The sequence below is a fragment of the Autumnicola patrickiae genome (assembly GCF_031846525.1).
Taxonomy (GTDB): domain Bacteria; phylum Bacteroidota; class Bacteroidia; order Flavobacteriales; family Flavobacteriaceae; genus Autumnicola; species Autumnicola patrickiae.
In genome coordinates this window covers 173,014-230,684 of the sequence record NZ_JAVRHM010000003.1, presented here as the reverse complement: position 1 = coordinate 230,684, position 57,671 = coordinate 173,014, and the positions used below count along the sequence as shown (strand labels likewise).

General features: G+C 39.1%; 61 protein-coding genes (2 of these 61 only partly in view). 23 read left to right on the top strand and 38 right to left on the bottom strand.

Annotated elements, in window-relative coordinates; genetic code table 11:
- The 5 genes from RM549_RS04680 to RM549_RS04660 form a co-directional block, all read left to right on the top strand.
- Positions 1–639 carry the 3' portion of a TraB/GumN family protein gene (locus RM549_RS04680; RefSeq protein WP_311682226.1) on the top strand. The gene continues 99 nt to the left of window position 1, outside the view, so 639 of the gene's 738 nt are visible here — the last part of the coding sequence; its start codon lies beyond the left edge, outside the window; the stop codon is at positions 637–639.
- A 296-nt stretch (positions 640–935) separates the two neighbouring features.
- Positions 936–1,811 (top strand): poly(ethylene terephthalate) hydrolase family protein, encoded by an 876-nt coding sequence (locus tag RM549_RS04675; protein ID WP_311682223.1) that lies wholly within the window; start codon positions 936–938, stop codon positions 1,809–1,811.
- 10 nt (positions 1,812–1,821) lie between these two features.
- Complete coding sequence (locus RM549_RS04670; protein WP_311682220.1) at positions 1,822–2,679, top strand: alpha/beta hydrolase; 858 nt, start codon at positions 1,822–1,824, stop codon at positions 2,677–2,679.
- Positions 2,680–2,690: 11 nt separating this feature from the next.
- A complete protein-coding gene (locus RM549_RS04665; RefSeq protein WP_311682218.1) occupies positions 2,691–4,037 on the top strand; it encodes a serine hydrolase domain-containing protein in 1,347 nt (448 codons plus the stop codon).
- Positions 4,038–4,172: 135 nt separating this feature from the next.
- Positions 4,173–4,769 carry a hypothetical protein gene (locus tag RM549_RS04660; RefSeq protein WP_311682215.1) on the top strand — a complete coding sequence of 199 codons (597 nt, stop codon included), beginning with the start codon at positions 4,173–4,175 and terminating at the stop codon, positions 4,767–4,769.
- A 34-nt stretch (positions 4,770–4,803) separates the two neighbouring features.
- Here the strand turns inward: RM549_RS04660 and RM549_RS04655 are convergent, their stop codons facing one another.
- The 5 genes from RM549_RS04655 to RM549_RS04635 form a co-directional block, all read right to left on the bottom strand.
- Positions 4,804–5,553 (bottom strand): LytR/AlgR family response regulator transcription factor, encoded by a 750-nt coding sequence (locus RM549_RS04655; protein ID WP_311682248.1) that lies wholly within the window; start codon positions 5,551–5,553, stop codon positions 4,804–4,806.
- A gap of 15 nt (positions 5,554–5,568) precedes the next feature.
- Positions 5,569–5,883 carry a 2TM domain-containing protein gene (locus RM549_RS04650; protein WP_311682213.1) on the bottom strand — a complete coding sequence of 105 codons (315 nt, stop codon included), beginning with the start codon at positions 5,881–5,883 and terminating at the stop codon, positions 5,569–5,571.
- The gene (locus tag RM549_RS04645; protein WP_311682211.1) at positions 5,883–6,197 is read right to left on the bottom strand and encodes a 2TM domain-containing protein; all 315 of its coding nucleotides are present in this window, start codon (positions 6,195–6,197) and stop codon (positions 5,883–5,885) included. Before RM549_RS04645 ends, RM549_RS04650 begins: the two co-directional genes overlap by 1 nt.
- A complete protein-coding gene (locus RM549_RS04640; protein ID WP_311682209.1) occupies positions 6,197–7,519 on the bottom strand; it encodes a 2TM domain-containing protein in 1,323 nt (440 codons plus the stop codon). The genes RM549_RS04645 and RM549_RS04640 overlap by 1 nt, the downstream gene beginning before the upstream one ends.
- Before the next feature lie 378 nt (positions 7,520–7,897).
- Entirely contained in the window at positions 7,898–9,202 is a 1,305-nt protein-coding gene (locus tag RM549_RS04635) for an NAD(P)/FAD-dependent oxidoreductase (protein ID WP_311682206.1), read from the bottom strand.
- Between the two features lie 134 nt (positions 9,203–9,336).
- Here RM549_RS04635 and RM549_RS04630 point away from each other — a divergent pair, with 134 nt between their 5' ends.
- Entirely contained in the window at positions 9,337–9,831 is a 495-nt protein-coding gene (locus RM549_RS04630; RefSeq protein WP_311682204.1) for an RNA polymerase sigma factor, read from the top strand.
- 7 nt (positions 9,832–9,838) lie between these two features.
- Positions 9,839–10,477, top strand: coding sequence for a DUF8845 family protein (locus RM549_RS04625; protein WP_311682202.1), 639 nt, complete (start codon positions 9,839–9,841; stop codon positions 10,475–10,477).
- Positions 10,478–10,846: 369 nt separating this feature from the next.
- On the opposite strand, the gene RM549_RS04620 is transcribed toward RM549_RS04625, so the two are convergent.
- On the bottom strand, positions 10,847–11,644 hold the full coding sequence (locus RM549_RS04620) for a lysophospholipid acyltransferase family protein (RefSeq protein WP_311682200.1): 798 nt from the start codon (positions 11,642–11,644) through the stop codon (positions 10,847–10,849).
- A gap of 77 nt (positions 11,645–11,721) precedes the next feature.
- Positions 11,722–12,363, bottom strand: coding sequence for an NUDIX hydrolase (locus RM549_RS04615; protein ID WP_311682198.1), 642 nt, complete (start codon positions 12,361–12,363; stop codon positions 11,722–11,724).
- Here RM549_RS04615 and RM549_RS04610 point away from each other — a divergent pair.
- Complete coding sequence (locus tag RM549_RS04610; RefSeq protein WP_311682197.1) at positions 12,362–13,108, top strand: peptidylprolyl isomerase; 747 nt, start codon at positions 12,362–12,364, stop codon at positions 13,106–13,108. The genes RM549_RS04615 and RM549_RS04610 overlap by 2 nt on opposite strands.
- A 21-nt stretch (positions 13,109–13,129) precedes the next feature.
- Here the strand turns inward: RM549_RS04610 and RM549_RS04605 are convergent, their stop codons facing one another.
- Positions 13,130–13,843 (bottom strand): RDD family protein, encoded by a 714-nt coding sequence (locus RM549_RS04605; RefSeq protein WP_311682195.1) that lies wholly within the window; start codon positions 13,841–13,843, stop codon positions 13,130–13,132.
- A 34-nt stretch (positions 13,844–13,877) separates the two neighbouring features.
- Here RM549_RS04605 and RM549_RS04600 point away from each other — a divergent pair, with 34 nt between their 5' ends.
- From RM549_RS04600 to RM549_RS04565, 8 genes are all read left to right on the top strand, one after another.
- The gene (locus tag RM549_RS04600; RefSeq protein ID WP_311682246.1) at positions 13,878–14,861 is read left to right on the top strand and encodes a stage II sporulation protein M; all 984 of its coding nucleotides are present in this window, start codon (positions 13,878–13,880) and stop codon (positions 14,859–14,861) included.
- Positions 14,836–15,693, top strand: coding sequence for a YciC family protein (locus RM549_RS04595; RefSeq protein ID WP_311682193.1), 858 nt, complete (start codon positions 14,836–14,838; stop codon positions 15,691–15,693). Before RM549_RS04600 ends, RM549_RS04595 begins: the two co-directional genes overlap by 26 nt.
- Complete coding sequence (locus RM549_RS04590) at positions 15,693–16,457, top strand: DUF4129 domain-containing protein (protein ID WP_311682191.1); 765 nt, start codon at positions 15,693–15,695, stop codon at positions 16,455–16,457. Before RM549_RS04595 ends, RM549_RS04590 begins: the two co-directional genes overlap by 1 nt.
- Positions 16,450–17,664: a DUF4350 domain-containing protein gene (locus tag RM549_RS04585; protein WP_311682189.1), complete on the top strand. Its 1,215-nt coding sequence runs from the start codon at positions 16,450–16,452 to the stop codon at positions 17,662–17,664. Before RM549_RS04590 ends, RM549_RS04585 begins: the two co-directional genes overlap by 8 nt.
- On the top strand, positions 17,654–18,670 hold the full coding sequence (locus tag RM549_RS04580; RefSeq protein ID WP_311682187.1) for an AAA family ATPase: 1,017 nt from the start codon (positions 17,654–17,656) through the stop codon (positions 18,668–18,670). Before RM549_RS04585 ends, RM549_RS04580 begins: the two co-directional genes overlap by 11 nt.
- Positions 18,671–18,672: 2 nt before the next feature.
- Positions 18,673–20,001 (top strand): DUF58 domain-containing protein, encoded by a 1,329-nt coding sequence (locus tag RM549_RS04575; RefSeq protein WP_432264697.1) that lies wholly within the window; start codon positions 18,673–18,675, stop codon positions 19,999–20,001.
- A gap of 101 nt (positions 20,002–20,102) precedes the next feature.
- Positions 20,103–20,525, top strand: a complete 423-nt coding sequence (locus RM549_RS04570; protein WP_311682182.1) for a DUF2141 domain-containing protein — start codon at positions 20,103–20,105, stop codon at positions 20,523–20,525.
- 603 nt (positions 20,526–21,128) lie between these two features.
- The gene (locus RM549_RS04565) at positions 21,129–22,070 is read left to right on the top strand and encodes a LysR family transcriptional regulator (RefSeq protein ID WP_311682180.1); all 942 of its coding nucleotides are present in this window, start codon (positions 21,129–21,131) and stop codon (positions 22,068–22,070) included.
- Between the two features lie 154 nt (positions 22,071–22,224).
- Here RM549_RS04565 and RM549_RS04560 read toward each other — a convergent pair whose 3' ends face one another.
- The 3 genes from RM549_RS04560 to RM549_RS04550 all read right to left on the bottom strand — a co-directional run bounded on the left by RM549_RS04560 (position 22,225) and on the right by RM549_RS04550 (position 24,040).
- Positions 22,225–22,422, bottom strand: coding sequence for a hypothetical protein (locus RM549_RS04560; RefSeq protein ID WP_311682179.1), 198 nt, complete (start codon positions 22,420–22,422; stop codon positions 22,225–22,227).
- 129 nt (positions 22,423–22,551) lie between these two features.
- Positions 22,552–23,352 (bottom strand): TIGR00266 family protein, encoded by an 801-nt coding sequence (locus tag RM549_RS04555; protein ID WP_311682177.1) that lies wholly within the window; start codon positions 23,350–23,352, stop codon positions 22,552–22,554.
- Positions 23,353–23,584: 232 nt separating this feature from the next.
- A complete protein-coding gene (locus tag RM549_RS04550; RefSeq protein ID WP_311682175.1) occupies positions 23,585–24,040 on the bottom strand; it encodes a DUF4442 domain-containing protein in 456 nt (151 codons plus the stop codon).
- Between the two features lie 143 nt (positions 24,041–24,183).
- On the opposite strand from RM549_RS04550, the gene RM549_RS04545 reads away from it, so the two are divergent.
- The 4 genes from RM549_RS04545 to RM549_RS04530 are packed head-to-tail and all read left to right on the top strand — an operon-like array spanning position 24,184 to position 26,924.
- Entirely contained in the window at positions 24,184–24,702 is a 519-nt protein-coding gene (locus tag RM549_RS04545; RefSeq protein ID WP_311682173.1) for a DUF4870 domain-containing protein, read from the top strand.
- On the top strand, positions 24,699–25,043 hold the full coding sequence (locus RM549_RS04540; protein WP_311682172.1) for a PadR family transcriptional regulator: 345 nt from the start codon (positions 24,699–24,701) through the stop codon (positions 25,041–25,043). The genes RM549_RS04545 and RM549_RS04540 overlap by 4 nt, the downstream gene beginning before the upstream one ends.
- A complete protein-coding gene (locus RM549_RS04535; RefSeq protein WP_311682171.1) occupies positions 25,036–26,781 on the top strand; it encodes a PspC domain-containing protein in 1,746 nt (581 codons plus the stop codon). Before RM549_RS04540 ends, RM549_RS04535 begins: the two co-directional genes overlap by 8 nt.
- Positions 26,778–26,924 carry a hypothetical protein gene (locus tag RM549_RS04530; protein ID WP_311682170.1) on the top strand — a complete coding sequence of 49 codons (147 nt, stop codon included), beginning with the start codon at positions 26,778–26,780 and terminating at the stop codon, positions 26,922–26,924. The genes RM549_RS04535 and RM549_RS04530 overlap by 4 nt, the downstream gene beginning before the upstream one ends.
- Positions 26,925–26,989: 65 nt before the next feature.
- Here RM549_RS04530 and trxB read toward each other — a convergent pair whose 3' ends face one another.
- Positions 26,990–27,964 (bottom strand): thioredoxin-disulfide reductase, encoded by a 975-nt coding sequence (gene trxB, locus RM549_RS04525; RefSeq protein WP_311682167.1) that lies wholly within the window; start codon positions 27,962–27,964, stop codon positions 26,990–26,992.
- 172 nt (positions 27,965–28,136) lie between these two features.
- On the opposite strand from trxB, the gene RM549_RS04520 reads away from it, so the two are divergent.
- Complete coding sequence (locus tag RM549_RS04520; protein ID WP_311682157.1) at positions 28,137–28,760, top strand: trimeric intracellular cation channel family protein; 624 nt, start codon at positions 28,137–28,139, stop codon at positions 28,758–28,760.
- A gap of 148 nt (positions 28,761–28,908) precedes the next feature.
- Here RM549_RS04520 and RM549_RS04515 read toward each other — a convergent pair whose 3' ends face one another.
- The 14 genes from RM549_RS04515 to RM549_RS04450 all read right to left on the bottom strand — a co-directional run bounded on the left by RM549_RS04515 (position 28,909) and on the right by RM549_RS04450 (position 44,601).
- Complete coding sequence (locus RM549_RS04515) at positions 28,909–29,805, bottom strand: NAD(P)-dependent oxidoreductase (RefSeq protein ID WP_311682138.1); 897 nt, start codon at positions 29,803–29,805, stop codon at positions 28,909–28,911.
- A gap of 196 nt (positions 29,806–30,001) precedes the next feature.
- Entirely contained in the window at positions 30,002–31,543 is a 1,542-nt protein-coding gene (locus tag RM549_RS04510) for an acyl-CoA carboxylase subunit beta (protein WP_311682131.1), read from the bottom strand.
- 49 nt (positions 31,544–31,592) lie between these two features.
- Positions 31,593–33,032, bottom strand: a complete 1,440-nt coding sequence (gene accC / locus RM549_RS04505; RefSeq protein WP_311682125.1) for an acetyl-CoA carboxylase biotin carboxylase subunit — start codon at positions 33,030–33,032, stop codon at positions 31,593–31,595.
- A gap of 55 nt (positions 33,033–33,087) precedes the next feature.
- Positions 33,088–33,573, bottom strand: a complete 486-nt coding sequence (locus tag RM549_RS04500; RefSeq protein ID WP_311682119.1) for an acyl-CoA carboxylase biotin carboxyl carrier protein subunit — start codon at positions 33,571–33,573, stop codon at positions 33,088–33,090.
- Between the two features lie 161 nt (positions 33,574–33,734).
- Positions 33,735–34,664 carry a sterol desaturase family protein gene (locus RM549_RS04495; protein ID WP_311682112.1) on the bottom strand — a complete coding sequence of 310 codons (930 nt, stop codon included), beginning with the start codon at positions 34,662–34,664 and terminating at the stop codon, positions 33,735–33,737.
- An 83-nt stretch (positions 34,665–34,747) separates the two neighbouring features.
- Positions 34,748–35,179, bottom strand: coding sequence for a hypothetical protein (locus tag RM549_RS04490; protein WP_311682104.1), 432 nt, complete (start codon positions 35,177–35,179; stop codon positions 34,748–34,750).
- Positions 35,180–35,248: 69 nt separating this feature from the next.
- Complete coding sequence (locus RM549_RS04485) at positions 35,249–36,307, bottom strand: MBL fold metallo-hydrolase (protein WP_311682103.1); 1,059 nt, start codon at positions 36,305–36,307, stop codon at positions 35,249–35,251.
- 16 nt (positions 36,308–36,323) lie between these two features.
- A complete protein-coding gene (locus RM549_RS04480; RefSeq protein ID WP_311682101.1) occupies positions 36,324–37,364 on the bottom strand; it encodes a cytochrome d ubiquinol oxidase subunit II in 1,041 nt (346 codons plus the stop codon).
- Positions 37,365–37,367: 3 nt separating this feature from the next.
- Positions 37,368–38,669: a cytochrome ubiquinol oxidase subunit I gene (locus RM549_RS04475; protein ID WP_311682099.1), complete on the bottom strand. Its 1,302-nt coding sequence runs from the start codon at positions 38,667–38,669 to the stop codon at positions 37,368–37,370.
- Between the two features lie 275 nt (positions 38,670–38,944).
- On the bottom strand, positions 38,945–39,289 hold the full coding sequence (locus tag RM549_RS04470) for a rhodanese-like domain-containing protein (RefSeq protein WP_311682096.1): 345 nt from the start codon (positions 39,287–39,289) through the stop codon (positions 38,945–38,947).
- A gap of 206 nt (positions 39,290–39,495) precedes the next feature.
- Entirely contained in the window at positions 39,496–40,911 is a 1,416-nt protein-coding gene (locus RM549_RS04465; RefSeq protein WP_311682091.1) for a TolC family protein, read from the bottom strand.
- Entirely contained in the window at positions 40,898–42,253 is a 1,356-nt protein-coding gene (locus RM549_RS04460) for an HlyD family secretion protein (protein WP_311682086.1), read from the bottom strand. Before RM549_RS04460 ends, RM549_RS04465 begins: the two co-directional genes overlap by 14 nt.
- Before the next feature lie 12 nt (positions 42,254–42,265).
- Positions 42,266–43,921: a peptidase domain-containing ABC transporter gene (locus RM549_RS04455; protein WP_311682079.1), complete on the bottom strand. Its 1,656-nt coding sequence runs from the start codon at positions 43,919–43,921 to the stop codon at positions 42,266–42,268.
- Positions 43,921–44,601 (bottom strand): TetR/AcrR family transcriptional regulator, encoded by a 681-nt coding sequence (locus tag RM549_RS04450; protein ID WP_311682074.1) that lies wholly within the window; start codon positions 44,599–44,601, stop codon positions 43,921–43,923. Before RM549_RS04450 ends, RM549_RS04455 begins: the two co-directional genes overlap by 1 nt.
- 368 nt (positions 44,602–44,969) lie before the next feature.
- Here RM549_RS04450 and RM549_RS04445 point away from each other — a divergent pair, with 368 nt between their 5' ends.
- Positions 44,970–45,200, top strand: a complete 231-nt coding sequence (locus RM549_RS04445; RefSeq protein ID WP_311682067.1) for a hypothetical protein — start codon at positions 44,970–44,972, stop codon at positions 45,198–45,200.
- A 168-nt stretch (positions 45,201–45,368) separates the two neighbouring features.
- Here the strand turns inward: RM549_RS04445 and RM549_RS04440 are convergent, their stop codons facing one another.
- Together RM549_RS04440 and RM549_RS04435 are read right to left on the bottom strand one after the other, a co-directional pair.
- On the bottom strand, positions 45,369–45,785 hold the full coding sequence (locus tag RM549_RS04440) for a Dabb family protein (RefSeq protein ID WP_311682059.1): 417 nt from the start codon (positions 45,783–45,785) through the stop codon (positions 45,369–45,371).
- Positions 45,786–46,045: 260 nt separating this feature from the next.
- A complete protein-coding gene (locus RM549_RS04435; RefSeq protein ID WP_311682057.1) occupies positions 46,046–47,863 on the bottom strand; it encodes a hypothetical protein in 1,818 nt (605 codons plus the stop codon).
- A gap of 169 nt (positions 47,864–48,032) precedes the next feature.
- Here RM549_RS04435 and RM549_RS04430 point away from each other — a divergent pair, with 169 nt between their 5' ends.
- Positions 48,033–49,217 (top strand): MFS transporter, encoded by a 1,185-nt coding sequence (locus tag RM549_RS04430; RefSeq protein WP_311682055.1) that lies wholly within the window; start codon positions 48,033–48,035, stop codon positions 49,215–49,217.
- 341 nt (positions 49,218–49,558) lie between these two features.
- Here the strand turns inward: RM549_RS04430 and RM549_RS04425 are convergent, their stop codons facing one another.
- The 10 genes in view from RM549_RS04425 to RM549_RS04380 are tightly spaced (at most 44 nt apart) and all read right to left on the bottom strand, a layout consistent with a single transcriptional unit that may run on beyond the window.
- Complete coding sequence (locus tag RM549_RS04425) at positions 49,559–50,047, bottom strand: hypothetical protein (RefSeq protein WP_311682053.1); 489 nt, start codon at positions 50,045–50,047, stop codon at positions 49,559–49,561.
- Complete coding sequence (locus tag RM549_RS04420; protein ID WP_311682051.1) at positions 49,992–50,978, bottom strand: UDP-glucuronic acid decarboxylase family protein; 987 nt, start codon at positions 50,976–50,978, stop codon at positions 49,992–49,994. The genes RM549_RS04425 and RM549_RS04420 overlap by 56 nt, the downstream gene beginning before the upstream one ends.
- Positions 50,979–51,022: 44 nt before the next feature.
- Positions 51,023–51,307, bottom strand: a complete 285-nt coding sequence (locus RM549_RS04415) for a hypothetical protein (protein ID WP_311682049.1) — start codon at positions 51,305–51,307, stop codon at positions 51,023–51,025.
- A gap of 20 nt (positions 51,308–51,327) precedes the next feature.
- Positions 51,328–52,122: a TIGR04290 family methyltransferase gene (locus RM549_RS04410; RefSeq protein ID WP_311682044.1), complete on the bottom strand. Its 795-nt coding sequence runs from the start codon at positions 52,120–52,122 to the stop codon at positions 51,328–51,330.
- An 11-nt stretch (positions 52,123–52,133) separates the two neighbouring features.
- Positions 52,134–53,207 carry a CgeB family protein gene (locus tag RM549_RS04405; RefSeq protein WP_311682042.1) on the bottom strand — a complete coding sequence of 358 codons (1,074 nt, stop codon included), beginning with the start codon at positions 53,205–53,207 and terminating at the stop codon, positions 52,134–52,136.
- 16 nt (positions 53,208–53,223) lie between these two features.
- Positions 53,224–54,330, bottom strand: a complete 1,107-nt coding sequence (locus RM549_RS04400) for a CgeB family protein (protein WP_311682040.1) — start codon at positions 54,328–54,330, stop codon at positions 53,224–53,226.
- Positions 54,320–55,447: a CgeB family protein gene (locus tag RM549_RS04395; protein ID WP_311682037.1), complete on the bottom strand. Its 1,128-nt coding sequence runs from the start codon at positions 55,445–55,447 to the stop codon at positions 54,320–54,322. Before RM549_RS04395 ends, RM549_RS04400 begins: the two co-directional genes overlap by 11 nt.
- Positions 55,444–56,565, bottom strand: coding sequence for a glycosyltransferase family 4 protein (locus tag RM549_RS04390; RefSeq protein ID WP_311682034.1), 1,122 nt, complete (start codon positions 56,563–56,565; stop codon positions 55,444–55,446). Before RM549_RS04390 ends, RM549_RS04395 begins: the two co-directional genes overlap by 4 nt.
- A complete protein-coding gene (locus RM549_RS04385; RefSeq protein WP_311682030.1) occupies positions 56,555–57,577 on the bottom strand; it encodes a Gfo/Idh/MocA family protein in 1,023 nt (340 codons plus the stop codon). The genes RM549_RS04390 and RM549_RS04385 overlap by 11 nt, the downstream gene beginning before the upstream one ends.
- A gap of 26 nt (positions 57,578–57,603) precedes the next feature.
- Positions 57,604–57,671 carry the 3' end of an MDR/zinc-dependent alcohol dehydrogenase-like family protein gene (locus tag RM549_RS04380; RefSeq protein WP_311682023.1) on the bottom strand. It continues 949 nt past the right edge of the window, so 68 of the gene's 1,017 nt are visible here — the last part of the coding sequence; its start codon lies beyond the right edge, outside the window; the stop codon is at positions 57,604–57,606.

The window sequence follows — 57,671 nt, the reverse complement described above, 5'->3', positions numbered from 1 at the left end:
GTTTCCAAAAGTGGAACAGAGTCATATATATTCGGGACCCTTCATCTATATCCTGAAAATAAAATAACACTTTCAGAAGAAGTTATTGCAAGGGTAGAAAGCTCGAATAAACTTGTACTAGAAAGTCATATGACAAATGAGGAAGAACATATTAGGATAGCGACAGAAATTCCGGATTTCCTATTAAAGAGTTTTACTATTATCAGGTCAGAATATGGATATGGACTGGTGAGTATGGAAAGTCAATTCACAGAAATAGCAAAAGATTCAGATGTGGATATTTATGGTTTGGAATCTTCTGAAGAAGTAATTAAAACAATGGAAACTGTAAAAAAAATCCCTATTTCCGACAGCATATTCATTGCAGATGAAATGCTGCAAGACTACAAAGAATCGTTGAAATTGTACCAAAGGGAATCCATTCAGGAATTTAAAGAAACTTTGATCATTCAAATGGGAAATGAAATCACACAAATACTTGTGGATAATCGCAATGATGCTTGGCTGAAAAAGATAATTTCTTTCATTGAAAATGACAAAATATTCATTGCAGTAGGTATAGGTCACCTTGGAGGAGAAAAAGAAGTTTTGAAGCTATTGGTTAATCAAGGTTATCAGGTAGAAAGAATAAGAATTTAATTTTTTGCAGCCTGGTATTTACTAAAGAGCCCCTACCTGCCGAAAATTGCCATTTTAGACTGTCCTTTACAGATCCTAGTTTCCTATAAATCCACCGCTCCTACTTCACCCATTTGCTACGGACAAAAAGTTTTCCCTTACAACCTTCTGCTTTCTAAATTTTTAATTTATTTTTAACAAAATTCCTTGAAGTAATATTTGATTATAATGGAATTGTGCTGAGAAATTGAAATATATTCACTTGAATTTTTAATTCACTGCTGTAATATACTCAGCAGAAACTAAAGATCTTAACAATGAAAAAATATTTATTTACTATTCTATTTTTGTGCTTCCTGATAAGCGATAGTATTGCACAAGGAGCTAAGAGTAAAGTAATTGACAATGGCGGCAGCGGTCAGTATAAAGCTGTAGCAGTTTCTGAAAAATCCCTGCCCGATTTTGTTGTATATCGCCCGGAAAACATTGGAAATGCAGCAGAAAAGGAAGGTAAACTACCGGTTATGGTCTTTGCTAATGGCGGATGTGCCGATTCTTCTATTAATCATGAAAGGGTATTGTCTGAAATTGCATCACAAGGATATATTGTAGTAGCTATCGGCTCCCTACAAATGACCTTGGATGAACGTCAACACGAAAGTACAGATGCTAAAATGCTCCTGAAAGCTATTAATTGGATCACTAAACAAGCTAAAGATAAGGATACCGACTATTACGGAAATTTAGATCTGGGTAAAATTGCAGCAGCGGGGCAATCTTGTGGAGGAGCCCAGATTCTGGCGGTAGCGGGTGACAGCCGAATAAAAACCTACATGATGTTTAATTCCGGAATGGGCGAAATGACCATGGCCGGTGCCAGCTCAAAATCCCTGGAATCTCTAAATGGAAATATTCTCTATATCGTTGGCGGAGAATCAGACGTTGCCACCAACAATGCTGAAATGGACTACAGTCGCATCAAAGATGTTCCCGTTGCTTTTGCCAACCTCCTGGAAGGTGGGCATATGGGCACCTTTGGAGAAGAATATGGAGGATCATTTTCTAAAATGGCTGTTGATTGGCTCGACTGGCAATTAAAAGGAAAAGACAATTCTTCTGTTTTTCTTGAAAATAACTTAAACGCTTATTCAGGCTGGGCTATGAAAGCTAAAAATTTTGAACATAATAAATAAATTATAAAAGATGATAAAAAAGAAATTTCCACTTATTCTGACCCTTCTCCTCGCATGTTCAGTAATGTCTTGCGGTGTCAAGGCTTCCGGGGACAATAATTTTACTTCAGAATACAAATCAATTTCTGTAACAAAGGATATTCCCTATCGCGAAGGGGAAAGTGATGCCTGGAAACTTGATTTAGCCATGCCGGCAAATTTTGGAGGTGAGCTTCGTCCCGCTCTGGTCATCGTGCATGGCGGCGGATGGGCTGCGGGATCCAAATCTGTAGATGTTTACCAGAAGATGATGGTAAGCTATGCTCAAAAAGGTTACGTTACAATTAATGTGGATTACCGTCTTACAGGTGAAGCTGAATTTCCTGCAAGTATTGAAGATGTAAAAACAGCAGTTCGCTGGCTACGTGCTCATGCCGAAGAGCTACGTGTAGATCCAGATCGAATTGGCAGCTATGGTCACTCTGCAGGCGCACATCTTGCTCTGATGCTGGCCATGGCACCTGAAAGTGCAGGACTGGAAGGTGATGGCGGATGGGATGAGTATTCCAGTATGGTCAATGTTGCGGCCAGCGCCTCAACACCAACAGAACTGGGACGTGATGTACCAATGGCAAAACCGGTTTGGTGGCCTATTGGTTATATTGGTGCCGACCATCCTCCTATTCTTATCATACAGGGTACAGACGACAAAATAGTACGCGCTGAACTAACAGAGGATTTTGTAGAAAAAATGAAAGCCGCGGGAGCCAATATTGAATATATGGAAGTTGAAGGCGGCCATGGTGTGGCTTATGCAGAAAAACTTGAAGTGACCGATCCCGTTATTGAAGAGTTTTTAGCTAAATACCTTCATCCACAGGAAAATTAATAAAGCATATAATGAAAATAGCTAACTCGTTCTCTATCTTGTTTGCAGCAATAATTTTTAGCTGCAACACAATTTCAGCACAAAAGGATACCAATCCTCAAAGTTTTAATCACACTGCCGAAATTGAAAGATTTGATGTTAATGCTAAAGAAATAAATAATATAGATTCTTTGCTACAATCGTTTGTAGATGAGAAAAAAGTGAGCAGTGTTACTGCTTTCGTTGCCAAAGAAGGAAATGTAATCTATAAAAAAGCTTTTGGTCTAAAGGACGTTGAAAACGAAGTTCCTGCTAAGGTTGATGATTATTACGTACTATTTTCGCAAACAAAAGCTATTACTACGGTGGCATTTATGACGCTTGTTGAAAAAGGCCTGGTAGCAATAGAGGATCCTGTATCGAAATATTTCCCTGAAATTCCTGATCAGGTAGTAACAAAAGTAAATGAAGATGGCACCTATGAAACGCGCCCGGTTGAAACACCAATGACCTTCGCCCACCTGATGTCACACTCTTCTGGACTTAACGCCGGGCTTGTGGGTGAAATCCGACGTGCAGAGGGAAAAAAAGCCGGTGTCCCTGCCGGGTTTGGAGGTTCAATACCCGATGAGAAGCCAAAAGGACAACGGAGCTTCGGGGGCAATCCAGATTCAAAATATTTGGAGGAAGAAATGTTGGCGCTGGCTGAATATCCTCTCGGTTTTGATCCGGGATCTGAATGGAACTACCATATTAGTACGAACATGTTAGCGTATATGGTGGAAAGAATATCCGGGCAACCCTTCCGCGAATATGTCAAAGAGACAATCCTGAATCCGTTGGGGATGAATGAGACAGATTGGTATTATAAACCGGAAGCATTAAAGCGTTTTGTAAAACCTTATAGTGCTGTTGAAGGGGAACTAAAATCCGGTTCGACTATGTATACCGAAGGTGCTATAAGCAGCGAACAAACATATACTGAAGGGGCCATCGGTCTAAACGGACCTATTGAAGATTATGCTAAATTTTGCCAGATGTTATTGAACAAAGGTGAATTTAATGGCAATCGTATCCTGGAGCCCGAAACAATTGAAACAATGACCACAGTAAACCGGCTACCAGAAGAAAATTCTGGAGGAAAAGGATTTAAATTCGGTTTAGGTTTTGAATTATATAACAATTTAAAGAAACCCGTCCCCGCAGTTTCAAATACTGCCTATGCCTGGGGAGGCATGTTAGGTACAGAGTATATTATTGATCCGGAAAATGATTTAATAGCCCTCTTTTACATTAATATGTTTGAACGTGAACCTTTGTATCCAATTTTTTTGAATAAGGTGTATGACTTATTTGATGATCAGTTAAAGAGCGAGTAATAAATTAAATGGCAATTCAAATCTAAAACATAATAAAGGCAATGTTATCTATTCTGAGAAATCTATACTACAATTGGATAGAGTAAATTCCAACCTTTATCCTGAAATTGCCATTTTCGACTATCATTAAAATTCATGTATAAAGCTCTCTTATTGATATTCTTCTTCCTGCTAAGTAATCTGTACTCCCAGGATCATAATGAGGAAGAAGTAATTTTCTTAGAAGAAGTGACTGTTAACGCTATACGAGATTATAAAGACAGAGTCATAATTAAAACAGAAGGTAAAAGAAACGCAACCTTTTCCGTAGCAGAGAAATCGATTTTTGTCTCCAGGATCAGTAATATTCCAGAAGGTAAAATATCCTCCATAAAGTTCTATTTCAACAGACGCAAAAAGACCAACTTTACAGAAAACAGCTTTAGATTAAAAATTTACCATATAAATTCAGAACTACAACCAGGAAGGATAATAAACAAAAACGACATTCGTTTCCTAGTCACTCCAGATCATAAGGGAGAAATTGAGCTGGATTTGTTAAATATGGATTTGCAACACTTAACCGAAATCTACATCGGATTAGAATTATTGAACAATAACGAAGAACTCGGCTTTTCATTAGATTGTATTACCAGTTCAGATTCATTTTCGTTTTATAAAAGAGCAAATTCAGATGAATGGTTGAAAATTCCAAATATCAAGATAAGAAACCAACTAGTTGTTGTTAAATAAATTTTAGGATTGATCTAAAACCTCCTTCCATAACCTAAGAAAGCCACTGCTTAAAATCCTTTACTTTTTCCCTGCTCACAATTAACGGAAGATCATTAAAAGACTTCAGACTAATGCGCAGCCTGGAATTGGAATAAGCAACAATATCCTCAATTGCTAAAATATTTACAATACTTTGCCGGTTGATCCTAAAGAAGTTTTCGGAATTCAGTTCGTTCTCCAGTTTTTCCAGGGAGATATCGAGAGGATAATTCCGTTTGTCCAGCGTATGGAGGTAAGTAGATTTATTTTCAGAACAAAAACAGCTGATTTCCTCCACGTTAATCAGTTTAATATGCTGGCCCACCTGAATGGTGAACCGCTTCCTGTACTCCGAGGTTGGCAGGTTAAAAATAGACTTCAGGCTCTGCATACTTAGTCCGCCGTTAATAGCAGCGGTATTTTGATAAAACTTTTGCATTGCGGCAGTAAGCTCTTCATCGTCTATAGGCTTAAGTAAATAATCTACACTATTCAATTTAAAAGCCTTCAGCGCGTATTCATCGTAAGCGGTAGTGAAAATGATGGCACTTTTAATTTCCACATTTTCAAAAATTTCAAAAGACAAACCATCACTTAACTGGATATCCAGAAAAATAATTTCGGGATGTTCATTCTGCAGGAACCATTCCGTAGCCTCTTCCACCCCATGCAGCGTAGCGATTACCTCTACCTTCTGTTTTTCCAGCATACGCTGTAAACGCCTGGCAGATGGCTTTTCATCTTCAATAATTAATGCCTGTATCATTTAAAATAAATATTATTCCCAGGTATTTCTCTTTCTCTCCTTCAGAAGCTTCCCAACTTTTCGCTCCTCCCAATCCTTTCCGAAGAAAAGGTGTATCCCAAAAGTACTGGCCCAATGGGCAAATATCCCAATTCCCCATAAGAACGCGGTCCTGTAATTCCAGATATCGGTCATCGCATCCTCAAAACCTTTTTGCCTTATCTCTACAGCAAAAAAAGCAATATTTACGAAGATGTAGATGAGAAGATGAATGTAAAATCCTTTTATCTCTTTAACTTTCTTTTTTGCCGACCTGTATTCAAAGTCCTCTTCAGTGTGTTTTTCCATTATTCCCAGTTCCTGTTCTTCTCTTTATCCATTAATTCCCTCACTTTGCGCTCTTCCCAATCTTTTCCAAAGAGTTTGTTGGGTCCAAAGACAGAGAGCCAGTGAGCAAATAATCCAATTCCCCAGAAGAAAGCCGTAGAATACGTCCAGATGTCGTCTAAAGCATGCCAATCTCCATCCTGATAAGCCGCTACGGCAACTATCGCGATGTTCACAAAAAGATAAACGAGCAGGTGTACATAAAAACCTTTGATCTCCTTCACTTTCTTTTTTGCAGACCAGTAACCAGGTCCTTCTTGTTTATAATTTTCCATTATTTCCAGGATTTTTGTTGTTGCTGTTCCTTTTCCATGATTTCCTGAATTTTACGTTCTTCCCAGGCAGAGCCATAGCCAAAGACCGAGAATCCGTGAATTGTTAGCCCAATTCCCCATCCAAATAACGGAAACCAGAACCATTGGAAGCCCCAGAACGTGTAGTAATTAATAAAAATGAGAAACGGAATTACCACACAATAAGAAACGAGGTTTCCATAAAATTCCTTTATTTCCTTTACGCGCTCCTTCGCCTTAAAATATGCCTTTTCTTCTTTAAAATCCTGGGTTTCCATAATTGCTATTTGTTTGGTTAGTACAGGTAATTTTACTCTGAAAATTTCCTGGTTTTTCTCTATAAATACTTTTCTACGGGTCACAATTCCGTAGCGGTCCACGATATTTTGAAGCCCCACCCCTTTTCGCTGATGCAGAACTTCCTTCTTCTGAAAATTATTTTCTATCACCAGGTATCCGTTTGCTTCATAAATTTTAATCCGCAAAGGTTTTGCTTCGCTTACCACGTTATGCTTAATCGTGTTTTCCAGCAATAACTGAAGGGACAGCGGTACCACCTTGGCCTCTGGTGTAGAAATTTCTTGTGGAACCTCGTAGAAAATGCTGTTTTCAAAACGCATCGTCAACAATTTCATATAAGTGACCGCAAAAGCCAGTTCCTCTTCAAGGCTCACCAGTTCCTTATCTTTTTGCTCCAGGACGTACCTGTAAATTTTTGAAAGTGAAGTGGTGAATTTCTGCGCCTGCTCCGGATTTTCATCAATCAGGGAAGTCAGAACATTAAGGCTGTTAAACAAAAAATGCGGATCTATCTGGTTCTTTAAACTCTCAAATTTAGCTGAAGCGGTTCCTGCAATAATCTTCTGCTCAGTCACTTTTCGCTCCTGAAGTGCCTTATAAAAATAGAAAACGTGAAAACCAAGGGATATGATGATAGTAAACAGTAGCGGAGCGAAATAGTAACGCAGACTTTCATTTTCCAAAAATTCATTTATTGAAACATCGTTAAAAATGGTTCTGTCTATAAGACGGCAAAAAAAGTAGCCAAGAAGGGTAAGAACGATGGACCCCGCCGAGGCGATAATTGCCCTTTTTAGCCCCGCATTTTCCCATCCAATTTTTTTATTGAAAAATGCAAAATAAAGGCCGTTGATAGTGGTAAGAACAAAAGCATAGAAAAAATAAATTCCCCACATTTCAAAACGAAGGAGCTTTTCTGTACTTGCGCTGAAAATAGAATCCAACAGCAGTATAACTACAGAAATTACAATTGAAGTTTTTATTATTTTGAAGATAATTTTCATCCCAGCTCTTAATTTGAAGCTAATATCTGGTTATTGTGCGTTCTCCGAAAAATGTTTTTGCTGAACCGTCAAAATTTAATGTTGAATTGTAATTAAAACAGACAGGACAGGAAATTTTATCATTTTCTGAAGGATTTTAGGCATCTGAATAGCCAAAATAGATAAATTTAAGATGAAATCTGAAGAAAAATAAATGGAGAGAAAAAACTATCCGAAAAAAAGAGAAAGATTCTGTAGAAATGTAGCATCCTGAGCTTCAGAAGAAATCTGAAATAATTGCACACAAAAGATAGGGTCGAAAATTGCCATTTTCGACCCTATACAATTTTTGGTACCCAAATCTATTTGCACCGCAATATTTTATTCCGAAGAAATGAATTAAATGTCCTCGTCCACTTCCATAAGTTTTTTATTGGCTTTAAAGGGTCGAATAATTAAACGTGCAGCCTTATCGAAGTTTATATAGTTATAAACCCAGTTAAAGAAGGTCACCAGCCTGTTTCTAAAGCCTACGAGAAACCACAAATGCACAAACATCCATACAAACCATGCAAAGAAACCTCCAAACTTAAATTTTCCCAAATCTACCACGGCGCGATTTCGTCCTACCGTAGCCATAGTACCTTTATCATTATAATTAAAAGGCTCTAACTTGTCGCCCTTTACCAGTCGCTTAAGATTTTTGGCCAGGTGCCTCCCCTGCTGTATAGCGGGTTGGGCTACCATAGGATGTCCTCTGGGAAAATCACCGCTTTGCATTAAAGCGATATCACCAATTGCAAAAATATTCTCGTAGCCGTTTACCTGGTTAAAAGTGTTCACTTCGTACCGGTTCGCTTTCTCGACCATAGCCGAAGCATTTAGTCCTTTAACAGGAGCGCCTGTAACGCCGGCAGACCAGATAAAAGTTTCTGTTTTTAAAGAAAGATCGGTATTGGTTGTAACAAGTTCTCCATCGTAATTTTCTACCATGGTGTTTAAATGAATGTGAACCCCCAGTTCTTCTAAAAATTTCTGTGCTCTTTTAGAAGACTCCTCACTCATTGGTGGTAAAACCCGTGAGAGTCCTTCCAGGAGATGGATATTCATTTCATTAGGATCAATATCTGGATAATCATTGGGAACCACGTTATTTCTAATTTCGGCAAGTGCGCCGCTAAGTTCCACTCCTGTTGGGCCAGCCCCTACAAGCACAAAATTAAGAAGTGCTTTCCTTTTTTCAGGATCATCGGTAATTACCGCCTGTTCCAGGTTTTCCAGGATTAAGCTTCTGATGTTTAGCGCCTGCGGAACGGTTTTCATCCACATTCCGTTTTGTTCAATACTTTTATTTCCAAAGAAATTTGTTTTTGAACCTGTGGCAATCACCAAATAATCGTAGGTAATATCCCCAATATTGGTATGAATTAAATTTTCTTCCGCAGAAATTGAAGAGACTTCGGTAAGCCTGAAAAAACATTTTTTACTATCCCGTGTAATCTTCCTTAAAGGATAAGCAATAGAATCGGGCTCCAGGCTGGCAGTGGAAACCTGGTACAATAAAGGCTGAAAGGTGTGATAATTATGTCGGTCCAGTAAAACCACCTGGAAATCTTCCTTAAGCAGTTTTCTTGCAAGTGCCATGCCGGCAAAACCTCCTCCGATTATTACTACCCGGGGCAAATCGCTATGGGGAATATTCATATATCAAAAACGTTTAAGTCTAATTTAAGGCTTATCCTGCTCTGGAAGAAAAATTCCCCGTGCATTAACTATAATTTATAGTTTTTTGTAACATTGTACCTCTTCAGGCTACATATAGCAGCTAACCAAGTAAAGTGGACAAGGACCTAGAACATCAGTTTGTAACAAATCTGGAAAAACACCAGAATATTGCGCACAAAATATGTCGCATCTATACAAACGACCAGGCTTCCCACAACGATTTATTTCAGGAAATTACAATTCAGCTTTGGAAGGCTTACCCCAAGTTTAGAGGAGATGCCAAGTTTAGCACCTGGATGTACAGGGTGGCCCTGAATACTGCGATTACACTTTATCGTAAGAAAAAGCGCGGAATTCAGACTCAGGACTACGCCACTGTTCATTTTAAAATCAAAGCCGAAGAATACGACGATGAAGCAGAGCAGCAAATCAAGCTTATGTACGACGCCATAAAAGAACTGAATGATATAGAAAAAGCACTGGTATTTCTATACCTGGAAGATAAAAATTACCGCGAAATATCCGAAACCCTGGGTATATCTGAAGTAAATGCAAGAGTAAAAATGAATAGGGTGAAAACAAAATTGAGAACAATATTAAATCCTTAGAAAGTAGATGGATGGATTGGATTTACTAAAGAAAAACTGGAAAAAACAGGAAGAGAACCTTCCGCACCTTTCCTATGATGAAATTTATAAAATGATTTGGAAGAAATCTTCTTCTATCGTAAAATGGATATTTATCATTAGCATTATAGAATTTCTTCTGGGTACTGTCCTAAGTATCGTATTGGCCGATAAAGAATACTGGCAGCAGATGGAAACACTGCACCTCAAGGAGTTTATGATTTTTGCTGAAGCGATTAGCTATCCTATAACTTTGTATTTTATCTATTGCTTTTACAAAAATTATCGCAAAATTTCTTCTACAGATAGTGCTTCAAAACTTATGAAGGACATCCTGAGGACAAGAAAAACTGTGAAATATTATATTGCCTATGTGCTTATTTCCATCGCCATTATTACGATGGTTTCGGTTTATATATTAATACATTTTCACGTACTGGAAATAGATGTAGATGAAACCTCCAAATATGTCTTTGACACGGTAGACTGGATTAAAATGATTGCAATTTTAACCATTGCACTTATTCTCCTACTGGGTAGTATCTGGCTTTTCTACAGATTACTCTACGGAATATTATTAAGAAGGTTAAACCGAAATTACAAGGAACTGAAGAATTTGGATGTGTGATTAGTAGTTTGGAGTTATATAGTTCGGGGTTTGGAGTTAAAGAGGGAAAGAGTTAAGGAGGGGATAATTTGTTGTGAGTTGTGAGTTGTCACAAAGTTTCAGGTTTAAAGTTTATCCCGACGATATTTTGCTAAAAGTGCTTTCCTCTCTCCACTTTTCACAACAAAAAGGCATCCTCCAAAAATGGCAATTATCGATCTTTAACTAAAAATCGTTCCTTTTTCTTACAGCATAGGCTCCTGCTTCCTGTTTCTGTTTGCAGTCGGTTCAAGTATTCTTCTGCTTCCCTTCTCGCAGTCTCAACTTCTGACCTCAAAAGAATGCTCCTGTGCAAAAATCTAAAATATATAATGAAGAAAGTAGAATAAATTAGTACTCCCGTTTCTTATTGAGCTCTTCCATAGTATTTAAAGCTTCCGCAGGAATAACTTTGGAAAATGAGGAATGCTGCTCTATCGCATATTCCAGTTTTTCGACGATTTCTTCTATAGACTCATTTTCGTAATCTATCTCCAGGGGTTCTTTTATTTGAAATGATTGCAGGATTCCGCGTTTTTTAATCCGTAGGCCCTTTTTATCGAAAGACCTGCGAAAACCATCAATAACAATTGGAATTACAATTGGTTTATGGTTCTTGATAATATGGGCGGTTCCTTTTCTGATTGGTTTAAAAGGTTTGGTAGTGCCCTGCGGGAAAGTAATTACCCAGCCATCCTTTAAAGCATCTGCAATATTTTCAGAATCCTGGGGATTTACATTCCGATGTATTTCCTTGCCTTTTTCCCGCCAGGTCCGCTCTACAGTAATTGCACCGCCATAGGCCATTATTCGGGTAAGCAGCCCGGCCTGCATTGTTTCTTTGGCAGCAACATAGTAGATATTAAGTTTTGGCTGCCAGATGTAGCCTACGTTTTTAATGGAATCCACCCTGCCGCTCAAGCTGGCATTAAAAACATGGAACATCGCCACAACATCTGCAAAATAAGTTTGGTGATTGGAAACAAAAAGAACGTTGGTATCCGGAAGATTTTTAATAATTTCAGATCCTTCTATTTGAAGTTCGTTAAACCCTCGATATCTCCTGTGAGTGAGGACTCCAAAGATGCGGATAAGCCACTTCTTCAAAAATAAAATGTGTCCGAACGGATTTTTTTTAAAAAGGCCCATTATCTGAAACTACAAATTTTAACTCGTTTTAAATAGAAACATCTTTTTGAACGAAGGCAAATATAATAATAAGTTTCTTACAGTACCTTTACCAGCATTTCCTTTATTTCACTCAGCATCATCCCCGTGGCGCCCCAGACTATATGGCCATTTAAGCTGAAAGCAGGCACTTCTATTTCTTTTGCATACGAAGTACTAAGTACCTGTTTGACCATATTCTTTTCGTCGAGAAAATCATCCAGATCCACCTCAAGAATATCTTCTACCTCAGATTCCTGCGCAATGAGAATTGGTGTGGTATCCATTATCCCGATATAAGGATGAACCCAAAAATTACTTGGCGGAATATAAAGTTTGGTAAGCTTTTTCAGAACCGTAATCAAAGTTCTTTGTACCCCTACCTCTTCTTCAGTTTCCCGAAGAGCTGTTTCCGAAAGATCCCTATCTTCCTCTTCCACCCTACCGCCGGGAAATCCAACCTGATTGGAATGCACACCTTTGTAAGTCTTCCGCAGAATTAAAACCAATTTAGTTTTTGAAGACTCATCAGGATAAAAAAGTGCCAAAACACCTGCTTCATTTGGCTTTTTCTTTTCAATATCAACATTGGCGAGCTCCTGGATTCTCATTAAAGGAGCTAATTTATGGTGAGCAGCCTCTCCCGGTAGTTCGATTTTTTTTAATTTTGATACCTTAGATTTAAAGATTTTGAAGTCCATGAGATATAGCCTGTCAATAATTGCCGTTTTTCTTACTCTTTTTTTTGCAAGTTGTGAAGATAAGGATTCTTCCCGGAAAAGTGCTGCTGAAACTGTAGCCGAGAAGATGGAAGAAAGCGATAGTGCAGCAGTAGAAACGACTAAAAATAATACTGAAGACGAAGAAAATGAAGAAGAAACAGATCTTGGCGAAGCTTACCCTATTCCGCAGGAAGAACTCATTCCATTTTTAACCCAATACGGAAAGGAAAATCCCGAAAACCGGGTACGGATTATTACCAGCTTTGGTAATATTGAAGTGACATTATTCCGGGACACTCCTTTGCATCGTGCTAATTTTATAATGCTGGTTAAAAACGGCTATTTTGATAATACGTATTTCCACAGGGTCGCACCGGGATTTGTGATTCAGGGAGGCAATTCTGATAATGAAGCTACCTACGAAATGAGGCAGAAAGTAGGGAAATATTTAATTCCCAGCGAATTCGATGCCGGTCACAAACATACCTACGGCGCATTTTCCGCAGCCAAATACAGCGAGCAGAATGTGAGCAAAGCATCTTCTCCTTTCGAATTTTTTATTGTTATGGATAAAGGCGGATCACCTCACCTGAATAATGATCACACTGTTTTTGGAAGAGTTACCAGCGGAATAGATGTAGCCGAAAAAATTGAACAGGTAGAAACCGGACAATCAGAATGGCCGATTGATAATATACATATGGATGTGGAAATTATTGAGTAGACAGATGAAGCTCACATTTTTTTACTGCTGCGTATAATAATTATAATCGGAAATAACCCGGCTTATAAAATCCATCGGCCGTTCCTGGTATTCCAGATCCAGTAATTCTGAAACTTTTGCAGCCAGTGAGAGGATGACATTATGGTTTCCGTTTATCTTCGCCTTTCTGTAGATTTCTTTTATTTCCTGGATATCAGCATCATTTAAAACGGTTACCTGTGAATATTTAGGAGTATAATTCTCTGGTAAATCAACAGCGAGTGTGTTTTCTATGCCCATTCGTTGCTTTTCAGAAATCACTGTGGTTTTTGCTGCCAGATCTCCGAGTCGCTGGCCTTTCCCATTCAGTAAAATCATAACCACGGCTACTGCGCCGCTCGTTAGAGTGATATCAATAAACCTTAGCAGCCATCTTATAAGATAATTTGAAAACACAGGTCTGGAACCATCTTCTTTTACCACTCTTAGCTGCATTGCTGCTTTCCCGGGAGTTTGTCCGTTCCAAAAAGTTTCCCAAAGAAGATAGTACAGAAAAACAGGTAGGCCCAACACCAGATAGTACATCCAGGTACCTCCGCTGTCAAGATCTGTTCCCGAAATTATTAGTCCGGTTATGATTGCGTATAGGATCAGGATAAAACTGTCTACAATATAAGCAACTATGCGTTCTCCAATCCCGGCCACATTCTGTTTAATACTAATATTTTGAGCAGTTTCTATTTGAAAATTATCCATTTAATCTGTTTCTTTGAGTTCTAATTGGGAAACTATGCGCGAGGCCGCTTTTGTGAAGCAAAATAAGGATAAATGGTTAAAGTTTGAAAGCCTCCTTAAAAATAAAAACAGCATTCCTCCAGAGGAATTATCGGCGGTTTATGTAGAGGTAAGTGACGACTTAAGCTATGCGCAGACTTTCTATCCCAAGAGCAACACTACAACCTATCTTAACGGTCTCGCTTCTTCGGCACATCAAAAGGTGTACAGGAACAGAAAAGAATCCCGGAACCGGTTTATAACGTTCTTTACTGAAGAATTTCCGCTTTTCTTTTATCATCATCAAAAACAATTACTGCTCAGTTTTTTAATCTTTGCATTATTCTCTGTTGTAGGTGCATTTTCAGCAGCCAGTGACGGTTCATTTGTCCGTAGCATACTTGGCGATGCCTATGTGAATATGACCCTGGAAAATATTGCTAACAACGATCCAATGGCGGTTTATAAGAAAGCATCTGAAACCGATATGTTTCTGGGAATTACGATAAATAACATAAGGGTTAGTCTGTTTGCCTTTACCCTCGGAATCCTTGCGGGTCTGGGGACAGCCTTTATTTTAATGCAGAATGCCGTAATGCTTGGATCTTTTCAGTATTTCTTCTATGATCAGGGTTTGCTATGGGAATCGGCCAGGACAATATGGATTCATGGTACTATAGAAATTTCAGTAATTATAGTCGCCGGATGTGCTGGTTTAGTGGTAGGAAAAAGTATCTTATTTCCAGGTACTTATTCCAGACTAAGATCCTTTACTTCCGGCGTAAAAGACGGATTAAAGATAGTTATTAGTACAATTCCTTTCTTTATAATTGCAGGATTTCTTGAAGGCTTTGTAACGAGGTTAACTCAGATGCCCGATTGGCTGGCGATAACTATTATTTCCCTTTCTTTGGCTCTAATATTATTTTACTATGTTTTTTATCCAACCTATCTACATAATCAAAAAATAAAAAATGAATCCGGACTACATCAGGTTTAAAAAACAAAGGGAATTGGGAGAAATCCTTAGCGTCCTTTTCAAATTCCTTAGGGAGAATTACAAACTTCTTTTTAATGTCTTCATCAAGTTTGTTTCACCGGCTTTTGTGCTACTTATAGCCGCAGTGAGTTATTACACCTACTCTACTATAGGCAACCCGGTTTTTGCCACAGGAGCCCTTACCGGTGGGGAATTTGTTTTATCATTTATTCTCATGCTTATCGCTGTTCTTCTTTATTCTGCCGCGCTTTACGGAACAATATTTCACGTTATCAAGTCTTACATCAGCAATAATGGAGACGTGCATGTTTCAGAAGTTGGGCAGGGGCTAAAAGAAGATTTTGGAAAATTACTTGGTCTAACACTTATAGGCTGGGTATTAATTGTGGCAGGAACTATCCTGTTCATCATTCCCGGAATTTACCTTTTTGTTCCACTAACGATAAGCACCGCAATTCTTGTTTTTAGAAGAACAAACATCATGGACAGCATATCAGAATCTTTCCAGTTGGTGAAAGATAACTGGTGGATGACCTTTTTTAGTCTTTTCGTTATTGGAATGCTCATCTATCTCATCAGCTTTATTTTTCAAATCCCGTTGTTGATCTACACCATCATAAAAACATTTACAGTGATGCAGGAAGGATCGGCGGCAGATATTTCGGGTATGTTCGATTGGGTTTATATTACCTTGTCTATTATTGCTTCCTTAATACAATACATGCTGTATGCGATTATGCCCCTTGGAATTTCACTGGTGTATTTTCATTTGAATGAAAAGCAAAACTTCACGGGAACTTTTGAATCTATAGAAAACCTCGGACGACAATAATGATCAGATTTATTTTAGCAACTTTACTCTGCTTCTTTTGCTTCGGAAATGTTTTTCCACAGGCTGAAGGGACGACAGATTCTATTGCTGAAATAAAATATGACCGCACCGAGGATCTTAAATTAATAACCTTCAACAAAGCTGAAATTGAAACCTATAAAAGTCAGGAAGAATTTGATTACCTGGATCGTATAGAAAATGATTCGTGGTGGACACGTTTTAAGCGTTATATCAACTTAAAATACGAGCAGTTTACCAACTGGTTGTTTGGCGAATATACACCTGGAGGTTTCCTGCAATTCATCATAACCATATTCCCTTACCTTATCCTGGTGCTCGTCCTGGGTTTCGTTTTCTGGCTTATCACGAGGTTGGATCCTGGAAGTTCGCTGCTCAATTCCCCGGCAGAACCCGAAGTGTTTTTGAGTGAAGAGGAAGAAATCATCCAGTCCAAGGATATCAGTCGATTAATTGACGAAGCCATTGCCAATAAACAATACCGGCTGGCCGTACGCTATTATTACCTTCTAAATCTAAAACGATTGGATGAAACTGGAATTATTTCATATCAGCTTCAAAAGACAAATGAGGATTATTCAGGCGAAATTCAGAAGGAATCTGTAAAACAGCAATTCCGGAAGATTACCAGGCTTTATGATTTTATCTGGTACGGCGATTTTAAGGTTTCAGAAACAGATTTTCGATTAGCAGAAAAAGGTTTTCTTCAGATGAATTCGGTATTAGAAAATTCAGCAAATGAATAGGACTTTTAAAATAACATTTGCTCTTTTCCTATTGCTGGTTCTCGCCCTTACCTGGCTGGAAGCTACAGAGCCGGAACCGGTGAACTGGTCTCCCAGCTACGTAGCCAAAGATAAAATTCCGCTGGGCAGCATTGTATTTTTCGAGAGCTGGAAAGGCAATACTTCTTCAGAAATTGAAGAAATAAAAATCCCGCCTTACGAATTTTTCATGCAGGACAGCCTTCCTAACGGCACCTATTTTTTTCTGAATCATTACATCGCTTTTGACGATGATGAACTTAACAACCTTCTGGAGTGGGTAGAAAAAGGGAATTCGGCTTTTATTTCGGCAGATTATATTAGCATGAACCTGCTAGATACATTGGACCTGGAAATAAATGAATTTATAAGCAACAAAGATTTCACTTCGCGACCAAAGTTCAACCTGGTGAACCCAGCTCTTAAGAGTACAGAATCTTATAAACTGGATCATGATATTGAAGCTATATTTTTCAGTAAAATAGATACAGCGCGGCACACAGTTCTTGGGGTCGCAAATCTTGAGGAAGAAGCAACTTCTGAAGAACAAAAAATAAATTTTATAAAAGCTCCTTTCGGTAATGGAGAATTACTACTGCATACCAATCCGCAGGCTTTCAGCAATTACTTTTTACTTTCCGAAGACAACCACGAATATGCTGAAAAAGTCCTGGCATATATAGATGATAATGGGCCAATTTTATGGGATAGTTACTACAAATCTGGCAAAACTTTTTATTCCTCACCACTTTACATTCTCCTTAACCGCAGAAGTTTAAAGTGGGCTTATTATTTCGTAATTATTGCGGGTGTACTTTTTATCATCTTTGAAGGCAAAAGAAAACAACGTCCAATTCCGGTAGTGGCTCCACAAAAAAATCAAACTTACGAATACACGCAAACCATTGCAGATTTGTACCTTGAACAAAAGCGGTATAAAGAACTTGCCACAAAAAAAATAGAATTGTTCCTGGAATACATCCGGATTAACTACCGGATTTCTACCCAGGAAATAAACGAACAATTTTACCTGGATTTATCTTCACGGGCAGGAAAAGAGCCTGAAGAAGCGAGGGATCTATTTAAGAATATTAATAAAAGTGAAAGCAAGGCACAGATTTCTAAAGAAGATTTTTTAGAATTAAGTCGGGCAATTAATGAGTTTAAAGACACAAAAGATGGAAAGTGAAGAAATACAACCTAACGAAGGTGATCAAAGAGAAGAGCTCAATTTTGACAGTCGGGTTCCTCTCGAGGATCTAAAAGGCTCAGTTGAGAAGCTCAAAGAACAGCTGGCAAAAGTAATTGTTGGCCAGGACGAGTTTGTAGAACTTCTTATTGTGGGCCTCCTTGCCAATGGTCATGTGCTGATAGAAGGAGTTCCCGGAGTGGCAAAAACAGTCACCGCCAAACTCTTTGCAAAAAGCCTTGAAACCGAATTTAGCCGAATTCAGTTTACTCCGGACCTTATGCCCAGCGACGTACTGGGAACTTCTGTCCTTAATATGAAATCTTCGGAATTTGAATTTAAACCTGGACCTATTTTCTCCAATGTGGTTCTTATCGACGAAATTAACCGTGCCCCGGCAAAAACCCAGGCTGCACTTTTTGAAGTCATGGAAGAACGGCAAATCACGATAGACGGCAAACAATACACCATGGAAGCTCCTTTCATGGTGCTTGCCACACAAAACCCTATCGAGCAGGAAGGAACTTATGCCCTTCCGGAAGCGCAACTGGACAGGTTTTTATTTAAAATTGATGTGGGATATCCATCTACAGAAGATGAAGTCAAAGTTCTCCAATCCCACCACGACCGCAAAGGAAAACTTCCCGAAGCTAATATCGAAGCCGTGTTACACCCGGAAGAATTGTTTAAACTAAAAGAACAAATTCACGAAATTCTGGTTGAAGAAAAATTGCTGAACTACATTGCTCAACTGGTTGGGAAGACACGTCAGCACCCCCACCTTTACCTGGGCGCTTCTCCAAGGGCATCTATTGCGGTCATGAATGCCTCCAAAGCTTTTGCCGCTATTAACGGTAGGGATTTCGTAATTCCTGAAGACATTAAACGCGCCCTGAATCCTGTTTTAGGACATAGAATTATACTTTCCCCAGACCGTGAAATGGAAGGAATGACGACTAAAAATGTCCTGGAAATGATTACACAATCTGTTGAAATACCACGATAGTGATTAAATTCTTCAAATCTTTATATTTTACGCAACGGGTTTTTGTGGCGCTTTTCACAATTGCTGTTATCTTCCTGTTTTCCTACTGGTTTGAATTTCTTTATACTGTTGCCTGGTTATTTGTAGTGCTGCTTTTTATATTTGTACTGCTGGATATGGTAACTCTTTTTAAAAACACTGGACTTACTGCCAGCAGAATTCTTCCTGAAAAGTTCTCCAATTCTGATGAAAATCCGGTGAGAGTGGAAATCCGGAACAAATACAATTTCCAGATTCAGTGCGAAGTAATAGACGAACTTCCCGTGCAATTTCAGAAAAGGGATTTTCTGAAAATTTTTAATATTTCTTCCAAAGGAAAGCACACATTCGAATATCTCGTGCGGCCCGTGCATCGTGGAGAATATATCTTCGGAAAATTAAATCTTTACGCCACTACAAAATTGAGACTTGCCAAGAAACGGCAGGTATTTGATGAAGATCAGATGGTAAAGGTTTACCCATCTTTTATTCAGATGAAAAAATTGGATTTCCTGGCTATTGATAATAAAATTTCCCAGCCGGGCCTCAAAAAGATCCGAAGGATTGGCCATACGATGGAGTTTGAGCAAATCAAAGAATATGTAACGGGCGACGATGTGCGTACGATTAACTGGAAAGCCACAGCGAAGCAGGGGAATTTAATGGTGAATCAGTTTCAGGATCAAAAAGCCCAGCCGGTTTATTCTGTTATTGATACCGGCCGTGTGATGAAAATGCCCTTTAACGGACTCAGTTTACTGGATTACTCTATCAACAGCGCCCTGGCGTTTTCCAATGTTGCACTTAAAAAAAAGGACAAAGTCGGTTTCCTGAGCTTTTCCAATGAACTGGAATATCTCCTTGGTGCCAGTTCAAAGTTTACACAGCTCAACCGCATTTTAGAAACCTTGTACAACGTTAAAACCGGCTTTCGGGATCCCGATTACAGCCTGCTTTACGCCCGTGTTAAAAAGCACATCAATCAGCGTAGCCTGCTGATGCTCTATACTAATTTTGAACATCCTTCCGGACTTAAACGTCAACTTCCCTATTTAATAGCGCTCGCTAGAAAGCACGTCCTGGTGGTGATCTTTTTTGAAAATACTGAAGTGCAGAAACTTATAGAAACAAATGCAGATTCTGTTGCCTCCGGTGCACATCAAACCATAGCAGAGCAGTTCTCGCATGATAAAATTAAAATGGCTAAGGAATTGCAGCGCAACGGAATCCAGACAGTGCTAACCAAACCCGAAGAGCTTAGCATCAATACCATTAATAAATACCTGGAAATCAAAGCCAGGGGAATATTGTAGAAATTACGACTCAGGAGTGCAATTCTACAGTTCAGCAAAACTTTTTAGTTGTTAAATCTGCTTCAGGATATATTTGAAGTATAATTTTAAAACCAACAACTATGAAAATTTTAGCAGTATTAGCAAGCATCTTCTTCTTCAATTTCGCAACCGCTCAGGAGAATCAGGAAGAAAAAGGTAGAATTACAGTAACTGTCAGCAATGCCACTAGTGATGAAGGAGAAGTCCTTTTCGGAGTATATACTGAAGATACTTTTATGAAGGCAGAGCCGGAATTTCGCGCTTTAAGTGAAGTGAAAGACGGTGTGGCCAAAGCTACTTTTGATAATATTCCGGAAGGAACCTACGCCATCATCGCACTTCATGACAGAAATGGCAATAAAAGAATGGATTTTGACAGCAGCGGAATGCCAATGGAAAGTTATGGCACTTCAGGAAATTCAATGCCTTATGGACCACCCCAATGGCAGGAGTCTAAATTTAGTTATGATCAGGAACCACAAAATATCGAAATCAGGTTTTAAGAAATTTCAAAAGAATACACTGCCGTTTATTATCCTATAGACGGCAGCTTTTACCAATTCGTCAAGTAATTTCTCCACGTAAAAATTCACGAAACCTGAACTCTAGCTTCCTAAAAGTCGATATTTGTCATTTTTGAGCTATCTCTTTCAGAGCGGGTTGGACTCCTAAATCCATTATCAAATTGCCCCATTCTAAACTCGCAAATCACCCAAGAATTATCATATTAGCACATCAATATGTTTTCAAATTTCCAAATTAACTCCTACTCCTAACTTCCTCAAATAAGTGTAGTTTAATAATTGTCATTTTAGAGCTATCTCTTTCTTTCTTCAGAAGAAAATAGGTGCTGAAGCCCGTCGAAGCCGATGTTATTCCACTCTAAACAAAATCTCTGCAACCCTGAAGCCGTTAATTGACATTTTTGAGTTAATTCTTTTCAGGTTCGACATCCCTTCGAATTCCATTATCCTCTTTGGCCATTTTCAAATTATCACATTCTTTAATCAATTAATCAACATCCTTTTTAACCCTATTTTACAAGACATTCTTTATGGGCAATAGAAAAAACCTATACATTTGTAAAGGAATAAATTTTATCAATTATGACGATTACACAGCTTCATTACGTTCTGGCTGTAGCAGAACACAAAAACTTCACAAAAGCTGCTCAAAAGGTGTTTGTGACGCAGCCTACGCTGAGTATGCAAATTCAAAAACTGGAGGAAGAACTGGATGTGCAAATTTTCGACAGGAGTAAAAAACCTATTCAGCTGACGGAAACCGGTAGAAAAATTGTTCACCAGGCGCGTAATATTGTAAATGAAAGCGACAGGATTAAAGATATTGTAGACCAGCAAAAAGGCTTTGTGGGAGGTATATTTAAACTAGGAATAATTCCCACAGTAATGCCTACACTATTACCCCTTTTTATTACAAATTTCATTAAAAAGTATCCGAAGGTAAAACTGAAAATTGAAGAGCTTAATACAGATGCGATTATCGAAAGATTAAAGGAAGGCCATCTGGATGCCGCCATTGCTGCCACACCTCTCGAACAGGAAGGTATTAAAGAGAATGTTCTTTACTATGAACCTTTTGTAGGTTATATTCCGCCGTCACACCGTTTAAATAAAAAAGATAAAATTGCCGTAAATGATCTGGATCTGGATGATATACTGCTGCTTCAGGATGGTCACTGCTTTAAGGACGGAATAATTAATCTTTGCAAGGTTTCCCGAAGCACAAATGATGACCATTTTCAGTTGGAAAGTGGTAGTTTTGAGACTTTAGTAAGCCTGGCAAATGAAGGACTGGGTATGACACTCCTGCCCTACCTGCACACCCTGGAGATCAAAGAATCTGAAAAACAGAATTTAAGAATGTTTGAAGATCCTGTACCTGCCCGGGAAGTAAGCCTTATCTACAATCGCAGCGAGCTAAAAATGCAGATAATTGAAGCCATGCGCAGCACCATTGCCGGAGTTGTAAAAGGAGCAATTGCTTACCAGAATGTTCAGATTATTAGTCCTGTAAATAAAAAATAAACTTGAAAAATAATACATAGCGGCAGTCGACACGGTTTCATCTCACTTCCAGCAGACGTTCGCATAGGAATTAAAAGAGGATCGGGTTGAAAAAGTTTTAGGTTCTAACCTGATATGTAATAAAAAGAAAAAGCGGCTCGAAGGCCGCTTTTTTCTATGGATTTAAATAAATTAAACAACTATTTAATTCGGGGTTCTGTCGGGTTAAAGAAATAATCCAGATTTTTAGTTCCTCAATTTCGTGAGGCAGTAATCTGTCCATCGCTTTATTAACTTCCTTACAGAACAGCGTAGTATCAAAACTTACTTTATCAAGTATAGTTTTGGTATACTCAAACATCGCTCTCGCCATAATTTGGTACCTGGTTTAGTTAGAAAATAATTAAAAAATAGGTAGAATTGTTTCTATAGGCATCCATTAATACTTTTTAAATATAGATAAAAATTTCTAAACTTCCACCAACGAAAACGATTTAGTTCTTTAAAATCTTCTATCTCCTCCAATCATATCTCCCAGTCCTCCCAGAATACTACCTTCTCCCTTATCCTTGCCCCCGCCTTGTGGTGCTGCCTGAAGTACCCGGTTTGCTAGTCTACTAAAGGGCAGGGATTGAACATAAACTGTACCCGGACCGGTAAGTGTGGCGAAGAATAAACCTTCACCTCCAAAAAATGTATTTTTAATACCGCCCACAAATTCTATATCATAATCTATATCCTGGGTAAAACCTATAATACAACCAGTATCCACTTTTAATTTCTCTCCCGGTTGTAATTCCTTTCTAGCCATCGTACCGCCGGCGTGCACAAATGCCAATCCGTCGCCTTCTACTTTCTGCATAATAAAACCTTCTCCACCAAAGAAGCCACGCCCAAACTTTCTACTGAATTCTATACCAATTGAAACGCCCTTAGCTGCACATAAAAAAGCATCTTTCTGACAAATAAATTTTCCGTTAAACCTGGTTAGATCTATCGGAATAATTTTCCCGGGATAGGGAGATGCAAAACTGATCTTCTTTTTTCCCTGTACCTCATTTGAGAAAATTGTCATAAAAAGACTTTCACCGGTTAGAAGCCTTTTTCCTGCTCCTAATACTTTTCCAAGAAATCCTTCGTCTTTGGCAGAACCGTCTCCAAAAATGGTATTCATCTGGATCCCGTTGTCCATCATCATAAAATTTCCGGCTTCGGCAATTACCGCCTCCTGTGGATCCAGTTCCAGCTCTACATACTGCATTTCCTCTCCGAAAATCTGGTAATCTATTTCATGTGCGTTCATTTTCTAAATGTTTAAGGTTCAATGTTTAAAGTTTAAAAGTTTGGGGGTTGTCTGTTGTCTGTCCGTAAATATGTTCCTTTTCCCAGAATTTCCTTAAATTCTGATTCCGAATTTTTCACAGCTTCATCTTTGAATTATTTGATTTTAATTTCCACCTCTTCAAATCAGCACATTTTCACATTTCCAAATGTCTACTTCTTCGAATTAACTCATCTTCAAATTCTCAAATCATTTACTTCTTCACCCGCACCGTCCATTCAAAATCAAAACTGGAGACTTCACCCCCCTCTTCATTACGTCCCACGCTTTTCATCCAGAACGTTTCACCTTCTCCTGTATCCAAAGTTTTTTTTATTGCTTGTGTAATTTTGTCGCCATCCTCACTAGTAAATGTAATTGTTCCGGTTGCTTTTTTTGAAAATGTAGATTTATTCTGCGCAACCAGCATAGAGATTTTTTTATTCTCCTGCTGAATCTTAGACATAACCAAAGCTCCTGTACTCAATTCCGCAGCCATCGCCTGTACCGCAAAATACATGGATTTAAAGGGATTCTGATTAATCCATCTGTGCTTCACCCCCACTTCGCAGCTCCTGCTGTTTATCTGCTTAACCCTTACTCCGCAAAGCCATGCGCTGGGTAACTTCAGCATTAAAAAGGAATTAAGTTTTGCAGGAGTCATTTTCATAATTATTGATTTTGCACTTAAATGTATCCAAAATAAACGGTTCAGGTATAAACGTTAATTCTTAAATTTACGTTAAATTTAGGTACTATGTTTTGCAAATTACTATCCTTTGTACATATATTTGTATAAGAAATTAATAGGTAATGAACTCATCAATCGACAATCGGGATAAAAATCTCGCAACACTCATCCATCTGTCAGTGTTTACAAAATTCCTTTTTCCACTGGGTAATTTTCTTTTTCCGCTCCTATTCTGGATCTTCAGAAAAGATGATGAATTTGTAGATCATCACGGGAAAAATGCGCTCAACTTTCAGATAAGTATTTTTCTGTATAGCATTTTGATTGCTCTATTAGGATTAGCAGGGATTGTTTTTACTGCAATTAACCTTGATCTCCAAATTTCCCTGCACACCTTTCCTGAATTTGCCATAGACGATCTGCAAGAGGCTCTGTCTGTTATTATTCTGGTAGGGGTTTTTGGCACACTCCTTCTTGCACTTTTTATCCTGGAAATATTTGCCGTGATAAGTGCCAGCCTTAAAGCAAATGAGGGAGAAAGCTACAATTATCCATTATGCATCAATTTTATACCTATTAATTACACTAATCATCAATCAAAAAATGGACAGTTTAACAACAAAGAAAATCACTCATTATGAAGATTGAAAATACCAAAGCACAAATGCGAAAAGGTGTGCTGGAGTACTGCATACTCTCTGTCCTTAGGGATGAAGATGCCTATGTGGCAGAAATTCTGGAGACTTTGAAAGATGCAAAATTATTGGTAGTTGAAGGTACTATTTACCCTTTACTCACCAGACTTAAAAACGCCGGACTACTATCCTACAGATGGGAAGAATCAAGCAGCGGACCGCCACGTAAATACTACGGACTTACAAACACAGGAAAATTGTTCCTTAAGGAACTAACCACCACCTGGGACGAACTGCAAACCGCTGTGACTATTGTAACCACTCAAAAAAATAAAGATCATGAATAAAACAGTCAATATAAATCTTGCCGGTATTTTCTTTCATATAGATGAAGATGCTTACGCCAAATTACAGCATTATCTGGATGCTATCAAACGTTCCTTCGCCCACACACAGGGCAGTGAGGAAATAATAGCAGACATTGAGGCACGTATTGCTGAATTGTTCAATGAAAAGATTAAGGACAAGAGACAGGTAATCAGCATCAAAGAAGTGGAAGAGGTGATCATAATCATGGGTCAGCCTGAAGATTATATGGTAGATGAAGAAATCTTTGAAGATGAACCTGTTTACGAAACCACTGGTAAAACCACCGGAAGAAAGCTTTTCCGGGATCCTTTAGATAGTTACCTGGGCGGTGTTTCTTCGGGACTTGGTCATTATATGGAAATTGATGCTGTTTGGGTTAGACTACTCTGGGTGCTTCTAACATTCCTTACCAGCGGTGCGTTTATTTTAATATATATAGCATTCTGGATTTTTGTTCCTGAAGCTAAAACGACAGCAGACAGGCTTGCCATGAAAGGTGAAGAAGTGACAATTAGCAATATCGAAAAAAAAATCCGGGAGGGTTTTGACAATGTAGCTGGTAAAGTAAAAGAGGTAGATTATGAGAAATACGGAAAAAGAGCAAGATCGGGAGCCAGTTCTGCAGGATCTGCTTTGGGAAATGCCATCATGATGGTGCTGACCATCTTCGTGAAATTCATCGGAATCTTACTATTACTACTTTCGGGATCAATTTTGATCGGATTATTTATTGCGCTGTTTACAGTAGGTGTCTTCGGAATTATTGAAACTCCATGGACAGATTACGTAGAAATGGCCGTAAGCGGCGGGCCGCTCTGGTTAATGTCTTTACTTAGCTTTTTCCTGGTAGGAATCCCGTTTCTTTTCCTGTTTATTCTCGGGTTAAAAATCCTTGTCAATAATCTTAAATCGATTGGAACGACTGCCAAATTAGTATTATTGGGAGTGTGGATCCTTTCTTTAATCGGATTAATTATTATCGGAATTCAACAGGCTACAAACACTGCTTTTGATGGAGAAACCGTGATCACACAGCCGCTAAAAATTTCTTCTCAGGATACATTATTCCTGAAAATGCAAAATCATAATAGTTTTTCCACAAGTTTTTATCGCGGGGATAAATTTAAAATCAGACATGATGAAAGCAATAATAAAATGATGTTTTCAGACCGGGTTTGGGTAACAATAAAATCCACCCGGGATTCCCTTGCCAGCATGGAAATTGTAAAAGCTGCGGAAGGAAGTGATTTTGAAGATGCCAACGAAAGAGCACGGAATATAGATTATGATGCAAATCTCCTGGACAACGAACTACAACTCGACAGTCACTTTACTTCAGATTTGAAATATAAATACAGAGATCAGGAAGTCAGGATCACACTGTATCTTCCACAAGGCACCACACTTTATGTAGAAAGAAACGTAGGTCCTTTTATTAGCAGGTACAACAGTGATAACATTTACAGGCGTGGTGACCAGGAGCGCTATCTGGAAGTAACTGAAAACGGAACAATTTGCAACGACTGTCCACTTGAAATGGATATTGAAGATGAAGAAGGTACTTATATAGAAGATGAATGGGAAAGCGAAGATGAGTGGGACGAAGAAGGAGATTATAATTCCAGCAGAAATGATAGTGGTACTACTGAAGAACTTGAAAATTTCCAGAATCCAGATACAACCGCGGTAGAAACCGACACAACCAATCAATCATGAGCACATTAATCAGTTTATTGATCAGCATAGTCATGTCCTTCATAATGGAAGTTCCCACAGAGGAAATACCGGAAAATAATACTGAAGAAAAATGTAAGATTCAGCTTCAGCAAAAAATTCCGGAAGAATGTACTGAAGAATAAATCTGAAAAAGAAAATCCCGTCAATATCAACTGACGGGATTTTTTAATATCGAAAATTGCCATTTTCAGGCAGTAACTTCCTCTTCTTCCCTGCTCTCTACTTCTGCAAGGTAACGTTCTGCATCCAACGCAGCCATACAACCCGTTCCGGCTGCAGTTACTGCCTGGCGATATTCTTTGTCCTGTACATCTCCTGAAGCAAAAACACCCGGGAGGTTTGTTTTTGTAGATTTTCCCTTAGTAATCAAATAGCCAGTCTCATCCATATCTAAATGACCTTTAAAAACTTCGGTATTTGGTTTGTGCCCTATGGCTACAAAAAATCCGGTGATCTTAATTTCTTCCTTCTCTCCTGTCTGGTTATTCACCATTCTTAAACCTTCAACTACCTGGTCACCAAGGATTTCATCAACTTCAGTATTATATCTCAAATCGATGTTTTTTGTACTGGTTACCCTGTGCTGCATGGCTTTTGATGCCTTCATTTCATCCTTTCTAACCAGCATGGTTACTTTATTACAAATATTGGAAAGATACGTAGCCTCTTCTGCAGCGGTATCTCCACCACCAACGATTGCTACATCCTGATTTTTATAAAAGAAACCGTCACAAACCGCACATGCCGAAACTCCGCCTCCTCTTAACTTCTGCTCACTCGGTAAGCCGAGGTACTTTGCAGTAGCTCCGGTAGAAATAATTACTGTTTCTGCCTCTACCCAATTTGCATTGTCTACACGCGCACGATGAATTCCGCCAACTTCTTTGCTGAATTCAACTTCTGTTACCATTCCTATTCTAACCTGAGTACCAAAACGTTCGGCTTGTTTTTGAAGGTCCATCATCATTTGTGGACCGTCTATACCATCTGGATAACCGGGAAAATTATCCACTTCAGTAGTAGTAGTTAATTGTCCGCCCGGTTCCATTCCTGTGTACATAACCGGTTTAAGATCGGCACGGGCTGCATAGATTGCTGCAGTATATCCAGCCGGCCCGGAGCCTATTATAAGACATTTTATTCTTTCAACTTTATCGCTCATAATATTTCTAATTTGAGTTGCAAAAATACTAACTTTTAGGAACTTCCCGGCTCTATAGCCATGAAGATTTGCTATTGGAACATAGCTTCTACAAATACAGATCATTGGAGGCTTCAGCAAAAATCTTTTGTGACTTCTTCAGAATTAAAAGTTTAATATACCTTTGTTCGTTATGGAACTGAGTCTATTCAACATTCTGGACATCCTGGGAACTATGGCTTTTGCCATTTCCGGAGCACTTGCCGCGATGGACCGGAAATTGGATCTTTTTGGGATTTTTATTATTGCATTTGTTACAGCAATTGGCGGTGGTACGATAAGGGATGCTTTAATGGGGAACACTCCCGTTGCCTGGATGGAGAATGCAGCTTATATTTACTTGATTGGTGCCGTAACAATTTTTGCAATTATCTTCCGTAAAAAAATAAATTACCTTAAAACCTCCCTTTTCCTTTTTGATACAATTGGGCTGGGAGTTTTTACCATCACCGGGGTAGAAACCGGGGTTGCCAATAATCTGGATCCTATCGTTTCTATTGCCATAGGAGCAATGACAGGTACTTTTGGCGGAGTCGTAAGGGATATTCTTTGTAATGAAATCCCCGTGATTTTCAGAAAAGAAATCTATGCCACAGCCAGTATTGTAGGGGGTCTTGCTTTTGTTGTGCTTCACAGGCTGAATGTAAATATTGATGTGATTTACGTAGTAACGTCACTCACCGTCATCATTATCCGTTTGATCGTTGTAAAGTATAAGATTTCGTTACCCTCTTATCACCTGCGAGGGAATAATTAGAAAATTTTCTCAAAAAATAGATCAACCTCTCTTACATATTTCAAAACTTATCATTTTTATCTGCTTTAGCTTTTTGTTTAAAACTACTCTTGAAAAATGCCAATTATCGATATTAAAAAATAAATAATCTCCAAACAACGTAAATACTTCAACTAATAAAGTCTTTAAAATTATCCAGCACCTTTTGGGACAGCCGTTCTTCAGTTTTTGTGGACCAGCCGGCACTTTTGTCTACCGTAATCAAATTTGTGTTTTTCAGGATTCGGCCATCTAGCTTACTTTTTGCATCTCCGTCGAAAATGGCAAAATTTGAAGGCTCACTTATCCATTTCTGAAAAGCCTCTTCGTCAATAGGTAATCCCAGCGATGTATTGATAAGGATTTTACCCGAACCTAACTGCTGAAACTCCTTCTTCTTTAATATCTCAATATTTTTTGGCAGATGAATACTTATCATTTCTGAAGTTTTCAGTAATTCCTCCAGCTCCAGGAACTTTACACCTTTCTCTTCCCAATTCTTTTTCCTGGTCCTGCTGAAATAGTAGAGGTCCATCCCAAAAGGGAGCAGACATTTTGCAAGCAGCTGTCCGGTAGTTCCAAGTCCGATAATTCCCAGTTTTCTATCGGTGAGTTCCATTGGCATTTCCCGCCACTGATTTTCACCATATCCGTGCAGTAATCTTACCAATTCTGAAACAATAAACTCCACCACTCCGGGATCACCATAATCCCTGATGCCTTTTACGCCAATTCCCCGTTCCCTGGCAAAATTTACCGCAACATTAGCCGAAGCATCGTCGTACAAACTGCAGCACATCCCGATGTACTTAAGATTCGGACATTTTTTAATAATTTCCTCGTCAATTGGGGTTCTCCAGGATACGAAAATCGCCTCTGTGTCCCCTATCCGCTCCAAAATCTCAGCTTTAGAACCGGGATCGTCTTTATAAACACTTATTTTCTCTTTACTATATTGCTGTAGTTCTTCCAAAGCCCAATCTTCGATCTTTGTACTATCTACACAAACAATTTTTTTGAATTTCATATTTTATTTTTCTCTTTTTCAACTGAAAAAGTCATGTCTCAAAATGCCAATTATCGACCTGGAAACTTGTTTTAAATATTGAATTCTAAATTTTGAAATGTTGTTCTCTTCTCGAATTCATTTTTCAAATTTTCAAATCTCTCCTCTTTCTCCTCTCCTCTTTTCCTCTTTAACTCCTTATCTTTTTAGCTTAAAACTACAATGGAATATTCCCATGCTTCCGGTCTATCCTTAATACCTGCTTATTTTCGAGCATACTGAAAGCCTTCAGCAGCTTTTTTCTGGTATCTCTGGGCATGATCACCTCATCTATAAATCCGCGTTGCGCCGCTTTAAACGGATTGGCAAACTTTTCGGCATATTCGGCTTCCTTTTCAGAAAGTTTCAATTCAGGATCTTCCGCTTCCTGAATTTCTTTTCTGAAAATAATTTCACTCGCACCTTTGGCTCCCATTACGGCAATTTCCGCAGTAGGCCACGCAAAGTTAAGATCGGCACCAATATGCTTACTGTTCATCACGTCATAAGCTCCGCCGTAAGCTTTACGCGTAATCACAGTTACCCGAGGCACCGTTGCTTCGCTCAAAGCATACAATAGTTTGGCTCCATGCAGGATAATTCCATTCCATTCCTGGTCTGTTCCCGGAAGAAAGCCCGGTACATCGACCAGCACGAGTAACGGAATATTAAAACAGTCGCAGAAACGTACAAAACGGGCCGCTTTTTTAGAGCTGTCCACATCCAGGACTCCGGCAAGGCTCATGGGCTGGTTCGCCACGATACCAATGCTTCTGCCGCCAAGCCGCGCAAAACCTACAATTATATTATCGGCATAATCTTTATGAATCTCAAAAAACGAATCTTGATCTATAATTCCTTTTATCACCTCGTGCATATCATAAGGTTTATTGGAACTATCCGGCACCAAAGTATCTAAATTTTCTCTAATCTCGTCACCCAACTCGTAAGGCAGCTTTTCAGGGGTTTCTTTGTTATTCTGCGGAAGGTAGCTCATCAGCGTTTTTATATCTTCCAGGCAGGTAATATCGTTGTGCGAGGTAATATGTGTAACGCCCGACTTTCTAGAATGTGTACTTGCACCGCCCAGTTCTTCGGAAGTTACCTCTTCATTAGTCACCGTTTTTACCACATTAGGGCCGGTAACAAACATATAGCTGGTATCCTGCACCATAAGTGTGAAATCTGTCATTGCCGGGGAATAAACGGCTCCCCCTGCGCAAGGTCCCATAATTGCTGAAATTTGGGGAATTACGCCAGACGCCTGCACATTCCGGTAAAAAATATCGGCATAGCCGCCCAGGGATTTCACCCCTTCCTGAATCCTGGCACCACCAGAATCATTAAGTCCTATAATAGGCGCTCCCACTTTCATGGCGTGATCCATCACTTTGCAGATTTTCTCGGCATGGGTTTCAGATAAAGCACCGCCAAAAACTGTAAAATCCTGAGCAAAAACATATACCAGCCGGCCATTTATAGTACCATATCCGGTCACAACTCCATCACCGTAATATTGTTGTTTCTCCATTCCAAAATCGGTGGTACGGTGGGTTACCAGAATCCCCAGCTCTTCAAAAGAACCTTCGTCCAGCAGGTAATCTACTCTTTCCCGGGCAGTTAACTTCTTCTTTTCATGTTGTTTGGCAATCCGTTTTTCACCGCCACCCAAATGAGCTTCTTTAATCTTCTCGTTTAACTTTTCTATATTCTGACTCATCTCTTAGAATTCTGATTTTGAATTTTGAATGCTGAAATATTCAAAACTTTTACTTTGGTAAACGGACTAATTTCTGATCCTTTAAATATTGTTTAAGCGCAATTAATCCGGCAAGTTTCGCTTCTTCTTCAATTTTAGCTTCCATTTTTTCTGCGGAATAGTATTTTTTTACAAAATGTGTATCAAAATTTCCACTTCTGAAGGATTCATGTTCAAAGACAAATTTCCCGAAGGGCAGCGTTGTCATTACTCCTTTAACTTCATATTGATCTATCGCCTTTATCATAAGCTGAATAGCCTCTTCCCTGCTCTTCCCGTAAGTAATGAGTTTAGCGAGCATTGGATCGTAATAGATGGGAACTTCCATTCCTTCCTCAAAACCATCATCCAAACGGATTCCTTCACCTGCCGGACCGCGATATCTTTCCAGAGTTCCCACGCTGGGCATAAAGTCTTCCATGGGATCTTCAGCATAGACGCGCAGTTCCACCGCATGGCCATTGATTTTTAGATCATCTTGCGAAAACTGCAGTTCTTGACCTCTCGCTATTTTTATTTGTTGCTCCACAAGATCGATTCCGGTAATTAATTCGGTTACCGGGTGCTCTACCTGCAGACGCGTATTCATTTCAAGGAAATAAAAATTCTTGTTCTCATCCATCAGGAACTCCACAGTTCCAGCTCCAACATAATCACAAGCCTTGGCCACTTTTACGGCAGCTTCTCCCATTTCCTTCCGAAGTTTTTCATCGAGAATTACCGAAGGTGCTTCTTCCACAACCTTCTGGTGGCGCCGCTGAATGCTGCATTCCCGTTCAAAAAGATGAAGAGAATTACCATGCGTATCACATAAAACCTGAATTTCTATATGCCGTGGAGAACCAACATATTTTTCAATAAAAACCGATCCGTCCCCAAAAGCAGATTCCGCTTCGCTAATCGCGCGTTGCATCTGGTCGCCTAGATCCTTTTCTTTTTCGACAATTCGCATTCCTTTTCCGCCGCCTCCGGCAGAAGCTTTAATCAGGATTGGAAAACCAATTTCTCCGGCAATTTTTTTAGCTTTCTCCACATCGGTTATAGCCTCATCTATTCCGGGAACCATTGGAATGTCGTATTTCTTCACCGCATCTTTGGCGGCAAGTTTACTTCCCATAATTTTAATCGCTTTGGAGCCGGGGCCAATCCAGGTGATACCGTTTTTTTCCACATTTTCGGCAAAACCTGCGTTTTCACTTAAAAATCCGTAGCCGGGATGGATGCCGTCTACTCCAAGATCTTTTGCAACTTCTATAATTTTATCCCCACGCAAATATGATTCGCTGGAAGGCGCTTCTCCAATGCAAACCGCTTCATCTGCAAACTTTACATGCGGCGCATTCCTGTCTGCCTTAGAGAAAACAGCCACGGTTTTAATTCCCATTTTCTGAGCGGTTTTCATCACCCGCAATGCAATTTCCCCGCGATTAGCTACTAATATTTTTTTCATCTGTAATTATCTTTTTTAAGATAAGCTTTTTTTGATCGCTTGACTCTTTACTAATTTACTCCAGCTCGATCAATAACTGATTTTTATCTACCGTTTGCCCTTTTTCTACATGTACAGATTTTATAATTCCGTCGCCGGGAGCGGTAAGAGTATTTTCCATTTTCATAGCTTCCAGCACAAGCAGGTAATCTCCTTCTTTTACCTTATCACCCTCCTTTACCACTACATCCAGGATCAGTCCCGGCATTGGTGCTTTTATATCGTTTACAGCCTGCGCAGAACCTAAAGAAAGCCCCATTTCCTCGATAAGCAAATCCAGTTCATTAGAAATATCAACCTCATAAATGTTGGAATTGATCCTGACCGAATATTTTTTTTGGTTAAAATCATAATTTAGAATTTCAGCTTTAAAAGAATGATGTTCCTTTAAAACATGGAATTTTGAAGTGGTAAGTTTTTGTTGATCTAAAGCGGTAATTTCATCATTGGTAAACTTATAATTGTAATTATCGTTTACCCTAACCTTATATTTTTTTTCCATATTTCTTACTTAAAAGAGGCTTTTAAAGCCGGTTTCGTAAATATAGAAAAAGTTTGAAGTAATAATTAAAGACTTTGCATAGCTTTTAGAAAACAAGTTATAGCTTCAGGTGGTTAAAAGAAAGAATGCAAAAATAAAACACAAATGAAACTTCTAAGACTTCAGATTGTTTTCTGCTCTTTTCGGAATGTTTTTGAAAGCTTTACAGCTGTATTATTCTTTTTCCTTCGGAATGGAAACGCCAGTTGGTTTTTAAAATCTTCAGGGAAATCTTCATCCCCTGCAAAACCAAGACTAATTTTTTGCCCGTTCTTTGGAATATAAGCTGTTCCGAAGAGATAATCCCAGATACTAAGTGAGAGTCCGTAATTCATTCCGTGCGGGTGATTTTCAGGTAATTCTCTTGAATGATGCCAGATATGCATTTGCGGATTATTAAAAATATATCCAAAAATGCCGTAGTTCCAGTTGAGATTTGCATGGTTTAAATGACCTATAAAAACCGCGAACATATGTACTACAAAAAATTCCTGAATCCCAAACCCAATCATCGCCAACGGAATGTACTGTACCGTCTTATAAATAATGGTTTCCATAAAATGGAAACGGAATTGCGCGGCGAATCCCATCTCCTTTACACTGTGATGGACCTTATGAAATTCCCAAAGCCATGGCTGTCGGTGAAGTTGTCGGTGCACATTCCACTGAATAAAGTCAGCCACAACAAACATAATAAGCAACTGCACCCAAAAAGGAAGATTCTGAACCTGAAATGTAATAATATTCTCAATATGAAACAGCCGGAGAAAATCATTAAATAGTTCTACAGCAACATTAGATAGGGCATTGTAACCAATGAGTGAAAAAAGGAAGAAATTAAAAAAAATATAAAATGTATCCAGCCAAAATCCTTTTCTAAAAACCTTCTGATTCCCGCGCCAGGGAACTATAACTTCCAGCACCCATACCAGCAAAGAAAGACCAAGAAGCCAGTACAAATAATTTGTCCATGATGGATTGGTAATTTCCAAAACCAGGTAATTAAAGTAACCCGTAAAAGAATCGCCAATTATTTTTAGATACTTCTCCACACCATCATGTTTCTACAGCAAAAATATTCTTTTTGAAGCTTGATTAAAGTAACATTTGTTACAATTAAGGTTTAGAGGACAAATTAATTATACTCAATAAGCCGTAGATAATGGTTTCTGCCAAAGGTGATAAAGTAAAGTAAATAACCAAGAAAAAAGAACATGAGAAAAGCGAGAATAATAGAGCTTATATCATATACCACCTCCAGATAAAAGTAGAGTATGCCGTTAAGAAGTGCTACAGGCAGAAACCAGCTAGAAAAAATAAAACCTTTAACTTCTACGAGTTTCTCTTCCCCTTCCATAACTTCAAAAATAACTGGTTTGCTTCCGCACCAACCAAGTTTTGCCTTTAATGTGTGTTTACCGGGAGAAATTTTGAATTCTTTAACCTCCCGATCTTCAATATAACCCAGGATTTCGCCGTCTAAAACAAGTTTAAAGGAGCGAAATTTGTTCGCCCACTCTGAGTTTCTTTTGATCTTAAGAGAAGATTTTATTAACTGTGGGTCCATTTAAGCCATAAAAATAGAGGTCGAAAATTGGCAAATATCAGCATTCATCAAAATTCGGGATCTGTACAATTATAAATTTTTCTCAAACTTCCACCAGGTTTCCTGAAGAAAATCTTCTCCCAGTCGAAAAGGTTCTCCAATTTTTGGTGCTACATAATGCTGCCCTGCTTTTTCTGCGGAAGCCACAAACCTTTGAATAGGCTCGTTCCAGGGATGTAATGATAAAGTGAATTTTCCCCAATGCACCGGAATTACCACTTTGGCTTTCAAATCTTTTGCAGCGGTGACTGTCTGCTCCGGAAACATATGAATCTCCGGCCAGTTTTCGTTATACTGCCCACATTCCAGAAAAGCGAGGTCAAAAGGACCAAACCTTCTTCCAATTTCCTTAAACTGCTGACTGTAACCAGAATCTCCTCCTATATAAATTTTATATTCTTTAAATGCCAGAATAAAAGATGACCAGAGCGTCTTAAAACGTGTAGTTCCCCTGCCGGAAAAATGCCGGGAAGGAGCGGCTGTAATTTTCAGGTTCTCATTAATGCGCTTATCTTCCCACCAATCCAATTCTGTAATATCAGCTTTCTTCCATCCCCAATATTCCAGGTGCGATGCCACTCCCAAAGAGGTGATTATCTTTTTTACATTCCCTTTCAGTTTAATAATTGTAGGATAATCCAGATGATCGTAATGATCGTGCGTGAGGATAAGCAAATCTATTTCAGGGAAATCTTCGACTTCATAATGATCTGCTCCCGAAAAAGATTTTCCGAAGAATTTCACAGGAGAAGCATTTCCGCTGAAAACCGGATCTACAAGGATCCTGAAACCGCTGTAATTTATATAATAAGAGGAATGGCCAAACCAGACAATCGCAGGTTTTTCTGAAGAAAGTTCTTTTAAATCGCTCTTTACATTTGGAATTTCTGCGGAAGGTTTAACCGACTTTGGCCGTGTCATAAAATCTTTAAGAACAGTGATGGTTGAAACATCCTCCGGACTTACAGCTGTTGGCTGCACATTCTGAAATTTTCCTTCAGAATAATTGGAAGATTTCTTTATACGTTCCAGCCGTTCCCCTTCAGGTTTTTTTCCAAATGATTTTTTAAAGTCGTTAATTCCTGCCACGTTATTGATCTAATTTCTAACCCTTTAGTTCCTCTGCATCTTTTTCATATACTTTTATCATATTGAAGGATTTCATAAGATGAAAAAGTCCTGGTAAGATAACAAATCCGCCGATAATAAGTGAAATTCCGAGGCTGCTAATCGTAGATTCCGGAGCAATTCCTTCAAGAATGCTCAACTCCTCTTCAGTAGTAATAATAATATATGGAAAATGTGCATAAAGTGCGGCAAATAAAATGAGGATCACCTGGAAACCTGCCAAGTATCGACTGGCAATTCTGTTCTGTTTCCTGATGGAATTCCAAAGCGGAATAAGCAGAATTCCCGACAAACCAACGGCAATTAAAGAAACCGGATTGGTAACAAAATCCCCGATAAATTTAATATTCGAAATATAGCCGTAAGCGATAAGTACAAATCCTATAGAAACAAGGGCAATGGTAAAATATCGCGATTTTCGGCTATACATTTTTCTAATTTTCCCCTCACTTTCTCCAATTAATAAAGTTGAAGCAAGAAAAGCACATAGCGCTGCATAAAATAGGCCCACGAGCAGAGAAAAAATATTGAACCATGGATCCATAAAAATATCCTGAAAAGTATAGGCAGCATAATCTTCGGTTCTAATGATTTTCCCACCAATTAAAGCCGAAAATGACATACCAAGGAAAACGGGTGTAATAAAACTTGAGATACGGAACATGGCATTATAGAAATATTGCGAACGATCCTCTATGGCATCGTAATGCCTGAAAATAAATGCTACCCCGCGCATCGTAATCCCCAAAAGTACCAGCGTAAGCGGAATGTGCAAATAAATGATAATCACATTAAAATACACAGGAAAGGCGATCCAAAGAATAACGATTAGGATAATTAGCCAAATATGATTGGCTTCCCAAACCGGCCCCATTACTTTATAGATCGTGTCCCGGTTAATTTTCTTGTTTTCCCGGGAAGAAAAAAGTTCTACGATCCCCGCACCAAAATCGGCGCCACCCAGAAGCACATAAAGGAAGAAAGAGAAGAGTGTAAAAAACAGGACGACGTATAACATAGTTTATTCGGTATCTTCATTTAATACTTTAATTTGCCTTTTCATAAGCCAGGTAACCGTAAAGGCAAGGGTAATGTAAACCAGCAAATACAAAAAGAAGCTAAATTTCATTCCCGGCATTGGAGTTACGGCATCTTCAGTACGCATTATACCGTGGATGATCCACGGTTGCCGTCCAACTTCTGTAACTATCCAACCGGCTTCCAAAGCAATAAATCCCAATGGTGCGAGTAACATAAAAAACCACCAGTATTTGCGGCTTTCCATCCAGGATTTCTTCTTAAGGCTAATAAAATAAATGAGTCCGGCAAGCATAAGCAGTGTACCGATCCCTACCATGGTCTGGAAAGCGTAATGCACGATAGCAACCGGTGGAAGTTCGTCTTCAGGAAAATCATTTAAACCACGAACTTCTGCATCAAAATCCCCGAAAGCCAGAAAAGAGAGCGCATTGGGAATTTCTATTTTATTAGTTACTTCTTTATTTTCTTCATCTACAATCCCACCAATATAAAGCGGAACACCTTTTCCGGTTTCGTAATGAGCCTCCATGGCAGCAAGTTTAACCGGCTGCCTTTCTGCAACATCCTTTGCTGAAAGATCCCCGCTTAACGGCTGCAAAAGTGCTGCGACCGCACCAAAGGAAATTGCTATTTTAAAAGCCTGTTTATGAAGTTCGGGACTATTGCCGCGCAAAATCTGAAACGCATGGAGTCCGGCTACTGCAAAACTTGTTGCCACGAAAGCCGCCAGTGTCATATGCAATGCCTGGGTGAACCACGCAGGATTGAGGAAAGCCTGTACAGGATCTATATTGAGGAATTCACCATTAATATAATCAAAACCCGAAGGGGCATTCATCCAGCCATTTGCAGAAACTACAAGAATTCCAGATGCCACCCCGGAAATGCCAATTATTATACCTGTAAACCAGTGAAACTTTTCGGGAAGTTTATTCCAGCCGTAGAGATAAAAACCAAGGGCAATTGCTTCCACAAAAAAAGCCGCTCCCTCCAAAGAAAACGGCATTCCTATAATGGGTCCTGCATGTTTCATAAATTCTGGCCAAAGCATCCCGAGCTCGAAAGATAAAGCCGTACCAGAGACTGCCCCGGTCACAAAGAATATTGCTACGCCTTTTAACCATGCCTTTGTGAGCTTAAGGTAAAGCGGATTTCTTGTTTTTAACCATTTGCGATGAGCTATTACCATAAAAAAAGGCATTACCATCCCAATACAGGCAAAAATAATATGAAAGCCCAGGGTAAAGGCCATTTGCAGCCTTGCGTATTCTAAATTTTCCATAAAAAAATACTAAAACACGCATCTAACTATATGATTATCAATTTATTAAATAATCACCGTTAAATGCTTTTGTTCGCAATAAATTTAATCAAAAATTAACGGGGATAGAGCAAATTTCAGAAGGAAAAAATGAAATTGGTTCGTACAGAATGTTGGAAAATCCAGCTGGAAAATTCTGCAAATTTCGGGATAAGTTGATAATGCATAAAATTGAAATAAAAAACCACTAACTCCAAAAATATTGAAACTAGTGGCTGAAAATCCTTCAGGATTATTTATTTCTGCCAGGCCAAGAACCCGCCCTTCAGTTCGTAGATCTGAGAGAAGCCCTGCTTTACCATTTTTTTTGCTGCACGTGCACTTCTTGCACCGTTTCGGCAATAAATAAAAACAGGTTTATCTTTATTAATATCTTTCACCCTGGTTAAAAATCTGGAATCATAAAAATTGATGTTCCTGGCATTCTCGATATGATCTTCAACAAATTCTTTTGGGGTGCGAACATCAATTAACAAACCTCGGGTTTCTAAAAGGTGTTTTTTAAACTGAGACTTTTTAAGGATTTCGATTTTTGTATTGGTTCGGGATCCGAAACCAAACAAAGATTTTAGGATGTACATTATAGGTCCTCCTCTATTTTAAAATTATTAATTATATTTTTTCAGAATGATATATAGGTTTGTTTTAAACAGAAGCTTTAAAAGGCTCTGTTAACTTTCTATCATTCTAAACCTATGAGAAATAGATATCAAAAAATATACCTAAATAGAAGTACGATAAGGTGATGAAAGAAAAAGAGAAATCCCTTCCAACTATAAAAATATCGCTAATCGAGCTCTGGAACTATTCCCAGACTCTGGAAAAGTCGTGCTTTTGCATATAAAAATTTCGTAAGCACCTCATTTTGTTTTAATTGAGCTTCAATAAGTTTAATTTCCCTGCTATTTATTAGAAAAATAGAACTTTCACCAAAGCTCATTCGTCGTTCCTCGGCAGCAAGCATTATAACATAATTTTCAACCATTTCCTCTACAACAACATTTTGAATTCTATAAGACTCCAATTCCTGAAACACAGCTCTTATTTTGTTTTCAATTTGTCGCTCATTTAACTGAAGATCAAAAGAGGCATCCTGCAACTTTAATTCGGCCAGTCGTAAATCGCCACGCTCCTTCCGAAGGAATAAAGGAACACTTAGACTTATTCCTGCTTTATAATTTGCTGTATTCAGAGTTTGAAACTCCGGCTCTGGAGTTATAAAATTATACTCTAAATTTATAGCGGGCAATAATTTATTAGCTTTTAAGCGACGTTCAATTTCCAGGGCCTGTAATTTAAATTCCAAAGAACGCAATTTAGGATGATCTTCAATGTTTATCTCATCTGGCATAAACTGCGGGAGCTCAAGTGTTTCATCCAGCTCCTGTTGCAGACTTATATCCGGAATAATATTAGGTTGTAGCTCTACCGGTACATTATTCGCAAGCCATAGATAATTAGATAGGTTAAGTCTTTCCTTCATTAGTCTTACCCTTGCCTGTTCCAGCTCCAAAGTACGGCTTTGGACAGGAATTTTCGCTTCCACCGTATCTATAGCGGCTACTTCTCCCAAAAGGGCATTTTGTTTTACACCCAAAAATCTTTCCGCTGCATTTTCCAAAAACTCTTCATATATAATCACCTCATTATAAACATTTAGCCAATCGAAATATGCAGTTGCTGCATCATAAAGCACCTCATTTAAAAATAATTCCCGCTCGGCTATGGTTTGCTGCCGGAAAACTCGTGCACTTCGTAAAGTGGCCATACGATCGTTAATCCACATTCCCTGTCCCACATCTACAGAAACACCAGCACTAAAAAGTCCGTCCTCTGGCACTGTTTTTTGCGGATTTAAATAATATCCCTCATTTTGTTCAAAACCGGCTTTTACCTCTACTCCATACCAGGTGGGGATTTTAAATGTGGAATTTAAGATGTCGTAATACTCTGTTCCCTTAAACTTCTTCCTGTCATAATCCACTTCAATTTTTGGATCAAAACCGCCCCGAGCCCTTAGCATCTCAGCTTCTCCCATAGAAATCTGAAGCTCTGCCTGTCCTGCTACAGGATGATACTGTTTTACATAGGCCATATATTCTTCAAAAGTCAAGACCTCCGGAAGTTGTTCCTGTGCTTTAAGGAGAAAACAAGAAAAAAGACAAAATAAAAGCAAATATCCTCTCATGTTACTTCTTTTCATTTTTTGCTGCAGAAGAACCTTCAGGCTGGTAGTAATTTGGAGGGAAACCATTTAGATTTCTCCATATTTCGTACCAGATAGGCACTTCCTCTAATAAGGCAAGAGTTGTTGCTCCAGATCCTACTCTAATTGCATCGGGCCATGGATGATCATCAGGATCTGGTGCAAGAAGCACCCTATATTTTCCGTTATCACTAATAAAATTCTCCACGGCAACTACCCTTGCACCGTAAGTACCGTAGGACAGGTTTTCCCAACCACTAAAAACAATAGATGGCCAGCCGTCAAATTGCACCCTTACCTCTTCTCCTATATGAATTAAAGGAATATCAAGTGGTTCTATATAAGTTTCTACAGCCAGCATAAAATCTGAAGGCATAATTCCCACCAGTCGCTCTCCTTCTTTAAATGTCTCTCCTATCCCGGCCCTCAAGGCTTTAGTTATATATCCGCTTTGGGGTGCTAAAACATAATTCATCTGGCCTCTAATTAAATAATTGGAATAGTCACTTTCCAATTTGCTAACCTGAGCTTCGGCATCCAATTGATTGGATCTTGCTGTATTAAGATCACTTTCAGCTTTAGCAATTTTATTTGCGTATTCTGCTTCAACACGGTTAATTTCCAGCTGCGCATTAATAACTTCATTCTCACTCGCCAGTAATTTATTCTGCTGGGAAATTAATTTAGCCTGAGTTTCCTGCAGTTTTAATCTTTTCTCCTCCACATCGGGCAATGCTTTAAGACCTTCCTCCTGCAATTGTACAGTACGTTCGTATTGGGTTTGAGCAATATTCAGGTTTGTCCTGGCTGCTTCAAGATCTATACTGTCGCTCTCCACTTTAAAATTAGCCTGTCGTAGTTTGTTATTCGCCTGTTGTAATTTTAATGCCAATTCGTTCCGTAAAGCAGCAATCTGAGCGGTAAGAGCTATAATTTTACCTCCATAAGAATTTACAGACCCTGTTTTTGCTTCGATCTGATCTCCGGTTCTTTCCACCAGCATAGGATCAAAATATTCACTCTTAACTTCTGAAATATGAAGAATGGTGTCTCCTCTATTAACAAATTCGCCTTCTTCCACAAACCATTTTTCAATCCTGCCAGGAATGGCAGATTGTATGGTTTGGGGCCTGTGCTCGGGACTTAAGGTCGTAACATATCCCGTACCGGAGACATTCTGCGTCCAGGGCAGGAACATAACTAAAACTATAAAAATTGCAAACCCCAGAAGAAACTTGTTTAATAGGCCATATTGTGTTTTGTGAAAAGCATATTTCACAGATTTATATTCTGAAAGGTCTACCTTCCTGTTCAGTTTCTCTTTTGATATATTAAGCATCTTTTGCTAAAATTAATTCTTTATTGTACCATTTTCCAGAATGATCGTTTCGTCACATACCTTTTGCCAGTTTTCATTTCTACTTGCGACGATAAGGGACCAGGGATGGACAGGATCATTAAAAAACTGAAGAAGACGGGAAGCCTCTTCCGGTTCAAATAACTCCAACGGCTCCTTCAAAATAAGGATATCTGGTTTTCTTACAATCGATCTAGCAAGGATTATCCTCTTTGCAATAAGAGAAGAAAGATATTTTCCTTCAGGAAAAATGATACTGTTGAGCCCATTGGGTTGTTCTTTTACAAAACCTGAAAGGCCCATAACCTCCAGAGCCCATTGCACATCCTTTTCCGGGATTGAGTGGTCTCCAAAGGTTATATTCTCCAGTAAGGTTCCTTCAAAAGGAAATTCTTCAGGCAAATAGACCCCCAAACGGCCACGGTACTGGTTAATTTTTAAACTCTTTAGGGAAAGATTATTAATATACATCTGTCCTTTGGTTGGTTCAAGAATTCCGGCAATTACTTTTAATAATGTGGTTCGTCCACTTCCGTTAGATCCTTTAATGAGTATTTTTTTGCCTGCGGGAATTGTAAAGGATATATTTTTTAAGATAATCCGGTTTCCATTAGAAGCAGTATAAGAAACATCAGATAATTCTACTGTTAAAGGAAGCTCAGAAAGCGTATTTTCACCTTCAGTTTTTTCAAGATCCCTGTCTACCACCTGTCCTATTTTTTCCAAAGAAGTTAAAAGGTCGTAAACGGTAGGAAGGCCTTTTATAAGCTTTTCCACAGATCCCATTATAAGAAGAATTATAATTTCCGCAGCTACAAACTGCCCGATATTCATTTCCTGATTTAAAACAAGCATACCGCCAATTACCAAAAGACCTCCCGTAACCAGCACTTTAAAAATAATAAGTTTTATGTACTGAATTTTTAACACGCCGAAATGACTTTCACGAGCTACAAGATATTTATTTGTTAACGAATCGCTCTTTTTCATTGCAAGGCTTGTTTTGCCCGAAATTTTAAAGCTAATAAGAGCTCGGGCCATTTCCTGAAGCCAGTGCGCAACTTTATATTTATTTTTAGATTCGTCCAGGCTGGTATCCAAACCCCTACGGGCTGTAAATTTAAAAACAAGCCACAGAAGAATGACCAGCAAAAAACCGTATATTATAAAGAACGGATGATACAAGGAAAGCAGAATTAATCCAAAAAAGATTTGTAATAAAGCCGCCGGAAAATCAAGCACAAGTTTTGCCACACCTTTCTGCACATCAATGGTATCAAAAAACCGATTAGCAAGTTCCGGAGGATAGGAGGAGTTTAGTTCTTCCATTTTTATCTTCGGAAATCTGTAGGTAAGTTCAAAAGCAGACCTCGTGAATATTTTTTGCTGCAGGTTTTCTACAATCCGCACCTGCATTAGTTCCAAAACCCCAACAAAACCAACAGCCAGGGTAACCAGTACAACCAGTACAATCCAGGAAGTACTTACACGACCGCCCTGAATAAGGTTTACAATTGCCTGAATTCCAAGTGGAACCGAAAGGTTAAGCAAACCGGCGAAAATTGCATAATAGATTGTTTGCAGTACATCTCTCCTGTCGAGTTTTAACAATCCATATAATCGATCAAGGGCAGAGGATCCTTTTGCCATTATTTATTTAAATTTAAGGTTGAAGAAACAAGATGAATAAAATATTCAGAAGGCCTTATTTTATCGTTACACTCTGTAAGGGAAGAAAAATGCTCCTTTAAAAAATGCTGATGCAACGCCCCTTCAAGAATTGTACTGGCCAAAGAAGAAGGAAAGGGATAGTTCCTATCCACAGACAATATAATGTTTTTAAGACGCACGACCAATCTGTTATAAATAGCAAAAAAACCTTCCTTATTCTCTTTATCCACTTCTTTGGAAAGATAAGACTTAGAATATTCATTAATTACCACTTTGTTCAGAATAACTTCATCAATATGGGAAATAATGGAATCCTTTTCAACACAGCGGGTCAATACCTCAATTGCAGCTTCCAGTTTTTCTTCGGGATTTTGAATATTGGCTGTAGCAAATACAAGCTGATATTCTTTCCATCCCCAGTACCAGGATGTGAGATAAAGTAGTAACTTATGCTTGTTTTCAAAATAACGGTAAATGGAACTCTCATTAGAGCCTATTTGCGCTCCAAGCTTTTTAAAAGTAAAATGCTCAAATCCAATTTCATTAATCAAAAGAATACTATGTCCCACGATCTTCTTACCTAATGCTGAAGATTCCGGATCCTTTACATAAAGGTTTGGGTTAACCTCTATTTTCAAACTGGCAAACAGATTTTCCATTCAATAATATTAAAGTTCGCAAATATAATAGTAACACTATCATTTTTGCAAATAAAACACTTATTGTTAATATTAATTTAACCTTTGTTAAACAACTTCAGAAGCACATTTGAGGAAAATATAATCGGACTTGATACCGATAATGTAGTTTTTAGACTTGCTCTATCACGAAATATCTACTGAAGAAATTTTACCTCACACTATAATATCTTAGCAGAACAGTTGCCAAAATATTAATATGAATTCTAAAGAAAATTTTGTTATTATAGATTCCGGTAAAGTTCAAATTATAGAGAAAAACAGAAATATAAGAAGGCTTCTCGAAAATTCTTGTGGGGGTTTTAGGGTATCAGGGTTTTGTAAACTTCGTGGAATATATTAGAACCGGAAGAATAGCAGATCTCTTCTTTGCAGTTACTTTTATTTCCATTTTAACTATTTTTGTCCTAAAGGAAATATTTTATCGCACTTATAAAGATTCAATATCTATACAGGAAATTTCTGAAGTTTCTATTACCACAGGTTTTCGAAACACTGCTGACAGCGTTTTAAACCTTAAACTTAATAGAAGAACCCGAAGTTTAACCCTACCGGAATAAAGAACGCAACAAATTGTAAACCAACTGAAGGAAATGGGAATTAATTTTCGGAAAATCGAGTAAAAGTAACAGCCTGCCTTTACCGAAAATTGACATTTTCAGCACCCCATCAAAATAACAAATTTAAGTTGCCAATAAAAATGAATTTTACTTTTATTGCTTAAAAAACTATTTTTCCGCTAACTTATCTATGCCAACAGAATCGTAAACCTGCACTTTCTTCCAAAGATGAGACGATTCTTCTATAAACACTTTGTGAGCAGGCTCTGTCTGGTACTTATCCTGAATTTCTTTTGAAGGGAAAGTAAGAATTAAGGAATATGTATAGGAATTATCAACTACCTCCCGGGGAGTTTCTGCCGGTACTCCAATAAATTTCGTCTGCGCATATTCGCTGTTCTTCAGAAATTTTTTAAGGGAAGTTTCGAAAGTTTGTCGATCTTCAGCATTATCAGGATTATTAAACCAAAAATAGACAACGTGAGTGAAATTGGAATCAAATTCTTTGTTTTCTTCCTGAGCAGAAAGGGAATTAGCTCCCAAAACCACTGCTGCAACTACTACTACTTTTAAAAGTCCAGACATAATTTTAAATTTATTTTAAGGTTTCTAAATTACGATAAATTAAGCAGCTTCAAAGTTTTTCTTAAAAATTTTAGTTGCATTTGCAAGGAATTATCTACCTTATTCCAGGTTGAAAATTTTTATTTTTAACACCTCGTCTTAAATGGGAAAGCCGCATGAAAAAATTCACGCTTCTTCTAATTTGTATTATAAACTTTAGCTGTTCTGAAGTTAACGAGACCGAAAATCTAAAGAGAACAGCCTCTTCAGTATTTTCAAAATTAAACTGCTACTTTTTGGCCTGAATTTTCGAGTTGCTGCTGGATTTTAAGAATTTCTTCTTCCGCAGCAGCGAGTCCGCTGTGAAAAGCTGCTTCATCTTCGATTAAACCTTCCTCAATTAAGGCACGGTAATGCGATATTCCTTCCAGAAGATTCGCACAAAAGCTTTTCCAGTTCTTGTAATCCCTTGGTCCGGGATTAAAGCTACCCGAGATTTCCTCCTGAAGGTAATCTACGTATAATTGCAATTCCCTTACAAACATATGTGGACGATCTGCACGTTGTGGCAAAGCCGCTCTGCCATAAATGTGATCTGTCATTTCCTGAAGACTTGCCGACTTCGAAAAATTCACAATATTAGGCCCGGGGCAAACGGTAACTGCATCCAGTTTTTTTACCATTGGTACCTTATAATTTAAAGTAGCAGTATTGCTCAATCCCACACACAGGCATTCTTTGCTGAGCAGATCTTCCTTTTGCTTCTTGTATTCCTCTTCAGGAAGATCTAAAGAATCCAGCTGCTCAAGTTTTAGCTTCTGATATTTTCTTGAAGCCGTGCAAATTGGTTCTTTTGTGAATTCGGTATTAGAAACCAGGTATTTTTCTGTACAAGGGCTCCCGGGCTTGTCTTTCTGGATACGCCCCAGCCTTTCCTTTTCTGCACTCGTTCCTTTCAGGTAATTAAAACGCACTCCAAGCGGCGAAGATTTACTCAAAATAACATCCTCTTTTTGGCTTTTGGCAAGAAGTTCCAATGTTTCGGTATCTACCGTTGTTGCTTCAGGACACAGTAAAAATGGAGTTCCCCAGCCAGTACCGTCTACCTGATAATGCTTTAATAAAAGTTTATTTTCTTCGAAAGTTCCAATTCCTCCCTGCACCGTGATCCTGATTGGGTGCGGCTTTTCAAAACCTGCCTCGCCCCTGCTTTGGATCGCCGGATTATAAAGACTGAAAAGATCATCAGCCAGGTCTTCTTTTTTACTTCTGAATTCTTCCAGGATTGGCCCCAGCAAAAGCCCCTGCGTGGCAAAAGCGTGTCCGCCACAGTTAAGCCCCGATTCTATTCTGAATTCACTTACCCAAATTCCTTTTTTAGCTAAATACTTTCCCTGAATAAGTGCCGAACGATAATCACTTACTTTAATGACCACCTTCTTCTTAAATTTACCCCAGCTACTTGCGTCAAATTGCCTGAAATTCTCCAGGTAGTTAAACAAACGCGGATTCATACCCGCCGAGAAAATAACTGAAGAGTTCTCCAGGTCACTTTCCGCATAAGCCTTTAACGCGCCAAGAGCGTCAGATCCATCAATAATAACTTCTCCCTTTTTATCTAAATTATTTTTATCCACTTTGGTCATAATATTCACCTCTATTGCACCGGCTTTTACCTGGCCTCTAAGAACCCGCTCGAGGTCAACTTTTTCAGCTTCACCTGTCATTTCCAGAAAACGCCTGTACTTTTCCTTAAGTCCGCTTTCCTCTGGAAGCATTTCGAAGTATTTTACTATTTCCGATCCTGCTTCAAAAGCAGAAGAGCGCAAATCTTCCAGTTTCGACTGTACATTGCGGTTTACAAGGTTCAGATAATCAGTAAGGCGGCGAACCCGGTAATTTTCCTCGTTGGTATTTATAGGAACGTATGGCTCATCACTTTGCTGATAATAATGCTTGCGCATCATTTCAACCAAATTGTCCTCAATAATTGAAATTGCTGAAGTTATCCCGTAGTGGGCAACTTTTATAGGTGAATCTATTGTAAAAGAAAGTCCCATAACCGGGATGTGAAAATTATGTGGAGAAAGAACACTCATTGTTTTAAATTTTTGGCAAGCTCAAAGATGAAGAAGCTTTACAACCTGAAATATGATCAAAATCATATATTGCTGAATCCATTCTTGAAATTTGCCAATCCAGACCAGCTCCTACTCCTTATATTTCAACATTTTTGCTTTTCTTCGCATTAAAACCTGCCCCTAGGATATGCCTGTTGCAAAACATATTTTACCAATTATAGTCTTTTCCCAGTTTTGCTGTACTTCCCTTTGGTTTGCTGGCAATGCGGTGATGGCAGACTTACTGCTGAATTATAATCTCGATGCTTCCGCTTTAGGTCATTTAACTTCTGCCGTGCAATTGGGATTTATAAGCGGCACCCTGATTTTTGCAATTTTCGGCATTGCAGATCGGTTTCCGCCTTCCCGGGTTTTCTTTATTTGTGCATTAGTGGGAGCAATGTTCAACTTCAGTATTATTTCTGAAGAAAATACCCTCAACAGCCTGTTAATGCTGCGTTTTCTTACCGGATTCTCCCTCGCCGGAATTTATCCTGTAGGTATGAAGATCGCTACAGATTATTATCAGAAAGGCCTGGGAACTTCGCTCGGATTTCTTGTTGGTGCTTTAGTTTTGGGAACTGCATTTCCTCATCTTTTAAAAGATATTACGAGCTTCGGAGAATTGCACTGGAAAGCCGTGCTTATCACCACCTCTGTTTTATCTGTTTTGGGCGGATTGCTCATTTTCCTATTTATTCCGAATGGGCCGTACAGGACACCAAAGTTGAACAGAGATTTTACAGCCGCTTTTAAGGTTTTTAAAAATTCCGACTTTAAAGCTGCCGCTTTTGGATATTTTGGACATATGTGGGAGCTTTATGCTTTCTGGGCTTTTGTACCAGTAGCTTTACAAATCTATCAGGAAGTTCATCCCGGTACAGATTTTAATATTCCTTTGCTTTCATTCCTGATTATCGGTTCCGGCGGACTGGCATGTATAATCGGAGGTTATATTTCGGAAAAATTTGGCACCCGAAATACTGCAGCAACAGCGCTTTTTCTTTCCGGATGTTGTTGTTTACTTTCCCCATTACTGCTTCTTCAGAATTCTCCACTTGTCGCAGTCGCTTTCCTGATTTTCTGGGGAATAATGGTGGTTGCAGACTCCCCTCTGTTCTCCAGCCTAGTCGCCCAAAATGCTATTCCTGAATCCCGCGGCACAGCGCTTACCATTGTGAATTCCATAGGATTTGGAATAACCATTTTAAGCATTCAGCTTCTTAATATATTTACGGAAGTTTTTGATCCCATTTACCTATTTCTCATCCTGGCAGCCGGGCCGGCATTTGGACTATGGGCGATGTTTATAAAAAATTCTTCAGAAGTCTGAACCCTTCCGTCTTTACCAGCTTTCGCTGTTAAAGCCACCTTACTTTGAAAAAAGGGAAGAAACCCATTCGAGGCGCAGTTTTCTTCATGATTGAGAAGAAAGTTATAGAAATTAAAGAGGAATGGGAAAATTGGCAAATATAAGTCAGAACTAAGCGAAGCTCCAAAAATGGCAAATATCGGCATGTAGTTTTTCTTCCGTCTTTATCAGCCTTCGCTGTTAAAGCCACCTTCCCTTGAAAAAAGAAAAACCTTCAGGATCAGATTTTCTTCAGAAATGAAAACCTTTCTGAGGTGCTTTTCAATTCAAAATTTGAATATTCAAAATCTAAATAGTAATTCTTACCTCCTGTGCCATCTCCTGGTAAACCACCAGCTGCTTATTTGCAAAAAGATGGTAAGTACTACAGACGCTACGAAATGTTGCAGTACCATCATCGTCATCACCGGATAATTTCCCACAGCCATTCCTCCTGAAGCGTTACTGCCACTATAATTCACGTCCTGAACGTAAACCCCCAGCACTGCCCAGGCCAGTAGCAGAAATCCGTAGGTGAAATAGAAAAAAATATTCTCTTCACGCGTCCATTTCCAAAAAACGGAAATGCCTACAAACACCAGCCAACTTATCCAGATACTCACCAGGTAATTCTGGATAGAGTTCAGAAGATATTCATTAACAGCTGTTTCACCTTCAATATCCTGTAGCTGAAAATAAGACCAAACCGGATAGATTAAAGTCAGGAGCAGGAGAATTAAAAGTATCCTGCCGGGTTTAGACTTTATTGTATTGTTTGAAGTCTTTGTGTTCCTTTTTGAAGAGTTCATCATCGCTTAGATTTTTGAAATACTCATAAGTCTTTGCAAATCCTTCTTTTCTGGAAACTGCAGGAAACCAATCGAGTATTTCGTTAGCCTTTGTAATATCGGGTTGTCTTTGCAAAGGATCATCCTTAGGAAGCGGCTTATTGATTACCTTTTGATCACTTCCTGTTAGCTCAAGAATTTCGTGAGCAAGTTCATTAATAGTTATTTCCTTTGGATTTCCTATGTTCACAGGATACACATAATCACTCATCAAAAGCTTGTAAATCCCTTCTATCTGATCGTCTACATAACAAAAGGAGCGGGTCTGGCTACCATCGCCAAAAATGGTAAGGTTTTCCCCACGCAAAGCCTGGCCTAAAAACGCAGGTATCACACGACCATCATTTAACCTCATTCTGGGGCCGTAAGTATTAAAAATACGCACGATCCTGGTATCAAGATCATGAAACCTGTGATAAGCCATAGTAATGGATTCCATAAATCTCTTAGCCTCGTCATAAACTCCGCGAGGACCAAGCGTATTTACATTACCATAATATTCTTCGGTTTGAGGATGCACCAGAGGATCACCATAGACTTCTGAAGTAGAAGCTATAAGAATCCGTGCTTTTTTCTCCTTTGCAAGTCCCAGAAGGTTATGGGTTCCCAAAGCACCAACTTTTAAGGTCTGAATAGGAATCTTCAGATAATCAATAGGGCTGGCCGGCGAAGCGAAATGGAGAATATAATCCAATTCACCCGGCACGTGTACAAAAGTGGTCACATCGTGATGATAAAATTCAAAATTAGGAAGCTTAAACAGGTGTTCTATATTTTTTAGATCACCTGTGATGAGGTTGTCCATTGCCACTACATCAAAACCTTCTTTAATAAACCGATCACATAAATGCGAACCCAGGAAACCGGCGGCCCCCGTAATAAGTACTCTACCCATATTTTTACTTTTAGAACCTCATAATTTGAATTTTCGGCTCCCGTTTAGTCTTTATTTACAAATTTATTAAAGCGGCTTTTGCTACCATCTTTGGTTTTTTCCTGATAAAGAAACTGTAGGTCGTTCTCATCAAAAATACTGAAGAATTTGTCCCAGGAAACTTCTTCCAGGCTTTCCTCAGCTCCTCCGGGAAAATCTATTCTCAGTAATCCCCCTCCTTTACCGCTGTCACCTGTTCCTTTAACTAAAGATGGTTTTCCATCCCGCTCTTCAGCCCATTTTTTAATCGTCTTGTGGTCTGTTGTTGTTTTTGAATCTTGAGTTGCCATAATTTCTTTATTTTTAATTATTACTTCTTCGTTTTCTTCTCTACTTCTTTCTTCCAGTCCTTTCCTACTGCAGAAAGATATTCTGAAAAATTCCAGGTTTCGAGGCTGGATTTCAGGTCTTCATTTTTTTCAGCAATATAAGTTTCATCTTCAGGCATTTCGGTAACTTTGAAGCCGCAACTCCCAAGCATCGAAATTATTCCCTGATGATTTGGCGCCCACCAGTTAGTGGGATCACCCGCCAGTTTATTCTCGATAAATGCCATTTTAGGCCATGCATCAGATTTCATGATGTCCCTTTTGTGAAATTCCACATCTTCCGGAACTTCCATTTCTTCTTTCCCAGGAAGGGACAATGTTTGAAAAACCATCATCCTGGTGGTTTTCTGAGAAAGTATATCCATTGCCAAAAGCGGATATCTTAAATGATAAAAAACTCCCATAAACCAAACCAGGTCAAATTTTTCTTCAGAATGGGCAAAATCATAAACCTGCATTTGTTTAAAAGTAATCCGGTCTTCTAAACCAAATTGTTTTGCTGTCCATCTTGCCTGTTTAAGGTAATGTTCATCCAGATCTATCCCCGTAACCTCTGCTCCTCTTTTCGCAAGTTCTATGGAATAAAATCCGGCGTTGCAGCCAATATCCAGTACTTTCCAGCCGGATAAATCCTTCGGAATAGAATTTTTCATATTCTTCCACTTAAAAGCCGGGAAATCACCAAGAAAATGATCTGTTGCAGTCTGATTTCCGTCGGGAAGGTGAATATTGTGGAACCAGGGTTCCAGTTGTTTTATTTCTGTTTCGGTTGACATTTTAATACTTTTTAAATTTTTGAAGTTTCAAGAGCTTCAACTACGTATGTCTCCAGTTCTTTAGCCCTTGCTTTGGCGGTATGATACTTAAGAACTTTTTTCCTCGCATTTTCGCCTATCTGCCTTCTTTCCTCTTCTCCTATAGATTCGAAGCATTGCTTTACATCTGCAGCACTACCTGCTATCAGGATTTCTTTATTAATCTCGAAAATACTGTCTATTCCATTCCAGAAATCAGAAATAATCGGAACGCCACAAGCCGCGGCTTCGAATAAACGAACGCTTGGAGAATATCCGGCCCGTATCATGTCTTCGCGGGTCACGTTCAGCGTATATTTCTGAGAGTTGTAGAATTCGCGGTGCTGTGCCGGCGGCAAATGATCGATTCGCTGTACATTCGGCGACCACTTAAAATCTTCAGGATAGTTAGGACCAGCCACAACAAATTTCTTCTGCGGAAATTCCGCCGCAGGTTTGTTCAGCAATTCGCTCACTGTTGGTTCGCGATCTGGGCTGTAAGTACCCAAATAACCCATCTGCCACTTATGATCTATATCTTCAGGATAATATAAATCGGGATCTACAGAACAATATAAGGCTTTAGCGTTGGGAGATCCATAATGATTCTCCAAATGATCAAGAATAGAGCCCCCCGAAAATGACAAATACATATCGTATTTGCTGATAATTTCCGGATCAAGATATTCATAATCCTTCCGCTCCAGTTTCGCCAGCGTTACCGGAGTATCTATATCATAAAATGCAGTTAACCCTTTTGCAGTGTTTATTGCCCAGTTCCCAACCTCAACTCCTTGCTGGACGTAAGAACCGACAATCACAACATCTGCATTGGCAACAGCATCTTTATAGTCTTCTTTTAACTCATCGTTTGTTTTATATAATCCAAGCTCACAAAATTCCGGATTGGGCAAATCCCTGTTATTTGCATAATATGGTACATCTTTTTCCAAAAAAAGAATGTCATGGCCCAGGGCTTTCAGTTCTTTTAGCAGTGCTCTAAAGGTCGTGGCATGGCCATTACCCCAGGAAGAAGTTACCGATAATCCTATAATTACAAATTTCATATCCAGTCTTTTTGATTTAATCTACAGATTTTGCTTCTCCGAATAATTTTCTTGATATCACCGACTCCAATAACTCGGCGCGATGCTCGTAGGTGTGTTCGGCTAAAACCTTTTTATAACCTGCTTCTCCTATTTTCTTCGCCCTCTCCGGAGTTAATTCTGAAATTACTTTTTTTACTTCTTCCCCGCTTTTTACCACAATTATTTCCTCATCAGGTTCAAAGAAAGTTGAAATCCCTTTCCAGTAATCGGTGATAATACAGGCTCCTGCCCCGGCGGCTTCAAAAACCCGGGTTGCCGGTGAAAATCCGTACTTCGCCATGCTGTCGCGGCTGATATTTAATACAGCCATTGGGGTGCAATTAAAAGCGTTGTGATCTTTGGTATAAACGTGCCCCAAATAATCCACATTATCGGGCATCTTTTTATCTCCCCAGCCGCTACCGCCAATCAGGAATTTATGATCAGGAAGTTCTTTGGCCGGTTTTAAAAAGAATTCTTCTACGCGTTTTTCCCTGTCTGGTAAACGATTACCCAGAAAAGCCAGGCTTCCTTCAAATTTTGCTTCAGGATCTACAGGATAATGGGTGTCGGTATCCAGCGCGTTATAAATTGGAATACATTTTTTTGCTCCATTCTTTTCGTAAGCGTCAATAACCGGTTGCCCGCCACCATACGTAAGTACAAAATCATATTGCGGAATGAGGTCTCTAAAAGGATCATTTTCGTCCTTTTCTATCCTGTCCAACGTGGCGGGAGCATCTACATCCCAGAAAATAATAAGGTTATTCTCACTCTTCATTTTTGCGACTTCGGCTTCAAGGAAATCGTCGTAAGCCCCAACGCCACTTGCTTTAATTATAACATCTGACTCCTCCTGAGCTTTGCGAAGTAGTCCTCTTAAGCTGAGTTTATCTTTTTTATAGACGATTACGTTGCACCAGTCGGGATCGTCGATATCTCTATGCTCCTGACGTTCAAAAATATCCGGCTCATAAAAAGTGACTTCGTGCCCCATTTTATGCAGGGCTTTTACAATTCCGCGATAATAAGTCGCTGCGCCGTTCCAATATGCAGAAACGATACTGGATCCAAAAAAAGCTATATTGAGTTTATTTTCCATTGTTTATCTTCATTTCATCCGCTAAAGGAGATTCAATTTCATCTATAATCTGCTCGAGTTCATCTACTCTGTGAGCACAGGTGTGTTTTTCCAGGATAGTCTCTCTTCCGTTTTCCGAAAGACTTTGCGCCAGTTGAGCACTTTTTAAAACTTCAGATATCCTGTAGCTCATTGCATTTCCATCTTTGGCAAGAAGATAGTCTTCACCCGGCGTAAATAGGTTTTCTGCATCTTCCCAGGGAGAGCAGATAATCGGGATTCCACAGGAAAGTGCTTCAAAAGGACGTATGGTGGGAATTCCCGGCAACATCTCTACATAAGGCCTTCGCGGCACGTGTACAGTGACTTTATATTTTGCAAAAACTTCCGGCACTTTATAATTGGGAAGCCAGCCACCATATTCGATTCCGGCATCTTTTAGTGCCTGCTGAGCTTTCTCGGGGTATCTTACGCCATACACCTTCGCTTTTATACCCAATTCTTTTACCGGCTCTATAAGAAATTCCATTAATTCCTCGGTACGTTCGTTATCGCCCCAGTTCCCAATCCACACCAAATCCCCTTCTTTTTCCTCATCACGATTCGGTTTGAAGAGGTCGGCATCTGCAGCTTCGTGCCAGGTCCAAACTTTATCCACCCACTTTTTATCCTGGTAAATTTTCCGGATTATTTCGCCAAAAACAAGAGCTCCGTCATAATTGCTGAAGTCATATTTCCCCATGCTTTCTTCATCAGAAACTGCGCGGTGATGGGTATCATGAAACAGAAGTTTATATCCGTACTCCTTCTTTTTCTTTCCAATTTCAGCCACCAGTTCGGGACTGTTCCACTCATGTACTATAACTACATCTGCATTTCCCAGTATACCTTCATAGTTCAATTTCTTGTCCGGATTGTAAAACTGTGGATTAAGGGTTGGATAATATTTTCTGAACTCGTCCAGTTTTTCTGCTCCATGATCTTTTATAAGGTTGTTTAAACTCCATCCGCCTTCCGGTTCATATACATCCACTTCATGCCCTCTTTTTTTCAGTTCCTTTACGATTCCTCGCAGGAAATGAGCATTTCCATGGTTCCAATCGGAATATAATGAATGATAAAACATCACAAATTTCATAGGCTGGGGGTTAATTGGTTAATATCTGTTTTTCGGGTTACGATCAGTCTTTTATACAAAGCGGCATATTCCGCTCCCATTTTCTCAAGGTTATAACCTTCAGATTGCATCACTGCTTTTTGAGCCATCTCTTCCCGGTATTCTTTATCTTCTATTAACTGAAGTATCTTTTGCTGAGTGTCTTCAGGATTTTCAGGATCAAAGAATGAAGCGGTTGAAGACCACAGTTCTTTCAGCGTTTCAATTTCGCTCAAGGCAAGGGCGCAACCTGCTTTGGCTGCTTCCAGAATTGCGAGTCCGAAAGGTTCATATTTCGTCGGACTTGCAAAAATCGCAGCCCTTTGCATCATACCCTGTGCTTCTTCTGAAGATAATTCTCCCAGAAAATGAACATTTTCAATTTCTACTTCTTTACCTGTATTAGGATTTATGTTATTCCCGGCGATATAAACAGGCCAGGGCAAATTTTTGGCGATTCCCGAAAGTGCCCGGAGGTTTTTAGCTTCGTCCCAGATCCTTCCCATACAAAGAATGAAATTTTCTTTTTCTACTTCTTCTGAAAAATTTAATTCCCTCCCGTTATAGATAATATCTGTAGGCGCTTTTAACTGATGCACCCGTACCGCTTTCTCCAGAATCGCTTTAGTTGGACTCACCACCATATCTGAAGCGTTTAAAGAATCTTTTACCAGTGCCGTATATCTACTCCAGGTCGAAGGTGCAGAAGTACCTTTTACAGCCTGCCACCAGGTTTGCACGCAGGAGTGGTAAACAGTGACTATCGGGCAGGACCAGAAATTTTCTATCTGTGCGTAATTATTAAAATGAACCACATCTGGATGTACAGTTTGATAAATGGAAGCTATCCACTTATGCGCCTTCTCCAGATCCTCCCATGGATCCTGCATCCACTCTAGTTTGTAATCACTTTTATAAAGGGTGATATTTGCCAATTTTGATGCTTCTCTTTCCTGCTCTGCTGTGGGCAAGGCACCCATTGCGGCAAGGTGAACCTCGATATTATGCTCCTTTAACGCTTTGCACAATTCCAGCGAATAGGTCCACACGCCGCCAACCGTATCTGTAGTCATCAATATCTTCATCTTATTATCTTCCATAAATACGATCAATTATTCTACTTGTTTTTATAAATTCTTTTGCCGATCCTCTGTCGAAACCTTTTCCTTCAGAAAGTGCATTTGCCCAAACTACGCCGGCACGGCCACTCCAGTCATCGGGAGGGGTTACAAGGGTTTCGGTTTGCGTTCCTGTATATTTTTCTGCCTTAAAATCGTAGAAAGAACCGTTCACATTCTTAAAAACGGCTCCACCTTTAGTTCCATAGAACCGCGCTTCAATTATCGCTTCTTTTCCTGCGGAAATATTCCAGGAACATTGCAGGTTTATAGTAGTATCTTTTTCTGAAGTCATCGCAATGCTGGCAAAATCCTCTACATGTTCGTCAAAAGAAGTCATTTTTTCCCCCTGGTGATAGAGGTTGCTTTTTACCTCATTTATCTCCGGAAAGTCAAGTGTCCATAACGCAAGGTCAATTAAATGAATCCCCAGGTCCATAACACAACCCCCGCCCGATTTTTTTATATCATAGAACCATTCTTTATCGGGTCCGTAGGCGTTATGAAAAACAAGATCGGCTGCATAAATATCCCCAATTTCCCCATTCTGAATAAGATCGTAAACCGCTTTAAAGGCCTTTGTATATCTGTAAGATAAATCTACCGCCAGAAGCTTATCGGCTTTCCCGGCAGCCTCAACAACTTCTGAAACTTCTGAAGCTGTACGCCCCAAAGGCTTCTGACAAAAGACTGATTTTCCAGCTTTTAGTGCTTCGATGGACTGCTGTGCATGCATGGCACTCGGAGTTGCTATAACAATGCCGTCCAGATCCTTATTTTCGTAAAGGTCTGAAGGTGAATTGGCGAGTACTGCATTAGTTGCGCTTTTTAAAGCTTCTTCGGCATTATCTTTAGATGGCTCTGCAATGGCAAGAGCCTCAGCAGCAGTGTCTCTTAATAAAACTTCCATCCTGTTCCTGCCAATCCAGCCTACGCCTATAAAGCCAAGAAAGAGTGTTTTATTAAGGGGTTCAGTTGGTTGCGTTGTAATCATATTTTTGGTTGGTTAGTTTTTTTTGTTTATTGCGGGTTCATAATGAGCGCCTTAATAAAGCCATCAGGTCTTTCAGTCAGATTTTTATAGGCAT

Bases quoted from the DNA above. Each gene is read 5' to 3' on its own strand.
- RM549_RS04660 (WP_311682215.1), top strand. From the start codon at position 4,173: ATGTATAAAGCTCTCTTATTGATATTCTTCTTCCTGCTAAGTAATCTG.
- RM549_RS04610 (WP_311682197.1), top strand. From the start codon at position 12,362: ATGAGATATAGCCTGTCAATAATTGCCGTTTTTCTTACTCTTTTTTTT.
- RM549_RS04500 (WP_311682119.1), bottom strand. From the start codon at position 33,573: ATGGAAAAAAAATATAAGGTTAGGGTAAACGATAATTACAATTATAAG.
- RM549_RS04645 (WP_311682211.1), bottom strand. From the start codon at position 6,197: ATGGAAAATTATAAACAAGAAGGACCTGGTTACTGGTCTGCAAAAAAG.
- RM549_RS04435 (WP_311682057.1), bottom strand. From the start codon at position 47,863: ATGAGTGTTCTTTCTCCACATAATTTTCACATCCCGGTTATGGGACTT.
- accC (WP_311682125.1), bottom strand. From the start codon at position 33,032: ATGAAAAAAATATTAGTAGCTAATCGCGGGGAAATTGCATTGCGGGTG.
- RM549_RS04570 (WP_311682182.1), top strand. From the start codon at position 20,103: ATGAAAATTTTAGCAGTATTAGCAAGCATCTTCTTCTTCAATTTCGCA.
- RM549_RS04390 (WP_311682034.1), bottom strand. From the start codon at position 56,565: ATGGAAGATAATAAGATGAAGATATTGATGACTACAGATACGGTTGGC.
- RM549_RS04450 (WP_311682074.1), bottom strand. From the start codon at position 44,601: ATGGAAAATCTGTTTGCCAGTTTGAAAATAGAGGTTAACCCAAACCTT.
- RM549_RS04625 (WP_311682202.1), top strand. From the start codon at position 9,839: ATGGATGGATTGGATTTACTAAAGAAAAACTGGAAAAAACAGGAAGAG.
- RM549_RS04590 (WP_311682191.1), top strand. From the start codon at position 15,693: ATGATCAGATTTATTTTAGCAACTTTACTCTGCTTCTTTTGCTTCGGA.
- RM549_RS04455 (WP_311682079.1), bottom strand. From the start codon at position 43,921: ATGGCAAAAGGATCCTCTGCCCTTGATCGATTATATGGATTGTTAAAA.
- RM549_RS04400 (WP_311682040.1), bottom strand. From the start codon at position 54,330: ATGGAAAATAAACTCAATATAGCTTTTTTTGGATCCAGTATCGTTTCT.
- RM549_RS04460 (WP_311682086.1), bottom strand. From the start codon at position 42,253: ATGCTTAATATATCAAAAGAGAAACTGAACAGGAAGGTAGACCTTTCA.
- RM549_RS04635 (WP_311682206.1), bottom strand. From the start codon at position 9,202: ATGAATATTCCCCATAGCGATTTGCCCCGGGTAGTAATAATCGGAGGA.
- RM549_RS04650 (WP_311682213.1), bottom strand. From the start codon at position 5,883: ATGGAAAAACACACTGAAGAGGACTTTGAATACAGGTCGGCAAAAAAG.
- RM549_RS04465 (WP_311682091.1), bottom strand. From the start codon at position 40,911: ATGAAAAGAAGTAACATGAGAGGATATTTGCTTTTATTTTGTCTTTTT.
- RM549_RS04510 (WP_311682131.1), bottom strand. From the start codon at position 31,543: ATGAGTCAGAATATAGAAAAGTTAAACGAGAAGATTAAAGAAGCTCAT.
- RM549_RS04425 (WP_311682053.1), bottom strand. From the start codon at position 50,047: ATGATGAACTCTTCAAAAAGGAACACAAAGACTTCAAACAATACAATA.
- RM549_RS04410 (WP_311682044.1), bottom strand. From the start codon at position 52,122: ATGTCAACCGAAACAGAAATAAAACAACTGGAACCCTGGTTCCACAAT.
- RM549_RS04665 (WP_311682218.1), top strand. From the start codon at position 2,691: ATGAAAATAGCTAACTCGTTCTCTATCTTGTTTGCAGCAATAATTTTT.
- RM549_RS04415 (WP_311682049.1), bottom strand. From the start codon at position 51,307: ATGGCAACTCAAGATTCAAAAACAACAACAGACCACAAGACGATTAAA.
- RM549_RS04620 (WP_311682200.1), bottom strand. From the start codon at position 11,644: ATGGGCCTTTTTAAAAAAAATCCGTTCGGACACATTTTATTTTTGAAG.
- RM549_RS04580 (WP_311682187.1), top strand. From the start codon at position 17,654: ATGGAAAGTGAAGAAATACAACCTAACGAAGGTGATCAAAGAGAAGAG.
- RM549_RS04675 (WP_311682223.1), top strand. From the start codon at position 936: ATGAAAAAATATTTATTTACTATTCTATTTTTGTGCTTCCTGATAAGC.
- RM549_RS04595 (WP_311682193.1), top strand. From the start codon at position 14,836: ATGAATCCGGACTACATCAGGTTTAAAAAACAAAGGGAATTGGGAGAA.
- RM549_RS04515 (WP_311682138.1), bottom strand. From the start codon at position 29,805: ATGAAATTCAAAAAAATTGTTTGTGTAGATAGTACAAAGATCGAAGAT.
- RM549_RS04545 (WP_311682173.1), top strand. From the start codon at position 24,184: ATGAACTCATCAATCGACAATCGGGATAAAAATCTCGCAACACTCATC.
- RM549_RS04550 (WP_311682175.1), bottom strand. From the start codon at position 24,040: ATGAAAATGACTCCTGCAAAACTTAATTCCTTTTTAATGCTGAAGTTA.
- RM549_RS04490 (WP_311682104.1), bottom strand. From the start codon at position 35,179: ATGGACCCACAGTTAATAAAATCTTCTCTTAAGATCAAAAGAAACTCA.
- RM549_RS04475 (WP_311682099.1), bottom strand. From the start codon at position 38,669: ATGGAAAATTTAGAATACGCAAGGCTGCAAATGGCCTTTACCCTGGGC.
- RM549_RS04600 (WP_311682246.1), top strand. From the start codon at position 13,878: ATGCGCGAGGCCGCTTTTGTGAAGCAAAATAAGGATAAATGGTTAAAG.
- RM549_RS04385 (WP_311682030.1), bottom strand. From the start codon at position 57,577: ATGATTACAACGCAACCAACTGAACCCCTTAATAAAACACTCTTTCTT.
- trxB (WP_311682167.1), bottom strand. From the start codon at position 27,964: ATGAGCGATAAAGTTGAAAGAATAAAATGTCTTATAATAGGCTCCGGG.
- RM549_RS04585 (WP_311682189.1), top strand. From the start codon at position 16,450: ATGAATAGGACTTTTAAAATAACATTTGCTCTTTTCCTATTGCTGGTT.
- RM549_RS04670 (WP_311682220.1), top strand. From the start codon at position 1,822: ATGATAAAAAAGAAATTTCCACTTATTCTGACCCTTCTCCTCGCATGT.
- RM549_RS04430 (WP_311682055.1), top strand. From the start codon at position 48,033: ATGCCTGTTGCAAAACATATTTTACCAATTATAGTCTTTTCCCAGTTT.
- RM549_RS04560 (WP_311682179.1), bottom strand. From the start codon at position 22,422: ATGGCGAGAGCGATGTTTGAGTATACCAAAACTATACTTGATAAAGTA.
- RM549_RS04520 (WP_311682157.1), top strand. From the start codon at position 28,137: ATGGAACTGAGTCTATTCAACATTCTGGACATCCTGGGAACTATGGCT.
- RM549_RS04640 (WP_311682209.1), bottom strand. From the start codon at position 7,519: ATGAAAATTATCTTCAAAATAATAAAAACTTCAATTGTAATTTCTGTA.
- RM549_RS04540 (WP_311682172.1), top strand. From the start codon at position 24,699: ATGAAGATTGAAAATACCAAAGCACAAATGCGAAAAGGTGTGCTGGAG.
- RM549_RS04605 (WP_311682195.1), bottom strand. From the start codon at position 13,843: ATGGATAATTTTCAAATAGAAACTGCTCAAAATATTAGTATTAAACAG.
- RM549_RS04440 (WP_311682059.1), bottom strand. From the start codon at position 45,785: ATGTCTGGACTTTTAAAAGTAGTAGTAGTTGCAGCAGTGGTTTTGGGA.
- RM549_RS04480 (WP_311682101.1), bottom strand. From the start codon at position 37,364: ATGTTATACGTCGTCCTGTTTTTTACACTCTTCTCTTTCTTCCTTTAT.
- RM549_RS04405 (WP_311682042.1), bottom strand. From the start codon at position 53,207: ATGAAATTTGTAATTATAGGATTATCGGTAACTTCTTCCTGGGGTAAT.
- RM549_RS04555 (WP_311682177.1), bottom strand. From the start codon at position 23,352: ATGAACGCACATGAAATAGATTACCAGATTTTCGGAGAGGAAATGCAG.
- RM549_RS04530 (WP_311682170.1), top strand. From the start codon at position 26,778: ATGAGCACATTAATCAGTTTATTGATCAGCATAGTCATGTCCTTCATA.
- RM549_RS04535 (WP_311682171.1), top strand. From the start codon at position 25,036: ATGAATAAAACAGTCAATATAAATCTTGCCGGTATTTTCTTTCATATA.
- RM549_RS04615 (WP_311682198.1), bottom strand. From the start codon at position 12,363: ATGGACTTCAAAATCTTTAAATCTAAGGTATCAAAATTAAAAAAAATC.
- RM549_RS04395 (WP_311682037.1), bottom strand. From the start codon at position 55,447: ATGAAATTTGTGATGTTTTATCATTCATTATATTCCGATTGGAACCAT.
- RM549_RS04470 (WP_311682096.1), bottom strand. From the start codon at position 39,289: ATGTACATCCTAAAATCTTTGTTTGGTTTCGGATCCCGAACCAATACA.
- RM549_RS04565 (WP_311682180.1), top strand. From the start codon at position 21,129: ATGACGATTACACAGCTTCATTACGTTCTGGCTGTAGCAGAACACAAA.
- RM549_RS04420 (WP_311682051.1), bottom strand. From the start codon at position 50,978: ATGGGTAGAGTACTTATTACGGGGGCCGCCGGTTTCCTGGGTTCGCAT.